Below are 57,671 nucleotides of genomic sequence, written 5' to 3'. Positions count from 1 at the left end.
ATCTTATATAAATCGGATATGGTGGCAGGTTTACACCGTCTAGTATCTTTTGTACCGTCCAGTACCTATATAATAACTATAGCCTTCCTACCCACCTCGATTTTTTTCTCATTCCTTCCAAACTACCTTGGAACAACTATAGATAAGAAGCAAACACTCCGTCACATATTCAAGTACTTTTGCATTAGTATTTGCGCGTTGGTAGCAGCACTAAATCCATATAAATTCAGCGCTGTGGTTATGTCTTTTTCATTGGGCTTTGGCTGTTTAGGCGCTAATAAGCAATCAACCCAATCCTTGGCTGAGTGAATCGGTAAAAACTGTACTAATCCAAGTCCTAAATCTACTTCAGGTGATACTTGGTCAGAAACCAACGCCTTTAACCCAACTGTTTGGCTCTCGACCAAGACGACAGGGAAACCCTCGTGCAACGAAGGCATGATCATATAGTCGGCGCTGGCCATTAATTCTGTGATATCCGTACGCATCCCCAAAAACTTGACCGTATCTAGGAGTGACTTATCTGCTACTTGTTGCCTGAGCCTCGCCTCCAATGAACCTTGTCCAACAATATATAAGGTAAAGGCGATCTGACGTTTTTTTAACTGCTCAGCGACCTCTAAAGAAAACTGATGGTTTTTAACCTCATTTAGACGACCAACTTGGATGATTTTTAGCCCCTCATCGCCAAATTCTTGGTCGATATAATGTCTTGATTGGTTAGCGACTGTCATCATCTGCTGTATGTCAACAGCATTGGGTAGTAGCCACACGTCTTTTATGCTGCCAAATAGGTAATGTGCCGCTTGTTCACCGCAACTCATTTTATCCGTGGCCAATTTACGATTGGTAATGAACGCCCACTGTTCATATATTTTTTTAACAATATTGGTTTTACCATTACTGGTGCTATGAGAATGTGAAATGCGATGCGGCACGCCAGCACCTTTAGCAGCCAGCAGATGAAAAGCATTGTTTAATAGCATGTGAGCATGAACGATTTGATAGTCAGGGTGTTGTTTAAGGAAGTTTTTAAGCTTCCACATACGCGCTAATGAATGATCCGCTAAAATCGGTATAATCCTACCGCCCAGCGCTATTATCTCAGCATCATAGTCACCGACCTCGTCGGTAAAAGTGATAAAATCAAACTGCATCTGGCTATGATCTATATGGCGATATAGATTCATGAGCATGGTCTCTGCCCCAGCCCGATCCATTTTTCCCACGATGTGCAGCACTCTCTGAATAGTCATCTCTTTACCTATTAAGAAGCCATAAAACCAAACGTATTTCTCAAAACTATTCTGAATCTATTTTCTCTTGACCTTTAACCTTTGCTCTTTTGTCTAGCGCTTGACGAAGCACCTGTAACATAAGCAAGGCAACTTGCGTCGGCATACGTACTATATTACTAATCATCATATTTCTTACGGTCAAATCGCTCTTATAACCCTTTAGTCGTAACGTTTTATCTGCTTTTTTAGCTTGTGCTACTGCAGCTGCTAAATAGTTATTATCTATACGAGTAAGGATACTCCAATGACTTTGTTTAATTTTATTGGCGAGTGTTTTTTTAACCTCATCCGCTTGATAGTCCTCTACTAAACTGATGACTTCTGCGTGGATAACGAAAAGGTCTAATAGTTTTTTATCTGTTGACCCTGTGATCGACGTGCCGCGCTGTCTGTATAGATAACAATCAATGGGCAGGTGATACTTAATCTTAGTAGCTAAGCCAAGATGCCAATGAAAAGGCCAATCTTCGTAGTACAGACCCACTGGGAACTGTAATGAGGCCGACCGCACTACGCTAGATTTAATAAATTTGAGCCATGCAAAATGCGGTAAGCTAAAATATGAGCCGTCTATTTTGGTTGCCTCAAATGCTAAATTGCTAGCGGGATACGGCAGATCTGTCTCTGTGATTCCATCTTTGAATGGCGTAAAGCTATACGTCACGACCTCTGCATTCGTGCTGAGCGTACAATCCACACACGCTGCCACCAAGCGAGAGTCTATAATGTCATCAGAATCAACGAACATCATGTATTCGCCTATCGCAGACTTGATACCAGTATTACGAGCCGCAGAAAGACCACTGTTTTCATGATGCTGAATGACTTTGATGCGTTCATCCCTGAGATGTGACGCGAGTGCTTGTTTTGAATCATCAGTGGAGCAATCTTCTACAACGATAATTTCAATATTCTGATAAGTCTGCTGCTTGATGGATGCCAAGCAAGCATCGATATATGACGCAACGTTATACACTGGTACGATGATACTCACTAATGGCGTTTCGATAGTCGTCATATCGCTACTAGCGCTTTTTTTAGGTCATCATACTTAGCCATATCAACTGGAGACTCATCCATCGTACCGTGAGGCAGGGACAGAAGGCTATCGATGAATTTTACAATATCAGCAATCTCTTCCAATTCTAAAAACACCAGCCTTGGATGACCGCCTAACCAGTCCAACTGCGTCTGTCTTATCTTATGATTGGCGTTCGGGAGTACCAAGCACGGCGTACCCGATAGCAGACATAAAATCATGCCATGCAGACGGTCAGTCACGACCAATTTTGCAGCACGAAACTGGCTAAGCTTGTCAGTCAGTAATTTTGTGCAATGTGCCTCATCGAGTTGCGAACCACCAGCATGTGTGTCGGTCTTTTCAATCTGATAGCCAGTATCTGCCAAGGCTTTGTCTATCATGGCGTATTGCTCAGCTGATAGTGCGGCTTCTTTGTCATCTCGTAAGCAGCGCAAAATACCTGAAGGCGCTAAGCAATCTGTCGTACCCAGCACTGTGGCATTCGCGCTCATCACAATATCTGGTACGAGACCAATATGCACATTACTGTAGTCAGCAAAAAGCTCGATGAGTTTTGCCGCTGTTATCGACTCTCTGGCAAAAACATGTATATCTGGATGCTTGGCGTAGACTTTCACAATACGCTGCAAGGCACGTTTAGATTGAATAGAATCATTCCAATCTAGTGTCTGAGGAAAACAAACGATACGATTGGCAGGAAATGACTTGATGACTAATTGGCGCAGCTCCTCAATATCAGGATACGTGCCACCCATATTACCGCCGCCGATGATAGTAACGATATCCGTCTCTTTTATTTGCTGTTTAATTGAATTGAGCACAAATCTGGTTTGACTGATAGCCACACTAACAACATCATAATCCGTCAGCACACGTTGCAAATACTGCTTTTGCGCGTGAGAAATAGCAATATCACCAATATTGCCATAGTCGGCGGCAAGAAAAATAAAGCACCGTTTACCAGTTGGTAACGGTAAACCTCTCGCCCCCATATAAGCGGCTAAGTGTTTTTTTAATCTGAGCGGAACGAGCTTTTTTATAGCAGCAATATTCATTTTTAATGCTCCCTTATTCGTTTCTCATTAACAGCTTCTTCACCCACATACGACGCCTTGAGCCAACAGGAAACAATCTATTCAAGTTAGGAGGCGGTTTACGTTTGAGTGCTTTTTCAATGTATGGCAGCCATTCAAGACCTCTACCCGTCTTAATCATCTCATGACGAATTAACTTCCAATCTATGCTAACAGCCCTGCCCTTTAGAGCCATTGATTTAAAAAGTGATGAGTCCATGGGCTCGCTAAAACATTGAGGGTTATCTATACCTGCAACCAAAAAATTGAGACGCGTCCTAACACATTTCTCACAGCGACCGCAGTTACTATCATGCTTATCTCCAGCCCAACAGACACGTAAATTCTCTATACCTAATGGCCATTCTGCAAGCGCTTGCAGCTTCTCTGACCGACTAAAACCTGCACCATCATGAATGAGCCTAAAGTCGCCAGAACTTAGCAGCGGGTCAGTGATTGGGTGTGAACCCCAAGGACTAATTAATACATCATAAGAATCACCACTACCAATGAGCCCAATGCCTGCATATCGTTTTAAGCCACATAAGACCGAAGCGATAGCAGCAGCATGATAGTCTTCCCAGTTGATATCCCAAAGTCCCCGAATATTTGTCTCAACTGGCAATAGCTCGATATTGATATCTGCGAGTGTGTTTGCCGCTGTTTTTGCTGCACTGGCAAAGCCTTTTGTATCCTCTAAAGGTATATCAAAGCCATGCACAAAAACCCCTGCTTTAATATTTCGTGTGGCGTATCCTGCTCTGCCTGTCGCATGACGATAAGCGGTAAACTGAGCATCAACGCCACCAGAAAATGCAGCGATAGCACCATCTATATGGCCGTCTTGTTCTCTTATACGATCTACTTTTATATCGATCAAAAAATAACGCTCTGGTAACCATTTATTCCAAACATACTGTAGCTCTGTCAGGTTGGCTAATAGCTCATGCGACACGCTACCATGCACATGAATGGCTGCTCGCATCTGCATCGCGGGCAACAATGTGGCCAGTAAATAAGCATCACAATCATCGTCTTCTGGCATTGGCAAGTTCGCTGGATATACAAACCACAATGCCTTCTCAGTCATTTGCCCGCTAGCTGTTGTCTGTTGCAGCAAACAACAGCGCTTTTGACCCTTTTCATCACTGCGTAAAGGCTGAGGCAACAAATCAATATTAAGCATATTTTTTCACCTTTGCTTTAGACCAAGACAGTTGAAGAAAAACCAGCGTCATAACATACCAACGCCGTGAAAAACATAAAATCAATACACGAATGCCGCGTGCTGGATGCCGTTGATAATAATGCGGCAAACAGTTCTGATAAACGAAAGACTGGCGTATTTTAACTAGCTCTGCACGACGTTTTTTCATATCGATATGCGCCAAATTATTAAGTAAATATGGCAGCATATGCTCGACATAACTACGAGCAAAGTCCGATAATAGCACTTGCTTTTCAGTAGCACTGATCGACCAATCATGTATCCTGACTCTGGCTGTATAGTCCGCTTCAATGGATTTCAAAAGCCCTGATTTGTATTGTGAGCTTGTTATTGAGGTCGCATTTTCATAGTAGTTGTATGGACAGTCTGGCAGCACCGATAAACGATTCGCTTTGCTTAGACATGCGATATTAAAAATACCATCCTCACCAAATTTGACGTCACTATCAAAACGCAGCTCTGCAATTAAATTTTTGCTATACACCTTGGTGCAGGCGTACCAATATATATGTCTATTCTCTGTCACTCTCAGTTGTAGCATTTCGATATCTTGCCGTGAGTATTCTGCCGCACTATTAGGACGCTCAATAACAGAGCCATCCAGCATCATGCGTTTATGACCAAATGCCAACATCTCGACATCTCGATCTACAGCTTTTTCAAAGACAAAATCAAAATACCAATTATCAATGGTGTCATCCGCGTCTATAAAAACGATGTAATTGCCGGTTGCGATATCGAGCCCAGTATTACGAGCCTCTGCCACGCCTGCATTTTTTTGATATTTCACCGTAATCCATGACCTAGCATTTGCCCAGCTATGCAATAGGCTAGCAGTATGATCTTTAGAACCATCGTCAATGACTATCAGCTCAATGTCGTGACTCTTTTTCGCAACGTCAATACTGTTGATGCAACGATCAATAGTAGCAGCGGCATTAAATGCAGCGATAATAACTGAAATCATAGTGAGCCTCTGAAGTTGAGACTTCTCATACATATCCTTTGTGACATTCAAAGCAGTCAAAAAACGTACCTACTGCTTCACTTCATCGATATGAACAAGACGCCGAAAAGCGACATAAATGATAGATAAACTGAGCAAAACCCCAACAAATGAGAAAAGGGCAATGGCTATCATATCTGACTCAAAAACGTAAAAACCTACATACAGCGCTGCAGCACGAAATACCACTGCAAACACTTCTCGAATCAAAAGGAATCGCTGTAAACGTAATGCTGGCAATGCCGCAGTACTCGCACCAGACACTAAGCTGGTCAAAAGCCAAATAGACAGCCACTGCGAATAACTACCTGCTAATGCCCACTCTGCACCGAACACTAAAGAAAAAAGATAATCACCAAAAACGAACACCGTACCGAATGGCACAATACCAACCACCAATAGAATCAACGTTACTTTTAATAAAAATTGATAAGCCTCAGATGAATTTGCTGTGATGGCACGCGTAATTTTAGGATAGAAAACCTCTCCAACCGCCTGACCTAACAGCATCGCGGGTGCACCAAGCACAAGAACAGCTAATGAATACTGCCCTGCAGAAGAGGCACTAAATAATGACGCTAACAAGATAGTTGGCAACCCTACTGAAGCCGCATTCAGGATACTTTGTGGCATACGATATATCGCAAAATCACGCTGCGATATGGCGGCATGTCGAACACCCTTAGTACCAAACCAATGACGGACATTTAATACACCTACTCTAGGTACACGAAGCATCTGCATGATAAAGTTTGTGAGCTGCCCTGCTATCGTCAATAAAATAAGTAACATCCCTGAAGGTGCTAGCATACCGCCTATCAGCTTACTACTATCTGTCACAAACTTGCTTTCCACATAAGCCCGAGCTTTCGCTTTAAATAAGCCCACTCTAATAGCAGACTGATCAGCGACAGAAAGAAAAGCACCGACTAATAGCGTTAATGGTATGAGATATAGCATGTTTGGCGTACTTTCCATACCCATCCAACTTGCCAAATGAAACTTACCGACATAGACAACAATGAATGAGAGGACAGCTATAACCACACTGAGCAATATAGACAATCGGGCAATGGCCGCAGCATCCTCGTCACTGTCTGGCATCACGATTGCATTTGCATAGCCCATAGTGGCAATCGGAGTAATAATACTGACGATAGCAGTAAAGGCAGCAGCGATACCGAAATCCTCAGGTCTGTACAGTCTGGTGAGAAATGGCATAAAAATCATGGCGATGGCCTGTCCAGCAGCAATCCCGCCACCGACCATGACCACATCTCGCACAAAGTGACTGGTTTTCAACCTGTTTATTGTGCTCTGTATCGATGAAAATACTCCAGAGCTCATGACATATTGTCCAATTTAGTGACTCACAGAACTTGTAAGGAATTTATGACAGCGCGCCTCTCTCTATTAACCCATTTCATCTGTCAGTGTGGTATCTACTTTCTCTACCTCGCCATCTTTATCAGACCCTTCTCGGTAACCTTCGACAAAAAACTTAAACTGTGTTTTTAGCCAGACCACATCCTGCTGCTTTGCTTTTTCTGCAAATTCAAATAAAATATTTTCGATATCTTGCAAAGGAAAGCTGTGCTCCATTGCTTGCATAATCAATGGATGAAAAGTAGGTTCGATATTGTCTTCACCAATGATTAACTCCTCGTAGAGCTTTTCACCCGGTCTCAAGCCAGTAAATACGATTTCGATATCGCCATTGGGATTGCTATCATCTTTTAGCTCACAACCTGTCAAACGAATCATACGTTTTGCCAGATCAACAATTTTGACGGGCGCGCCCATATCAAGCACAAACACTTCACCACCGAATGCCATCGCACCTGCCTGAATAACCAAACTGGCCGCTTCTGGAATCGTCATAAAATAGCGTGTGATGTCTGGATGAGTGATGGTGATCGGACCTCCTTGCTCAATCTGTTTGGTAAATAACGGCACCACAGAGCCTGATGACCCTAAAACATTGCCAAAACGCACCATGCTAAAACAAGTCTGACTGTTACTTTGGCTCAATCCTTGGCAGACCAACTCAGCCAAGCGTTTGGACGCTCCCATGACATTGGTAGGTCGCACGGCTTTGTCAGTAGAAATCAGCACAAAAGTCTCAACGCGAGCCTGTATCGCAGCACGGGCACAATGGTAGGTGCCTTTGGTATTATTGATGGTGCCCTCAAAGGGATTGGACTCAACAATAGGCACATGCTTATAGGCTGCAGCGTGATAAATCGTTTTTATATGGTTTTTTTCGAATATATTGATTAATTTTTTTTCGTTACTGACACTGCCGATAATGCTAATAATCTCAATATTTTGATAATCAGCATTCGCTGTTTTTAGATTACCAAGTTCTTGATCTATAGTGTATAAAGCATACTCAGACTGTTCATATAGCACCAAGCATTTAGGCTTATTTTTGATGATTTGCCGACACAGCTCACTACCGATTGAACCACCTGCCCCGGTAACGAGAACATTTTTGCCCGTGATATTTTTTTGTAGCAACTCCGCAACAGGTTCGACCGTTTCTCGTTCGAGCACATCTAGTATGTCAACGGGTCGTATATGACTGACGGTTACTATCTCATCAGCAAGCTCACGTAAGCTTGGCAAGTCTTTTATCTTAACGGAGATACCTGACAGACTGTCCATAATCTGTTTTTTACGAGCACGGCTCATAGAGGGCATGGCTAAAATCACCTGCGCCACATTGAGTTTTTCTATCAACCACGGAAGCGCGTGAGCCGCATATATTTGTTTGCCATGTAAATAAGCCCCAGTAAGCTGCGGATCATCATCGATATATGCCACCACATTGTACTGATAAGAATGCCTCAAACTTTCTAGCAACTCTCGACCAGCTTCTCCTGCACCATAGATAATCACGTTGTCACAACAGGCATCTGGACGACGGCTTTGACCTGCACCCTGTAGACGTTTCAGTAACGCGCGGATCATGAGCCTACTATTCCACAGCCAAATAAAAAATAGAAATAAAAATATAACGGGGGCTGAGCGCGGTATTGTCGCTGATGGGCTCAAATAAATGATGACTTGATAAACAATAATAAGTAAAAAAAACAGTTGCAGCACACGACCCATCACTGCATCAAAAAACCCTCGAGAGGCGCTGCGATAAAAACCAATAAGATATAAGCTAGCAACCGGCACGAATGCATAAAAAGCCAATGCTGCAAGACTGATATGAGAGGCCATATACCCTTGTCGTAGCATCAATGCCAATAATAGGCAAAAGATCGACATGGCAAAATCTATACTAAATAAGAGGGTACTTTTAGTCAGGCGTGGTAATGACAATAAATACAGAGCCATACGCTTCGACCATTGATTAAAACCACTGGACGATTGATAAGCATTGTTTGACTCTGTTTTTATAAACATAATATCCACCCAATTAAGTTGGTTTGCTTATGAGCGACAACCACGCAAACTAGCGGTTATCTCCATAGGCATAATGATAATGGTAGCTATATTTATCCATAAGACCCTGCTGTACATCATTGAGAATAATGCCATCTACTTGTACATTGGCTTTATTCATTTGCTTGATCGCATAAACCAGCTGCCCTTCTATTGAATGATTAAACTTCGTAACGATGAGTACTTTGTCTGCATGTTGCGCAAGTACCATAGCATCTGACGCCGCCAATATCGGGGGTGAGTCGATGACAATATAATCGTATTGAGTTTTTAATTCTGCCATCAAATGATTGAATTTTTCGCCCATCAATAAGGAGGTGGGATTATGCGGTTGCCGTCCGCGCGGTATGAAATCAATCAACTCCATACCAGTGGGGTGAATAAAGCTTTCGACCCCTAAGCTAGGAACCTCACTGTCTGATCGAGTACCATCAATCGGAGAAAAATGCTTTTTATCCTGCAACAAATAATCGGCAAGACCATCATGTTGGCTCATATTAAACATTTTATGCAGCTCACCTAAGCGCATGTCACCATCTATGACCAAGACTTTTTTGTTGAGCTGGGCAAATACCTCTGATAAATTGGCAGCGATAAACGACTTGCCCACACCAGGGCTCTCCCCAGTAATCAATATGACTTGCGCGGGCTGCCCGACCGCTGTCCCCATTGGCATACCAAACATCAAATTGGTTCTTAAGCTTTTGATCGCCTCATAACTCAAACTACTGTGATCAACATGAGCGAGCATGCGAGGGGTGGTATTCTTCTTTTTACTCAACCTCGACAGTAAGGGTGAGCGTGGAATCGTTGCGATGACAGGGATGCCCGTTGTGACCTCTAAATGCTCTGGATCTTTTACGACATTTCTAACAAGGTTCTTCAAGAGCACCATCATCACCCCAAACATCATGCCTATCAATGTGGTCAGCATCAGGATTTGTAGTTTATTTGGTGCAATGGCATTAAAGGTGCTGGTCGGTGAATCGATAATACGGGCATAGCCGATTTGACCAGCCTTGACGATTTTAAGTTGCTCATAGTTTTTGAGCAGCGTCAGATAGATTTCTCGATTGATGGCGGTATCTTCTGACAGCTTTAAAAACTCTCGCTGTATTTCAGGGAGACCTGCAATGGTATTGTCTATCTCTCTTATTCTATTATTCAGCACTTTGAGCTGTTCATTAATTTGAATGACCAGTGGATGTTCTTCGGTGTAATAAGTAGTTAGGTCTGCTTTTTTGAGTCTAAGCTCATTGAGCTGCTCCTCAATGCGCGACTTCTCATTCAATAACAATTCAGCTTCTTTACCCACATCAATCGTGCCATATTTTTTACGAAAGTCATTAAACAGTGCTTCAGAAGTCTCTAATTTTTCTTTTAATAGAGGTATCTGCGTTTCCATAAAGGCAAGTGTTTTGGTCGTTTCTTCAGAGCCACGAGATTGGTTTTGATCGACGTAGGATTGGACAATCTGATTGAGTATAGTCGTGATTTGCTCTTGGTTGGGACCCGTCATCGACAGCTGAATAATCCCCGTTTTTTGACCTTTTTCTTCAACGGATAAGGCGCCGTTGATAGCGTCAGTCGCAGCCTTTATCGTCTGCTTACTAATATTAATTGGGTAACCATCAGCAGGTAACTCTGTGACAGTAATATTAATCTGACCGTCCAACCCTTTGAACTGATGCGCCTGACCAAGCTGACCTTTAAATTCATCAAACCCATTGCTCAAAACAAACCCTGTAGCAGATTTTGTTAGTGTAAAAGGTTGGTTCAAGTACGCTGGTGATACATCAAATTGGCGGACTTTCACTATGCCATTTTCGGTATCAAGTGACACATCATCCGGTGTATTTAATTGCGTGTAAGTACGATTGCTTTTTATTCTATCAAGATGACCAATATTGGGATCTGTTAGTTTAATGCGCAGGTGCAATAGCTCAACCACTGGCTGCAATATCATACGTGATCTTATCAGCTCTGCTTCTGTCTCCGCTTTGCTGACTTCTGCACCGACCAAATCTGAGATACTCGCGCCAAGTGCCTCTATTCCTTGAGTATTTTCTTCAATCTGTATCAGCGCATCTGATTTATAGATGGGATTCACATAGCGGGTATACAAAAGCCCTAGTAAAAGCCCCAATATCGCCATGAGAGCAATGATTTTCCAGCCACGTAACAATACTAAAACCAGCGCCATTAAATCGATGTCGTCATTGTTTTTTTCGCCCGTAGACGTTGATAGGTCTTTTGAATCCATATTATTCATAACCATATACTCATCGCTCAATGTTGATCGTTTAATAGCATTCGCTGAACTTCAACGCTCTAATCGATGGCGCGTCGCTAATCTTGTCAGTCCATTGTTCAAGACTATCGATAATATCTTGTCTACTCTTTTCAAATGCTGAATCATCCTGCTGATAAGGGTCAGCAATATCTTTATCAAGCCAATGCCCTATTCGAAAGGTTTTTCCGCGACAGTGCGGCCACTGACTTTCAATCCATTTGGTTTGGCTGGTTGTCATCGTCAAAATTAAATCTGACTGACTGACTAATGCTTCATCAATTTGCTTGGCGATATGAGCACTGATGTCTATATTATGAGTGGCCATCAATGCAACCGCTTTGGCATCAGCTGCGTGACCTACGAGCGCTGACAGACCAGCAGAGTCGATGTGTTTTTCTGGGTAATATGCCGTTAATATGGCAGCGGCCATCGGGCTGCGGCATATATTGCCAACACAAACGACCAAGATCTGATCAAACGCTCCCATCACTGACTCCTATATCCCTGAAATCACATTGATTGCTGATGTTGAAGGCAGTATGGCGCTGATAATACGATTCCAGCGCGCCAAGCCAGTTGGGTCAACATAAAGAATGTCATTGGCTTGCATGTCAAAACGACTGGCCAAGGCAAAACTCGTAATGCTCTGCATGTCGACATAATAAATATTGGTGTATTGATACTTTGGATTATCCCGAACGATATATACTTTGGCGGCGTTGGCCGTATTAGAATTCAATCCATTTGACTCACCCAGTACATGCGCTAGGCTCAGCCCTTGCTCAGGAATAGCAACGGGCTCAATTTTGCCAAATTCTCCCAATACATAGACCTTATTGCGGCTTTGGCTATTGACATGAATAGCATCGCCGTCTTGTAAGTATATTTGATTGGCAGACAGCCCCATTTGATTCAATGATTGGATACCGAGCTTGTAACTTTTGCCTTGACGGTTTAATACGATATGGTTTGAATCACCCGTATCAGTCGTACCACCCGCCATAGAAATAGCACCATATACTGAGATGGGCACATCTGCGATAACAAACTCACCAGACTGCTTGACCTCACCATCCACAAAAAACTTACTACCACGGTAGTTGATGATTTTGACCTGAGGATCTGAGTATTTGAGATAGCGTTGAAGCTTGCTTTGCAAAGTGGCAGTGAACTGCGGCACACTGAGACCGCTGGCTTTGACTCTCCCTATTAAGGGGAATTGTATAAACCCTTGCTGGTCAACGGTCAGACTAGACGTTGAGGCATTAATATCTGGATAATTGGTCAGGATAATATTGAGAACATCCCCTTTAGCAATGCCATAGCTGACACGCCCAGATGTTTTTACTAAATGATATAAATCTCGATCAAGGATGACGGCTTCTTTAGCTGGTAGATTAGCCAAACTCAAAGGTTGAATATAGAATTGTAAACCGTTTTCTGCAGTGAATGTCCCTGACTCAGGTAATTTTCCAGACTGAAGTCCTGAATTTATTGTGCAACTGCTGAGCAATACTGTCAGCAATAAGCAAGATGCACTCGCTATTAAGGAGCGCTTTTGTACAGAAATGAAATATTTATAAACCATAACAGTTACTCATATTTATATTCGTGAATCAAAAATAAGTGCCTTGCTGCTATCAATATATTCATAAAAAAGGATGTATTTAATTTAATATACACCTAAACTATACAGAACGCAATATTTAAAAACATTGATGTAAGAACATTCTTTTTAGCTAATTTATTTTACGTAAACCCTTTTCAAAAAAGGCGTATAGCGCATATCGATAAACACGAAAAGACAGAAAAATCTAAATCGGAAGACACATTAAAAGTTGTTAGCAGTATTTTTTAGGGTTCATGCTGCCGAAAATAGAAATTTGGTATTGGTTATGTTGCTTAGCTGATCTTAAAAATATTCAAAAAAATCCCTGTTTTATTAAAAATATAAATATAAGCATTTGTGTGCAAATATCTTATTTTTATAACACCCTAATCAACTTTTATTTTAGAAATCCCTTTTAATCTAGCAAACTTTCTTTTATTAATACAAAACGATAAATTGATACCGTTTGTAGAGACTCGTTTGCGTGCTAAAGTCATCAAAATAGCGTAGAATAGACAATCTAATTTTTTACATTGAGAAATGTAAACCCACCGACTCAAGGACATGATTATGAAAGATGAAAAATTACAGAAAGCCCTCGCCCGTATGGGTCTTGGCTCACGCCGTCAAATGGAAGAAGTCATAAAATCAGGGCGTGTTACTGTGAATAACGGACCTGCGACCATTGGTGATCGCGTCGAGCAAGGCGATGAGATTCGTGTTGACGGTCGTCAGATTAAATACACCTCTGAAAACGAAAAGCGTCGCCGTGTTATCGCTTACTACAAACCTGAAGGCGAAGTCTGCTCTGCTAAAGATCCAGAAGGCCGTCCAACCGTTTTTGAGCGTTTACCAAAACTGACTCATGATCGCTGGGTGATGGTTGGTCGCTTGGACATCAATTCAACTGGGCTATTATTGTTTACCAATGATGGTGAGATGGCGCATCGCTTGATGCATCCGTCTGGCGAAGTCACTCGCGAGTACGCAGTACGTGTATTGGGTGAAGTGACGCCTGAAATTGCACGTGCATTGACGGCTGGCGTTATGCTAGAAGACGGTCTTGCAAAGTTTGAAGATATCAAAGAAGGCGGTGGTGAAGGCGTCAACAAGTGGTATCACGTCCAACTAAAAGAAGGTCGTAATCGCGAAGTACGTCGTTTGTTTGAATCACAAGGCCTGAAAGTAAGCCGTCTACTACGCACGCGCTATGGTACGATTGCTCTACCAAAAGAGCTACGTACTGGTCGTTTCTTAGAACTCGACAGAAAAGACATCAATACGTTGACTGATTTAGTGAGCTTGCGTCCTCGTTATGGTACGGGTCTGCATGGTGCAGCGAAAGAGAAGCAAGAGCGTATTAGAAGCAAGCCGCTTAAAGCGCGTCGCGCTACTGACAGTCGTAGCGATAGCCGCAGTGGTAGCGACAATCGTAACAGCAGCGCGAAGCCTAAAAGTAGTGCTAGCCCTGCCAGCCGTGGTACGCGCAATACTCGTGACCGCAACGACAAGCGTTAATCGCCTGAATGTAAAATGTAGTGTGACTTTGAATCTTCAATAGTTTTAAAGTAGACCACAAAAAAGCTGCCAATGATTATTCATCATTGGCAGCTTTTTTATATAAGTTTTACAAAGAGTCGTTGTCAACCTGACGACTTATATTTAGCTATCGTGGCTATTAATATAATTCCTCATTACTCGTAGCTCTTGCAACTGCTGACTTTCCATTTGTTCTAATAATCTATCTAGACGCTGCTCAATATTATTAAAGACCTGCTGTAATAACTGATTGGCTTCCGCCTTTTTTTCATTATCCGCATTATCAGCACTTATATTAATATTCGCTAGATGATGATGACTGGCAAGCATTTCAGGCAGCCTAGTGTGCAACATCTTATTCAATACAAACTGTTGCTCGGTTGCGGCAGGCGTTTTATGCTGAGCTTGTAATGATTTTTGATACACTTGATAGCGGGTAACTTTTTCATCGATACGTTTTAATTGGCGCAGCTGTGGCTCTGACAAATTTTTCAGGTGTTTTTTATTTAAATTTAGTTGCTGCCAACTGAGTTTGGACAATGACAACGGTGCATCATAATCCTGATAAGTGAGTACACCTGGCGAAATACCGACCGCTTTATGCAGCGCATGCCAGCCTTTTTTACCCAAATAAAAGGTGGTGACGGTCGTTACAATGCCAATGCCTATTAAGATGCTCATATACCCTTACTCTTCATCGTTTAATCACACCACTTTGCCTTTACAGTTTAATATTCTCAGCACTCACATTCTTACCAGTTGCGCCAGTTGGATCTTCAATCGCTTTAATTTCTATATTAGCACTACTGACACTACTAACATTGCTATCGAGCTTTTGCATATCTGTCGTAGTAGCAGGATTATTAAAGCGTTTTTGTAGATAGCGGTTGGTCGCGAGCAGCTTTTGACCATCTTGATGATAAGAGGCATTCAATAAATCATCAAACTGAGTATTAATGGTACGCAATACATCTAATAGCGCTTCTTTTCCAGTCACATTAGAGTGCTTAATTTTGGTCGTGTCAGCGCGCGCGCCCTCCCCCACATCTAAGTCGTGCAAGCGGCGATAGTCAGTCACAGCAAGTGGCACATGTCTGTCCATTAGGTTTTGAATCATAATGTAGGTTTCATTGACCGTGTCTTTATCGTCTATCTTGCCATCATTATTGGTATCGCCATAAATGACTCGCAGCTTCTCCCCTTTTTCATTGATTTGGTCGAGTGCTGTTTTGACTTCAACAGGCAAGCTTTTTTCTGGGATGTAACCCAATTGCGGCATCGCTTTGTACTCAAGCATCTTAGGCGCAGTCATTTTTTTGATACCACGATACCCAAGATATAACCCAGCGACTGGTAACACTCCATATAAAATGAACATGACAAACATCGCAGTAACTTGAGTCATTAGAGTATCCTAATTGTTGAATAAAATGGCTTGGCTAAATAGCTTGGTAAATTTCTTATTATTCTAAATAAGATAGATAGTTATTATTAAACAAAAAAATAAGGCTCTATTAAAGCCCTATATTGTTATGCATTACGTCGCTTGTGTGAAAACCATGTTAGGGCGTGTCCCCAATTTAATCACAGCTCTGAATTATGTTAATTTTATAATGCCAATTAACAGCCATTATCTATTAGTAATTAACTTTTTGTCCGGCTTTTGACATAACGGTGCGTTGAAGCCAAACGATTCATCACCGTTTGATGCAGCTCGTCTAACAATTCATCAAGCTCATAATCAATCTCTAAAAACAAATCCGTCAGCATGTCACCTGCCGTCATTTTTCCTTGCACCATATTGTTTTTGGTACGGTGCGGGCTAAAACGCTGTAATTGCTCATAATGATGTAGCGCTTCTGGAATGCTCTCTGACACCAGCTTATCGATGACAAATTGGCGTTCATTATGTTGCTGTTGCTGCTGTTCGTTGAGCTCACTGCTCCACTCACGATAGCGTTTTAACTTACCATTGATACGGTCTAGTATCGCAACCGCCTCGATGGGCATGGCGTTTAGGGTGGCTTCATCGACCACATCAACAAGCTCAGTCATAATCGGGCAGCGTCCATGTTTGAGATACCATAAAGTATCGGGGTCAAAAGGTGGTCTATTGGTCGGGCGCATCTGAGCGCGATTGGACAGGTAGCGATCAGTCAAAGGTGTCGGCGTTCTGATATCACTCACTTGCGCCAAAGCATCACAAATACGTTCGCTGCGCTCAGGCGGCGTCAGTACAGAACGCTGACTGACAGCTTGATCGTTTTTATCATTGTTTGTACTATTATTATCAGTCACCTCTATATCTTGACTGATAGCCATCTCCTGAGCATTTTTGGCTGCTAGCGTTGGCAGGTCATCTTGAGCTTGCCCAAATGACTTTAGCATTCTTGTCAGACTTACCACCATGACCTACCTTGCCCCTCGTCCCGTGCACGCTTATTGCGCTCGTATTGCATAGATTTATCCAATAGCGTATCTTAACAGCTTTTTACCGCGCTGCCAGTAAGCAAAATGTCAACACCTCTCATCCGCCCCATGCTAAGCACACTATTATGAATGCGACCGACTACACCTCTGGATTCTTACTTGGGCTATCGCTCATCATCGCGATTGGCTCACAAAACGCCTTTGTACTCAAACAAGGACTCAAACGCGAGCACATATTTTTTGTCTGCTTATTTTGCGCGGTCAGTGATGCGCTATTAATCTCTGCTGGCGTTGGCGGTTTTGGCGCGGTCACGGCGCAATATCCGCAAGTGGTCAATATCGCAAAATTCGCTGGCGTCGTATTCTTGCTAGGCTATGGATTGCAGAGCTTATATGCCAGTGTGCGCGTCACACATGCACTCACCGTCGAGGGACAAGTCGTCACTAGCTTAAAAAAAGCCCTGTTATTATGTTTTGGCTTTACTTGGCTTAACCCACACGTCTACTTAGATACATTGGTACTCGTTGGTATGGTTTCAACGGGTGCTAGTAGTAAGCTGGCATTTGCAGTCGGTGCAGTCAGCGCCTCATTCTTTTTCTTTTTTGCGTTGGGTTATGGGGCGCGATTACTCAAACCATTATTTGCCAAACCAAAAGCGTGGAATATACTCGATGCTTTGGTAGGGATACTGATGTTGTATTTGGCGTGGCATTTGTACCAAAGTTAAAAACAACGATAAAGGCAAAAATAGGTGATAGACTAAACCATTAACACAGCCCCTACATATTAATATAAGAATAAAAAAAGCCAAACACCTTGTATAAATGCGTTTGGCTTTTTGAAATCTGACACTTTTACTATTTACGATACTTTTTTACGCTTTTTAGGCTTAACAAAGGTTAAGTTCAAAAAATGCTCAAGCGAGTCATCAAGGACGTCCAACCAAGGCTCTGGCAACTCAGGCGATAGCGTGCCTGTTAACGTAGAGCGATACGCCTTTTCTCTAAAGGTCATGATATTATCGGCTTTGTCTTTTTGCCACTCTTTTAAGATTTCACCCTGTTTTTCAACTGCAAATTCTGGATAATCGGTCGCATTGGTTAAATCACGAATATAAGCGGCTTGAAAGTCGATTGAATCGCTGACCGTCACGCACTTCGCGTAAGTTGCCAACCACTTTTTCTCATCTGCTTCACGGTGTACCAATTCAGGCAATTCGATATCGCCCATCATCACATCGCGTGCATACCATGCTTGAGCGTCAAACATATTAAAGGTGAAGTACTGATCCTGCATACCTAAATAAATGAGCTTTGGGTTTGGCTGCCAAAAAATCCCTTTGTGCAAGTTGGCTGGATATAAGCAGTTATGCGTTTGCAGACGTAACTCATCGGGCATAAAGGGGAAATGAAATAGATAACCGGTACACATAATAATGGCATCAAATTTTTGGCTGCTACCATCGGCAAAGTGCGCCACATCTTCTTCAAAATGGGTGACCAAAGGCACTTCTTTGATACCCTTTGGCCAATCATAGCCAAGCGCTTGCGTGCGATAGCTGATAGTGACTGATTTGGTACCATACTTATAACACTGCGTGCCAATGTCTTCGGCTGAATAACTACTGCCGATGAGTAAAATATCTTCGTCTTTGAATTCTAAGGCGTCACGAAAATCATGCGCGTGCAGAATGCGACCGGGGAAAGCTTCTAACCCTTCAAAGTAAGGCATGTTGGGCGTGGAAAAATGACCCGTCGCCACGACGACATAATCAAACTCTTCCACTTCTTGCTCATTGGTTTTATGATTCATCACCGTCACGGTGAATTTTTGCGTCTCATCATCAAATGATACCCAACGTACTGGGCATTCAAAGCGGATGTATTTTTGGATATCTTGTTTATCGATACGCCCCATAATGTAGTCTTTTAGGACTTCACGCGGTGGGTATGAGGGGATCGCTTCACCAAAATGCTCGTCAAACGAATAATCAGCAAATTCTAAGCACTCTTTGGGACCATTGGACCACAAATAACGGTACATACTACCGTGAACAGGCTCACCATTTCTGTCTAATCCTGTGCGCCAGCTATAGTTCCACATGCCACCAATAGCGTTTTGCTTTTCATAACACACTATCTCAGGTAAGTTTTTTGCACCAGCCAATCGAGCCGCTTCGAAAGCGCGTAATTGTGCTAAACCACTTGGACCTGCACCTAAAATAGCAATTCTTTTATTACTCAAGACTAACTCCTATGATAATAGTTGTCTGTCCACTGTAACATATTTTTATGAATGGTGTTTTTTCGAATACTTTTGGTGATTAATTAGCCATAGCTTAAGACATGACTATTCTCCAAAAATGGCTTCTAACCGAATCTTTGGTTTTTAAATTTGATATGAGTTGGCACATGCTTTTCATTAGGGCGTATTAAACATGCATAAATCAGCACTGTCAGTGCTAGGGTTGAATACTCAACACACCCATTGAGGAATAAGTCAAAAAACTGACGGACAAACATAAGGTAGCAGCGTCATTACACTAAATCAGGAAATAAAGTGCGTAAGCCATTAACGATAATTTCGATAGAAACTGCCGCCAATAACATCCCCATAATTCGGCTCATGATGTTCAATCCAGTATCACCCAGCAAGCGACTGATACGACCTGCCGCCATCAATGCTAGATAACAAAACAGACTGATAAATAAACCAGCAATCAATATGGCAGATACTTGCAAAATACCAGAGACTTGTGAAGAATAAATAATCACCGTCGAGATACCACCTGGTCCAATCATCATTGGAATAGCGATAGGCACAACTGCTGCAGCCATGGTGGGCGGCGCGTCTTGCACATGGTCAACATCGAAGTTTTCTTGATCAGGCTTCACGGGATTACCGTCGCCATTCATCATATTAAGAGCAATCAAAAACACCAAGATGCCACCTGCCAGCTGAAACGAGCCGATAGAAATACCAAGTGCTTTTAGTAATGTCTCGCCTGCTACCGTAAAGAAACTAATAGTGATAAAAATCGTCAAACAAGCAACACGCGCCACTTTACGTCGATTATTCATCGAATAACCACGGGTCAAATCCAAAAATAACGTCAAAGCGCTAAAGGGATTAATCAGTACCATAAAGGCTAAGATTATCTTGATGATTTCAGTATTCACTGAGCGCTCGCTTGTCTATTAGTCAAATCGGGCAAAAAGATAAGGTCATCGTGCGAGTGCAACGATGACCCAATAGATGGTTAACAATAACTTTGTAGCTTATATTGTATCATAGGCAGATAAGCTAATTAAATCATTAACTTTGCTTACCTTTCTGGCAGCAGACTATCGACGAAAATAGAGGCTAAACATTGACATATCAGCCACTATTTGGCGGGTAAAAAACCTCATAAAGCCTAATCGCTAAAATAGGTATGTGAAGACAGGCAGGTAAAGACAGCCATGTTGAAAATCATGCGCTAAAATCAAGACCGATATCTAATGCCGTGGTACTGTGCGTCAAATAACCCATGGCAATAAAATCAACACCCGTTTTTGCTGCTGCTTGCACCGTTTCAGGAGTAATACCACCTGAAGCTTCTGTTCTAGCGCGACCTTTACACATCGTTACTGCCTGCGCTAGTATTTCAGGGGACATATTATCTAATAGCACCAAGCTCACGCCAGCGTCTAGTGCCTGCACTAGCTGCTCTAAAGTATCGACTTCTACTTCGATAGGAATTAAATGCCCAGCGAAATCTTGGGCTTGTTTAATCGCAGTCTTTATATCACCAGCGATGGCAATATGATTGTCTTTGATTAAAATAGCATCGTCCAGTCCCAAACGATGGTTGCGCCCGCCGCCGCAGCGTACCGCATACTTTTGTACAATGCGCAAGCCTGGAATGGTCTTACGTGTACAAGTAATTTGCGCAGGATAGTTTGCCACACTATCTACAATTTTTCTGGTATCTGTCGCAATGCCACTCAAGTGGGTCATAAAATTGAGCGCGGTACGTTCTGCTGTCAGTAAATGGCGCGCATTACCACGCACACTAGCCAAGACTGTACCCGCGTCAACCCATTCACCATCAGCAACTTGAGCCACAAACTCAATCTGAGAATCAACCATCGCAAACGATAAACGTGCCAAATCCATACCACATATCACGCCTGCTTGCCGCGCTTTAATCTCTAGCTTTGCTTGCATATCGGCTGGAATGGTGGCTTGTGATGTGACATCCCCGCGTCTGCCCAAATCCTCAGTTAGCGCAGCTTCAACTAAAGGTTTAAGCAATACGTCATCCAATGCTGGTTCTTTTTTAACTGTCATTTTTAACCCTTAAATAAACGTGGCGTTCATATATGCTTATGCAATTAAACTCAAAATGAGCATAAATATAGCGTAAAGTTAACAGCCTCGCAAGGAACCGTCATCATTTTGTGCAGCCGACAGGGTTTTATAATCATCAAAATAAAGATAGCAAGGTAGTCTATTGACGCCTATTTACGCTTAGGCAACTTACTATCCATCAATAAGCTTTGTAGTTCAATATCATGACGAAAGCGATAAAGCTTGGCAGGACGACCACGTTGGGCGCTACTACTCTGTCCTGTTTCCATCACAAGTTTTTGTGAATCTAGCAGACGACGGAAATTTTGCTTGTGCAAGCGCACTCCTGAGAGCGCTTCTACGCTTTGTTGTAATTGTGACAAGGTAAATACATCTGGCATCAAGCCAAAAATAAGCGGTCGGTATTCAATTTTGGCACGCAGCCGTGAAATAGCCGTTGCAATCACTCGGCGATGATCATAATACATCGGCACACCAATGAGCTGTGACCAGCTTTCAGGTAGCTTATTCTGATGGCTCGATTGATGAGCGCTTTGATGATTCATTGAATAGCTAGGTGGATAGTTCGGTGCTTCCGGTATCAGTCCCGCTTCATACAGCATCTCATAGCGCAGTAGCACATGCTCAGCGACCCACTCTCTATTTTCATAATGCTCATAGGCTGTGTATTCATTATCCGCATTTTCACTTGTGGTCATATTACCCACTAAGAGCGCTTCACTTACACCCCAACATAAACCAATACGCTGACGGCGGCGCTGCTGAATGCCTGAATCTTTAGTGCTATCTGCCCAGCTCAATAATGCTGGCACAATATTGTTCATAATGATGCTAGGTATGCCATCCAAATGATTTTCCCAAGGAAAGTAATCATACCAATCGCGCCACGATGCTTGGCTTTGTAGCTGCTGCGTTTGTGTCTCTTGTACCAGTCCCAAATAGCTCACGTAGACCAATGCGTGACCATCAACGTTGCGCCTATTGGTATCGACAAAGGTATATAGCTGCTCCAAATAACCAAGTGGTTGCTGTGTTTGCTCCTCAACCCATTGGCGCACGCCAGCTTGCAGTGAGCGATGCAACGGCATCAATGGACCATTGGGTAACAGCTTTCCTTGATCAACGGTTAAGACCCTAGCGGTATGCTCAGTAATGGCGACTAGCACGGCCACGACTTCTGTGGTGCCACTACCTTGCTGATGCGCGTGTGAATAAGACAACGTCATGACTTTAGTGATTACCTTTTATTTTAATTATTAAATAAAGCTCAACTGCTAAGCCGTTGACCATTTGCTCAGTATAGCTTGAATCAACGATTATCATAGTTCGTGGTTGTAATTATATAAAATGAGTCTTTATAAATCATAAATGTATAAAAAATACTTGTATTTATGCTCAAAATGAGCATAATCAAAACATCTGACTAGCCAGCGATATTAATTGACTTATTTTTAGCGGCATATTGCTTGTCGTTACTGCCTAAAAGGTTTGCATCTATGAAAACTTATCCTTACGACGCGCCCATCATGAGTAATGACAATCGCATTGCAATACAAATGAATATTGAATATGCCAAAGCTAAAATGCCAGCAGACTTGCCGCGTACTGAACGTCTCATGGTCGAGGAAAACATCAAACGGCTATTAAAAGCGCATGATGCGGTATTGGTCGCCCATTATTATGTCGACCCCTTTATTCAGGATTTGGCATTAGCAACGGGTGGTTGTGTGGGTGATTCGCTGGAGATGGCACGCTTTGGGCAAGCGCATAGCGCCCAGACCTTAGTGGTCGCTGGTGTCCGCTTCATGGGTGAGTCGGCGAAAATCTTAAGTATGGAAAAAACAGTACTGATGCCAGACCTAGAAGCCGAGTGTTCGCTTGATTTGGGCTGCCCTGCTGACGAGTTCTCCGCATTTTGTGATGCTCACCCTGAGCGTACAGTTGTCGTTTATGCCAATACTAGCGCCGCCGTCAAAGCCCGTGCCGATTGGGTGGTGACGTCATCGGTTGGCATCGACATCATTCGCCATTTGCATGCGAATGGTGAAAAAATTATTTGGGGGCCTGATCGCCATTTAGGTAAATATATTGCTGCTGAGACTGGCGCAGATATGCTGCTTTGGCAAGGCTCGTGCCTCGTACATAATGAGTTCAAATCGACCGAGCTAATGCAATTAAAAGAGAATCATCCAAACGCCAAAGTATTGGTGCATCCTGAATCCCCTGATAGCGTGGTGGCGCTCGCCGATGTGGTCGGCTCGACCAGTAAGCTGTTGCAATCGACTTATGAGATGGATGCCGATACCTTTATCGTCGCCACCGATTTGGGTATTTTGCACGAAATGCAAAAACGCTCACCATATAAGCGCTTCTTAGCTGCACCTACTGCAGGTGAAAGCGCCAGTTGTAAGAGTTGCGCGTTTTGCCCATGGATGGCGATGAATGGTCTACAAGGTATCGAGCAATGCCTGATCAATAATAGCGGTGAAGTATTAATGACACCTGAGCTGGCAGTCGCGGCTAGAAAACCCTTGCAACGCATGCTTGATTTTGCCGAAACGCAGAAGCAACGTGTGGCAACGAGCGGCGATATTGTCAAAGACCGTGAGTTATTTGCCAATGTCGGGGCTGCCTAATATGAGCGCGGCATTGACAGCGGAATCATTAGGTCTCGATAGCCCTGCTGCTATAGTACAAACGGACGTGCTTATCATTGGCGCGGGATTAGCAGGCTTAAGCACGGCTCTAGCATTACCAAAATCGCTGAATATTACTGTATTGAGCAAAGCCGCCTTAGAGATTTGCTCCAGTCATTATGCCCAAGGTGGCATCGCGGCAAGCTTGGATAAAGAGGACTCTGTCGCTGACCATATTGCCGATACCCTAATCGCTGGCGCAGGGTTATGCGAAGCTAATAATACCAGTCGCATTTTAAGTGCCGGGCAACAGGCCGTTCAATGGCTATGTGAGCAAGGTGTGCCTTTTACCCAAATACCGCAAGAAGATAATGCAGAACCTGTCACCAAACTACAGACTGAACTACAAACTGCCGACTTACATTTAACCAAAGAAGGCGGGCATGGTTGCAGGCGGGTCGCACATGCGGATGATGCGACTGGTCGACACATTATGGAAGCCTTGACTATAAAGGCGCAAAACGCTGCTAATATCACTATTTTGCCTTATCATGAAGCGCTGAGCCTTTTAACAAATAGTGCCAATCCAAATAAGCAATGCCAAGGGGCGCAAGTTTTTGATCATAATAATCAACGACAACTGACTTTTTATAGTCACGCAGTCGTACTGGCTAGTGGCGGTTTAGGACAACTGTTCAAGCGAGCCAGTGCACCAAATGTCTGTGTTGGCGATGGTGTGATGATGGCATGGCAAGCAGGCTGTCGCTTAGCAAACTTGGAGTTCATTCAATTTCATCCAACAGGTTTAGCGTTAGATGACAGCAGCTTTTTGATATCGGAAGCACTACGCGGTGAAGGTGGGCGGCTGACCTGTCCGCAAACTGGCAAGCGCTTTATGTTAAAAATTGATGAGCGGGCAGAATTGGCACCACGCGATATCGTCGCTCGCGCCATCGCTGAGCAGATCAGTAATAACGGGCTTGGCTACGTACATTTAGATGTCAGTCATTTGCCAGAACAGTTTTTACGGGAGCATTTCCCACAGATTTATCAAACATTATTCAACCTCGGCATTGATATGACTAGGGAACCTATCCCCGTTGCCCCGACTGCGCATTATAGTTGCGGTGGCGTGGTTACTGACGCCAATGGTTTGAGCGATGTGATAGGTTTATATGCTGCAGGCGAAGTTGCCTATACAGGTTTGCATGGTGCGAATCGCTTAGCAAGTAATTCACTTTTAGAATGCGTAGTCGTTGGGCGCAATATCGCTGCTGACTTACCGCGATATTTAAAAGCATTAGACAATCTAGATACCGTTGACGTTTATGATAATTTACATTTATCAGCAACTGCCATTTGGACAGCACCAACGCTCAAAGATATTCAAACTATTAAGCTTCCTTCTTCTCCTACCATTCTATTTAATTTATCTCATTGTGATGACACTGATATCGTTACCCGCGATTATGCGGGCAAAATAGTCACAGAATTAAAAGTTTTAATGACCTCTTATATGGGTATCACTCGAAATGCCGAATCATTAGAGCAAATATTAATACAGATACAGCAATGGCAACAGTGGCTTGAAAAAACTAGGTTAAATCAGTCCAGTATGAGTACTTTAGATGGCACTATCACTGCTAATGAGCTGGCACTATTTCAATTAGCACGACAATTACAATTAGCCACGTTGGTTATTCAGTCAGCTTATCAGCGTTATGAGAGTCGCGGTGGTCACTATCGTCAAGACTATCCACATTTGGCATCCACACCTCGAACCAGTGTGATTGCGCCATTATCGAAGTTGAGAGAAGCTGACAAAACAGGCAGCAAAGAGGGTGGCATTGATTGGCTGCTTCAGCCTATAATCGATGACACAGAGGCTAGAGTGGTAAATACAGTTGCTAACATCTAACAGCAATTGGAGGCCGCCACTTTAGCCATGAAAAACGGTAACTTGCCGTTCTTTATTGACCTTGAATTGCTAAAAATATGGCTACTGATTTGCAGTTTGTGATCGGACTTATGATGGTCGTCAGTGTGACTTGGGGCATGCTTGCCCTACCTCGCTTACGTCAGCGCTTACCGAAAATCTATTTAATCGCGCGCTCATGGTGGCTCATGTTAGCGGCGCTTTGCGCGTGTTACGTTATCGCTAAGGTAACGAATAATAGCCAACCCATGCAGCCTCCTACCTACCCTTATCAGTGGCTGCTCATCGCTTTTTTCGTTTTAATTGGTTTGCGTGGCTGCTATGAGATTAAACGTTTGTGGTGCTTACATAGCAAGTCGGTGCTGATTAAAAAGCTGCAAGCACGTGGTTTACAGCCCATGACCATACCTTTTAGCCAAAATCCTGCGCATTCCTCTCAAACTTATACGCGTCTAAATCTGTTAGACCTAGTCTTTAGCTCTGCTTTTCTCACACTGATTGTCAGTCTTATTGCTTTAAAACAATTAATCTGGCAGCGCGAGCAGTATGGCGTTTTATTTTTTGTGTTATTCGCCAGTCAATTTAATGATATTGCCCAGTATTTATGCGGACGATTGCTTGGTCACAAGCTGTTTACGCGTGGTCTTGCCCCAATTATTAGCCCGAATAAAAGTATCGAAGGCGCTCTTTTCGGCAGTATGCTAGCGGCGATATTGGCAACACTATTAGGCATTTGGCTCACGCCTTTTAACTGGTGGATTTGCTTATTAGCCGCTTACGGCTTAGCGGTCAGTGGTATCGCTGGAGATTTATTAGAATCCGCCTTTAAACGTCAGCATGGGGTGAAAGACACGGGTACGATGCTCGCCGGACATGGCGGCGTATTGGACAGAGTAGATAGCTTGCTCATTGGCGTGCCGCTATTTACCTTGTTTTATTGGCTGCTTGGGTAAGCTGTTATCAAGTCGTTTTATCCAACTTACTGCGTAATATCCAATTAAGCACAGGCTTAGGCAAATGATTGAGCGCCCGAGTAATATAGCGCATGGAGCGTGGAAATATGGCCAGCTCAATATTTTTATCAATGGCTTGCATAACATTCTCAACCGCCGTTTGCGTACTGATGATGGATGGCTTATGACTGGCATCGCCGTTATTCAAATCGCGTAATGCTTGGGTATCGATGTAGCCTGAGGCGATGCAATTGACTTGAATAGGATAAGGCATCAGCGCCGCTCGATAAGCGCTAGCAGTCGCAATCATCGCGCGTTTGCTTTTGGCATAAAGGCTAGCATAAGGGTACTCCATAGTACCAGCGATAGACGCGATACAAATCAGGCTCAGCCTACTTTTTCCCTCGAAATCTATTGACCGACTTTCACGCTTTAACTGCTCACTTGCCCATCTAAAAACCTGCTCAAACGCTTGCAGATTAATTGCTAGCATTTTATCGCTGTCAGCTTGATTGAGATGATGGACACGCTCATTGGTATAACTGCCTGCACTATAAATCACTCTTTGAAAACTGCTATCTGACAAGTTATCTACCAACGTTTGTGTTTGCGCTCTATCGGTTAAATCACAGCAGTGAGTAACAATGTCAGGATGCTGACTATTGATATGGGCTATCTTCTCTACGCTATGACCAACCACGCTCACTTGCCAGCCAAGCGCCTGATGATGCAGCGCCAACGCCAAGCCAAGTCCACTCGTACCACCAAAGACGATAATATGCGATGGCTTATGAGTTGAAGTCGACTGTGTGATGTTTTTCATTTTAGAGTTCATAGACCATGCTGCTGTATATAGTCAGCCGTACGCTGATACCCATACTGCCATTGCACCTGCATCTGCTGTACAAAGCCATCATAGTCACTGTGAATGAGTTCAACCGTCATTTGATTTATATTAAAACGCTTTTGTACATGCTGTCCTACCAACTGCTGACCATTATCTGCAAAGGGTAACCAATGCAATTGATGGCTATTTCTTTCTGACTTCATAAGTGATGACGTTTCCATTGGCTGATAACCATGCACCTGTGCCAAACGCTCATTTGGGTCAAAACCAAAAACGCGTTGAATGGCTGGTGCGGCAAGCCATGAATCATAACCTGCCTTGGTCTCTGCAAATACCGTCTGTCCTAGCTGACATGCTAGCTCAACGGGCGTGAGATTAATCACTCCGCCCAAGCACCAGCCAAGCGTTTCAATATGCGTTGGCGGTAGATAATACATATCTGCCATAGAAGCACGAACCGCTGGATTGAATTCCCACTGCTTTACGATATTTACTGACTGATGAATACGCCTATCGGCAAACGTATGCGCAGGTGCGTTAAGTATTTCATCAAAATGCTCTGATACTGCCAAACACGGTGGCGCAAATAACAATTCTTGCAGCTTAAACTCATCGTAAACAGAACTATCAGTAGTAAGCGTTTGATCGGCTGTTTGATAAAGTCGGCTAGCAATAATGGCTATTTCTGGCGCGGTAGGATTATACAGATTATTGTGATTAGGAGAAAAATGAGACAATTCATCGAGCCATTGCCCCTCGTTATCTATCCGAAACATCGCTAACTGCTGCAACTCAGCCAATAGTCGTTTGTAGCTGTCTGATTGCTGCTGTTTTTGTCTTTTACCTCTTTGCTTTGATAACCGCCAACGTGCAAGCGCCTGAGTCATATAACGTATTTTCAATCGTTTGTTGGCTTCGTCTGGCGCAACATGTCTGATTGCCGTAATGACACGATACAACTCACGACTGCACATGAGCGCCTGCAAATCCTTAGGATCAGGCGCTAAATTAACCAAATAAGCCGACAGACTGCCACCGCAAGTGCCGACGATGACATCTGGCTTCAAATCATGAGCAACCAATGCCGCATAGCTGCCCAAATAATAGGCGAAACGTGAACCGCCCCCTGAAAAAAGTTGCACACGCTCATAGGGCTTGGCATGCGTATTATTCATGATTGGTTGAGGTGATTTTAATTGCCAATGACACGGTAAAGATACCAAAACGATCGATACGCATAGCGACTTTCTTAAAGCCAGCATTCTCAACCAATTGATCCATTTCCGTTTGCGAGCGACAGCGCATCACCCAACTGCTACCGCGATGATTGTTTAAGGTTTTACTGATAAACTCCTGCTCAGGATGCCACGGCTGATTGGTATAAAGTAAATAACCATCAGATTTTAAACTGTCATAAATGCCTGCCAATGCTGTCGCTGGTAGTGTATTGTCAGAAAATAATTCAAACACGCCAGAAGCAATGGCGATATCAAATTTTTTATCATCAAGGCTTTTATCATTGTCACTTGCCTTCTGTAAATGAGAATAACTGGCAGGGTCAAATGCATCTTTTTGACAAGTGATGAGTCGATTAGCAATCTCTAACTGCTCTGCTTTGGCGTGCAATGCTTGGATATTATGCATCTCGTAATCACGTAGCTCAGCGTGCAACTTGGTAAACTCTGTCAGTAAATCAAAGGCGTAAAAGCCATGTCCACTAGCGATATCGAGTAGTTTTGGTTGGTATGGTTTAATAATGCTCTGGTTTTTGTCTTCAATATCTGCCAGAGCCTCCCGTGCGAGTTCTAATATATGCTCGCGGCGAATACGAATCCCCTGCCAGCCTATATTACTAAGATAAAATTTATCGACCGCCTGCCCAAATTTATTTTGACCACTAGGCTGATTATAATAAACGTGATCGAGCGAATGCCCCGAATCAAAGCCATGCTCCAGTCCTGTAGCAATCGCGTCGCTGACATGACCAAATTTTTGCATGGCAAATCGAGTAATGGCAAAGCTCGGATTAAAAGGCTTAATCGCTAAACGGTCAACCTTATCTTTACTGGCACTATTCATATGCGCCAAGCTCAAATCAGGCGCTTCAATGTCCTTACTGAATACCTGCTCAGCGAACTCGATACAATCTGCAAAGACGTCTGCCTTATTGGTCTCATGGAAGATTGCATGATAGCTATCTGGATATAACTGCCAGCGTTTATTGGTCGTATTAATCGCCTCATAAAAATCGCGCTCTGCCTGTTTATCGACCACGTAATCCTTACCCGCACATAATACAAACGTCGGTACATTAATAGCGCTAGCATCATCGAGCAAGCGTTGACCCGTTGCATGAGTATCGATGAGCAAGTCGGTCGAGATGCTATTAGATATCAGCGGGTCGGCATTATAAGCTTGCTGTGCGTCTTTATCATGAGTCAATACTTGCGCTTTGACGTAACTGCTCACGCGTGACATCAGTCCAAGCGCGCGAGCCACCTTTAACGATGGTATGGCAAATGGCATGTACAAGCGGATACTCAACGCTGGTGTACCCAATATCATTCCGCGAATGTTGGGTGCGTAATCATGTACCCATGCTGCGGCGAGTACTGCACCGATACTACTGGCGACGATTAAGGTATCCTCGATAGCAATGCCCGTTTGCCCGATAACCAATTGCACAAAACCATCTAAATCACGCTCAAGCTCGGTGACGCTTTCTGCATGATCCTTGATACCACCCGAGCGCCCATTACCGCGCGCATCCCAAGCAAATACTTGATAGCCCGCCATGGCAAACTGCTCCCCAAGTTCTGCTAAGCTTCCCGAATGCTCGTGACCACGATGTAACAGAATGACTTGACGCAGAGGCTGACTGGCTTGTTTGATACCCTCTAAAGGTGTCGTTAACCAATAGCGATAATATATTGCCGTGCCATCGTAAGCGTTATAGCAACTTTCACCGCTTATCAATTTGGAAGACGATAAATTGAGCGTATCACTAACCTGCTCCACTTTTTCATGACTATTGAGAGGGGTGGTCGGCATTATCTTAGGCTCCAAAAAGGAAGTTTTAATAGCAGAATTTGATAAAGGGGCATTTAATGAAGAAAAATTTGATAGAGGATAGCTTAATAAAGAATAATTTGATGAAACAGCATCGAAAAATAGCGTATTGGATTGACCAACATACATTTGGTAACCAAGCGGAAAAATAGATTTGTACGATGGCTCTGGTATTAACTCAAGAGTTTCTGAGTAATTTGAACGAAGCGCGGGTGGTTTACGTATCAAGTATAAATCTGCCATATAACGCAGGCGATTCAAGCAGGTTTTTAATAGTAGTGCCTCTGTCAGTATCAATAGTGGACGCGCTTTGATATGCGATAGCATGATCGGCATTTTAGTCGCCATGAAAGCGCCAAGCAAACCTAGTAAAAAAGCACGATCGCTTTTGCCTAAAGGCCCTTGGTTTGCTCTAATGTCTAACATCGTATTACTAGTGATACCTAGTAACTCAGTGCTGATACTAAGCGCAATCAGACCGATAATATGACGCTGATGGATTGATATACGGTTTGGTAAATTGACTGTCGACGCTTGTAAATTACCATTAGCAACATGCGGAGCTAAACTTGCGATAAGCGCCGTATCAGCCACGATATCACCCACTTCATTAAGCACTGCCCCAAGCCTTGAGGCTTGCCCATGCTCACGCGCCATCATGCCATCGATAGCATTGAGCGCCATACGCACAAACAGTGATGAAGGTAACAGCAACCATAATGCCTGCTGCTCAGTTGCGGGTTTGGCAATCATATAGGCCGTACCAAGGCTCAATAATACGGCTGACACCGTCACTTGATTTGCTGTCACCTTTTGCTCGACCAACACATCACTTATTGGGCGCAGCTGATCTTGAAACTGAGACTTGAGCTGATATAGCGACATGAGGCAAGCCAAATATAGTAAGTCTATTAATGTAGCAACAAAAGTTGGTCAGGTAAATACTTAAGCGTTGTTAGCAGTCAAATTATCATGAATGAAATCCTGACTTACAGCTTAGTGATTCACGATTTTATCTTAACACTGAATATTTGGTCGTTAAACAGTCGGCTTTTACAAGGAATCTTAGCCGCTCATGTCAGCATTGATCGTTTCATGTGATACAATTTCCAGCTTCTTAAAAACGCCTTTGAAAATGCCGCGAGCCAATCACCATGCAAAGCCTAGTTACCCTTGTTCTGGTATTAATGCCAATGTTTATTGGCTTTGCCATTCCTTCTCATCCAACCATGACAAAGCTTGCAGATAAAGGCTTATCTTATCTGGTATTTATCATCTTAGCGCTGATTGGTATCGAGCTGTCACAAGTTGAAGGACTTGGCAGTCAGATAGGCGAAATTGCGCTGTATGTGACCATACTATCGATTTTGACAATTGCCAGTGGTTTGTTTGCCCTGATGTTATTTGACCGACTGCGCCCATGGCATGCCAAAAAACCCAGCGTAAAATCTAAAGAACATCGCGTGAGCATCCGTGGTAGCCTCGCTCAAGTCGTTTGTGTGGTCATTGGTATGGTGATTGGTTATTTCTTACCAGACAATTATATACCGCCTGAAAATACCATGACGGTGATGCTGATGATATTAATTTTGTTGGTCGGCATTGGCTTAAAAGGCTCAGGTATTACGCTAAAAGAAGTGCTGCTGAATAAGCGCGGCGTTGAGATGAGTGTCATTTTTACACTAGCTGTCTTGGTTGGTGGCTTAATATTTGCGCTGATGTTCAGTGAGGTATCGTGGACCAAAGGCTTGGCACTGGCGTCAGGATTTGGTTGGTATTCGTTATCAGCGATTGTGATGACTGATGCTTATGGCGCGGTTTGGGGCAGTGTCGCGCTATTTAATGACTTAGTGCGTGAGTTTTTTGCATTGATATTTATTCCCGTGTTTATGCGTAAATATCCATCAGCAGCAGTTGGGCTTGGCGGCGCGACCAGTTTGGATTTTACCCTGCCAATTATTCAGCAATCTGGCGGTCTAAAAGTAGTGCCATTGGCAATTAGCTTTGGCTTTATTATTAATATTGTCTCGCCTGTGCTGATGGTGGTGTTTTCGGCGTTGGGGTAAGGTTAAATTTTGATGATTGGTAGTCATTAACCATCATCTGCAACGTTATTCAAATAACTCACAGTGCTTGGCATATTCACCATATTTTTGCATATCAGAATCATATTCAAGATTCATCAAATCATGAACTTCACTACTCGCCATTAAAGTTGCGCGGCGTTGTTTTGCCTCAATACTTTTAAGATTGAGCTTTTCAAAACTTGGATCTATAAACGCTGTATCTGTAACTATAATCTTATTTGAGCACTCATAAGTACGGATACGCTCAGCATCGATATTATATTACAACACTAAATTATTCTTAATAATTAGCGCGCGATTGCGTGATAAAGAATCGAAACCAAAAGTCGCTAAAGCATCTTTATCTATTTCACTTGTCGCTGCATGACCGAAAATAAAAACATTGGCTTTTGGGCGATCATTAAGACTTTCTGCTATTTTCACAAATACTGCATCATAGATATCAAATAGCTGACTGCTCATTTGCGAGAAAACCCCATTGAACTCCATTTCAAGTGCCTTGCCTCCCTCAATTATTATTTCACAGCCTTTAGCATCAATTACTACATTGGGTCGCGTTTCAGGGCATTCGTCTATAGCATCAAGCACACCATCGCCATCTGGATCAATCGCTGCTTGCATCGTCCTGATGTTTTCATGTTGAGGTAACTCTTTAGACGGCGCAGTTGAAGTGGTTTGGCAGCCAGCTAACGCTATAGATGTTGCTAGCAGCAATAAAGTGCTACAGTTATTCATTCGCATGGTTACCCTCTCTGAATACCTTCAAAAACAATTCTTTGTTTATGTTGAGATGACAGCTATTTATCATTAAAATTCAACGCAGATTCCGTCTTTTAAATTGATAGGATAGTCACTGTCAGGCTCAGTTAATAAACCATAAACCCGACGATTAAAAGCTCTGCCCTCCTCAGTCTCATTAGGTGCAATGGGCGCTCTAGCNNTCACAATTTAAAGTCATCAATCGACTAGATTCTATACTATGCTTTAATAAAAGGTAGTTTTTGATTATCAGTGCTCTGTTTTTAGGTAATGAGCTTAACTCTTTATTAATTTCATCCTCTGAAATGTGCGCTTCAATTTTAAAAATAGCGGTATCATACTCTTTCATTCTTGCGGCTACTTTATCCAGTTCAGCCTGATATTTAGAGGTTAGTTCACTGCTACCTTTAGCAAAAAAGGCACGATACTCCATTTGTAAGCCAGTTCCAATAGTGGTAAGAGGACAACCATACGGATCAACCTTGACCCCTTCAGGAGTGTTCGGACAATTATCTATGATGTCAGGGACACCATCATTGTCTGTATCTGCATGTGGCTCTATCATGACTTTAGGTGTGTTGTCTGCCTTTTTATCTATTGTATTATTTTTAGGTGTAGATTGGCAGGAGGCTAAAATAAAACTAGCTATTACGACAGCTATCGCCATCCATGACTGAGTCTTCATACGCCATCCTTAGTTTAGTTAATAACTTCATTCAAACCTCTAAACCCCACTCGCCTGTTTAGCAAACAAACGCATCAATGGCTTGATTTTGCCAACGCGATACATACCTTCATTACGAATTTGTTGAATAGGACGCATCTGTGCAAGTGACCCTGCAAATAGCCAGTTAAGCGCCGAGAAGCTGTGCATCATTAGACTGTTATGCGGACGGCGCAAACGCTCGTAGCTACGCAACGTTTGATTGCTGCCCCAACTGGTTCCACCACTACGTTCAAAATCATGTGCCAATTGCTCGCTTAAGGCCTGTACATCGAGCATGCCTAAATTCAACCCTTGACCCGCCAGTGGATGGACGCCATGCGCTGCATCACCGATCAAGACTAAATTGTCCGCGACGTAGCTTTTTGCTTGTTGCGCGGTCAGTGGAAAGCTAGCGATTGACTCAATCTGAGTGATAGCACCTAGCTCATAGTTACTGGCAGCCGCCAATTTATCAGCAATGACGCGCGCGTCCTCCTCTATCAACGCCAATGCTTGATTGCGTGGCAATGTCCACACGATCGACTGCCAATGTTGTGGGTTGGCTTTATCTGCATCAGTAATATCAGCGAGCGGCAATAGTGCCAGCGTACCTGTGGTCAGCATCGCTTGGCGCGCAGTCGCTTTATGCGGTTTTTCGGTGTGAATCGCACAGCAAATAGCCGTTTGATTATAATCGAGTGTATCTAGCCCAATCGCCGCTTGTTGGCGTACAAATGAGCCACGACCATCGGCACCAACCAGCAGCATCGCATCGATAGCAGTACGATTGTCTAACGTCACACGGTAGCCTTGCTCTGCACCTAACCAATCCATGTTTGTAACTTTTTGCCCCGCGATAATGGTTAAATAGTCACTGACATCATCCTCAGATAAACGCTGCCATAACGCATGTTCAATGACGGCAGGCTCAACCATGCTGCCGAGCATTTGCGGTAGCGTATTGTTAGGATAATTATCAGCACTGTCGCCAAATAATAGCTCGCCCATGCCGTTTAGCTGCCACACCTGCATTTGTGAGTAGTCCGCTTTACGCTCAGAGGCAGCAATTTTTTGCCACGCGCCGACATCGTTGAGCAAGTTAATACTTGCCAAGCTCAAGGCATAAACGCGCGCATCCCGCTTGCCAAGCACCTGTTGCCATTCTGAGTCATCACGTGCAGGGCGAGCATCAATTAACGTCACTGGCATTTTTGCTTGCGCCAACTTTAAAGCAAGCGTTGCCCCAACAATACCGCTACCTATAATCAGCGTATGATTATTCTTCATAAGTTATTCCTACAGTTAAGTACAATCGTATAGAACATTGGTCTAGACCGTTAATATACCGTGATATGGCAAACTAGGACTTTAACCCCATAGCATAGTTAGCGACTAGTGGCTTAATATTTGGCAATTTATCAAAGGCAACCAAGGCCACATTTCGCGCCAACTTAATAGCTGAGTTAGGATGGGTAAAACCATGTACCACGGCATCACAGAAGCGAATGACGCGTTTTTGATCGCTTAGACGTGCTTTCTCATAGCGTTTTAACAGTTGCGTATCGCCGATGTCTTCGCCTTTTAGCACTTGCGCGCTCATCATTTGTGCCAGCACATGGGCATCGCGCATACAGAGGTTAAAACCTTGTCCTGCAACAGGGTGCAAGGTATGAGCAGCATTACCCATGATGACACAGCGACCCTCGACTTGCTTGTCTGCCAGCACGCGTGTCAGTGGATAAGCGCCGCGGCGACCAGCAGCGACAAACGTGCCCGCACGCTCACCAAAGGCTTGCTGCAATGTCGCTAAGAAATGCGTATCGTCTGCTAAGTATTTATTTTCTTCCCCCTTTGGACATACCCAAACTACCGAGCGTCTATAGCCTGTCTGATAGTCGTCATTTCCATCGCCGTCTGGATCGGTCAATGGCAACACCGCCAGTGGCCCTGCTGGACTAAAACGCTCAATCGCCACATGTGCGTGTGGCTTGTCTGTTTCTACCACGCCGACGATAGCGGTTTGCTGATAATCATAAGTCGTCGTGCCAATATTTAATAATTGGCGTACCGTCGAATCGCGACCATCACAAGCGACCAACACGCTGGCCTGCAATTGCTGCTCATGTTCCTCTTCACCATAATAGTTAAAACTGAGCGTCACCCCATCCGCTTGTTGGGTCACGGCGCTGACACTGGCATTATCGATCAAAGTGATTAATGGCTCTTGCTGCGCGGCTAATAAAAGCTTACGTCCGAGCCACGCATTTTCCATCACTTGTCCAAAGGATTCTACTTTCTCTTCGGCTTTATTGAGCTGCGCGCGCCCAAAGCTGCCTTGCTCACTAATCTGCACCGCATCGATACGACAAGCATGGCTTTGCAACTCATCCCATAACCCAATCTCTTGATAAATCTGTACCGTACGACGTGACAGTGCTGTATTGCGGCTGTCTAAATAATGGCTGCGATTGCTGTCATCATTTGGACTGATGGTTGGGTAGCTATTTTTTTCTAATAACGTGCTAGCAATACCATGATGCGCTAGTAACAGTGCAAAGGACAATCCCACATGACCACCACCAGCGATGAGGACTTGCTGCTCAGTAGCTGCCTTTTTATGTTCAAACTTTTTTTTAGCATTCGATAAATTCACATCAGTATTTTGCATTATTATTCCTAATTTTCATGTCTATTTTACGCTGTTGGGCGCACGCACTATAAGCGATGAATAATCGCTAGAATTATCTTAATTTTATAGGGAATATTGAACATTCATACATCAGCATAGCCTTAGTCGAATACGTAATACGCCCTAACCTTCATCAGCCTTCATCATTTTATTCATATTTTAAACTCAGCGATAAAGCACTATGATATCCCCCATAGATTACCACAAATCACTCATCACTCTGTCGCCTTAACAGTAGCCAAAACTTATAACTGAAACGCTTGATTTCGTCACGCTCTAAACGTTATTTGCAATACTGTAACCCGCTCAAAAGTAGACATAAAAATATCAATGTCGAAAAGCGGTTGCAATCGTCGTACAAAAACAGTGTCATCTGTTCGACGTATGGCTTGAAATTTAAAATCTATCGACCATAATAAAGGCAAGACCGTTACTTATCATCACTCCTAAAACGAATAATAATTCTACCGTCATTTCTATCTCTATAACGTAAAGCCAAGACCATAACGACCGACCATTTTATCTCTTAAACCCGCAATGCCATCAAAACCAAATCATAGCGTTGGGTACATAATAAAAGGATAATCGCTTGACTGATTCCATGAGCCGCCGTATAAAGTTTGAATCATTGACACCAGCACAGCTCAAAACCGTGCTTGGTGAATACAACAACCACATGAAATATATCCAACAACGCCTCGATATCAAAATCATGCAGCGTCAAGGTGACTTCTGTTTGAGTGGCGACATATCGAATGTCGAGCGCGGTGAACGTATTATTTATAAACTGGTAGATGAGGCACAGAATACCAAGGACATTAGTGCAGCGGAGCTACATCTTATTATCCAATCGAGCATTTCTCGTGATGAAGATATGGAAGCGGAGGAGCAAGAAGCCAAGGATAATGCAGACGCTGAGGCGGACTTAGAATCAGCTCACGAGTTTACGCCAGTTAGCTTACGCACGCGTAAAGGTCGTATCATTCCTCGCGGTGGCAATCAGCAGACCTACGTCCAAAACGTACTGAACTCTGATGTCTCATTCGGTATTGGCCCTGCTGGTACGGGTAAGACCTATTTAGCCGTGGCTTGCGCCGTGGATATGCTTGAGCGTAACGAAATCGAGCGTATTTTACTGGTGCGTCCTGCCGTAGAAGCGGGCGAAAAACTGGGCTTTCTGCCAGGTGACTTGACGCAAAAAATCGATCCCTACTTGCGTCCATTATATGATGCGCTATATGAGATGATCGGCGTTGAAAAAGTGGGCAAGCTGATTGAAAAACAAGTCATCGAAATCGCACCCCTTGCCTATATGCGCGGTCGTACGTTAAACAACTCGTTTGTCATCTTAGATGAAGCGCAAAACACTACGCCTGAACAGATGAAAATGTTTTTGACCCGTTTGGGTTTCGGTTCACGAGCAGTAATTACAGGTGATATTACACAGGTCGATTTGCCACGTGGTCATAAGTCAGGCTTAGCGCAAGCAATGGAAATCTTAAGTGGTATTGAAGAAATTCATATCACCAAGTTTGATTCAAAAGATGTGGTACGTCATCAATTGGTACAGAAAATTGTAGAAGCCTACGATGTTTATGATGAAGAACAAGTAGCGTTAGAAGAAAAGCGTAAGTTTGAGCGCAGAAAAGAGCAAGAGCGTAAACAAGTTATCGCTAATGCTGCAGCCAAGCTATAAACGGTCTAGCCTGCTACTTAATGTTATAAAAATGCAAAGCCGGATTACTGTCAGTAATCCGGCTTTTTACGACGAGAGCTTTTTAGGTTTACTCATAAGTTATATCAGATGATAAAGCACACCATCTTACAATAAAGTAAAAGGATAATGGCATGAGCCAAGAGAAGGGTAACAACAGCTTTGACAACCATGATACAAATGAGCGTGCTGGCGATGATGCCAGTTTAGCAGCACTTGATATCAGTGCCACCAGTAGTATTGATGATGACATACTAGACACTTTTTATGATCGTAAGCACTTACAGTCTGTGATGATGGCAGCGTTGGATTATATCGATGGGCGCATTAAAGAAGGTCTAACGCTACCCTATTTTGTAGATATCGACCCTGAGCTATGGCAAGAGAAATCTAAAGTATTAGACATATACATTACCGATGAAATCGAGGGTCAGGCATTAAATCTGGAAGCACGCGGTAAGGATTATGCGACCAATATTTTATCTTATCCAAGTGATCTGCCAGCCGCAATTATTGAGCTGATGCCAACGCTACCTCTCGGTGAGCTGGTCATCTGTCATGGCGTCATAGTACGTGAAGCCGCAGAACAAGAAAAGACAACCGCACAGCACATTAGCCATTTACTGATACATGGTGTGCTGCACTTATTGGGTTTTGATCATGAGCTTGGACAAGCCGAGCAAGATGAGATGGAACGGTTTGAAATTGAGATTTTAGCAGGTCTCAGCCTTCCAAACCCTTATGCTTAGTTCGAATTTTTAGCGACTAGTCTTTGGTCATCGGTAGCTTTTGTGCTTGACTCATCTGATTAATCATCTGATCCAATCCTTTAACATGGACATTACGCTGCGGGAATGGAATGTCTATTTTTTCATCATCTAAGGCGTATTTGAATTGCTCCAACAAATCACACTGCATGGTCCACCAGTCAGCATTGGTTGTCCAAATATTTAGCGTCAAGTCTACTGAGTTATCACCCAAATTGGTGACACGTACGATAGGTTCAGGGTCAGTAAAGGCCAACGGATTATTTTTTGCCAAATTCAGCATCACGTTTTTGGCAGTTTTGATATCGGCATCATAGCCAATACCGACCGTGATATCGACACGGCGGTTGGGTAGCGCCGTATAGTTCGTCACGGCTGAAGTCGTAATATCACTATTTGGGATAATGATATCGTGATTGTTTATCGTCGTTAGGTGGGTATTGACCAAAGTGATTTCTGTTACAGTTCCTGTGTAGCTGCTGATTTGCACATAATCGCCGCGCACAAAGGGGCGAAACGTCACAATCATGATGCCAGCGGCAAAGTTAGACAACTGATCTTTTAGTGACAGACCAATGGCTACTGCAGCACCGCCCAATATAGCGACGACTGAGGTGGTCTGTACGCCAACCTTACTCAAGGCAGCTAATGCAACCACGACCAGTAACACCCCGTAGATTAGACGACCTAAAAAGTTCGCAACGGTATCATCTAAGCGACTACGCAACATCATTTTATGAGCAACGGTGACTGCCTTTTTGGCAAGCCAGCGACCTACGACGAATATTAATATCGCTAGCGCAACTTTAATGACCAAGCTTAATGCGTTACTGGTTAAGTTGGCAACATCTATTGTAAAACCTAAAAATTCCATACTGACTCTTTATTTTATAGCGGTGTGTGGTGTTCGTTTGTTATAAACATTGGTATCTTATCTGTTTGCAGCGTAGCTAACGCTCATCATCTATATATTGAATTCGCCCTAATAAGTAACATCCACTTTATCGCTGTAACGATAGGTACGTATCAAACGCAGCTCAACAATATCTTCCATGTCTTTGGTAAATTTACCAAAGGGCGCTGCTTGGCGTACCGATTGCTTTGCTGCTTCATCTAATAATGTGGAGTTGGAGCTTTCAAGCAGACGTATGGCTTTGATATTACCATCACTACTAATGATGACCATAAGGCGCACTTCGCCCGTGATACCTTGTGCCCGTGCCTGCATGGGATAATGCAAATTCCCAATGCGTTCGACATGCTCACGGAAAGTATTAATATAATCAGCCGCGGCACCACGCGTCGTCGAGTTGCTATCGACCGTCACTACTTTTGATTTGGTTGCATAAACTTGCTGACGTTGAGACAGCTGTGTCTCTAAAGTAGCAATTTGTTTGCGCAGACGCTCTTCTTGCGCCATCATATCATCTTGTGCTTGCTTGCTATCATTATCAGACTCCACGCTCGCTTGACGCCAGCTTAAGGTGGTACGCAGATAGCTTTCTTGATAATGCTGCTGGCGGACTTGACGCTGCAGGCTAATCACATCTTGCGTCTCACTTATTTGCTCAGCAGACAATGGGCTGATTTGGTCGTTCTCTTGTCTTAATTGCTCCTCCACTGTGCCGCCACCTTCTTGGGAGGCATTAGCAATAAAGTGGGCGTCTTCATTTGGCTGCATATTGTCAGTTAGCGCTTTTGCCACATCTTGCATCATTGCCGCAGGATCTTTGCCCATCGAAAAGCCAATACCAAAAATAATAATGGCGTGTACGGCCACAGCGATAACGATGGCCACTGGTAAACTAACATCACGCTTAGGTGCTTGCGCGGAAAAATGATAGCTTTGTGAATCTTTGATATAGGCCACAATGGGTCTCAGCTTATGAATATGAGCTTATAAATACAAGACAGCAAGTAATAAGCGTTATGATAATGGGCAGGATTTATGCTGGCGCTATCATAACATGACATAGAATTCTGTCGCTAGCACAACCGTTGCCGACTTATTTTAATCCGCTCACACATTACTTATCTCCTTTGGTCAATTTATTGACGAGCGTAACCAGCAAAAATGATATAACACCAATACGGTTATGTCATCGCTAGACCGCATTTTGAACATATAAGCATTGCCAATTAAATGATTTGCGACAAAACCCATGTGTCCATTTTGAAGCCATCATATTTGTTATATACTGTTTTATAATTTTTGTGTCATTAGGGCGGGTTAAACAGGCGTAAATAGACAGGGCTGATTTAGCAAAAACGCATACAATGACCACTAGCCAGCTTTCATTAAAGAACAGTCTGTCTGTCATTTTTTAATCAGTCGCTCTTTATGCCATTGAGTCAGCTACCTCCCCTATAATTATAAGGATAATAAGTTTGAGTGATTTTGATAACAGGGATAATTCAGACAATTTTGATGAATTTTTTGAAAATATGGGCTATCGTTTCGACGAATCATTTAGCGATGGTTGGGAGCGCCTTACCCAATCAATCAAACAGATATATCATAGAACGACTGATAAATTCGAAGATGAGTTGTCGCTGCCAGTGGCACAGATTTATGTCAATGATGCGCTGCAGAAGTTCGTCACTGATAATGTAAAAGCCATCTTAGAGCTACGTGTTGAGATGCATGATGACTGGTTCCGCTTATACTGTACGGTCGATGCTGGTGGCATTTATGCAGAGGTGGCGAGTAATTTTAGTTTGATTCATGTACAGCTCGATCGTAACGTCCAGCGATTTGTCTTTGGTCAACAGACTTATACTGATGTGCTAAATCTACGTTGTGAGTCGTTTATTAAGCGCCAAGGTATCAAACTGTTTATTTGGTTTTATCACACTATTCTAAAAAAAGACCCATTAGGCTTTATTCTCTCTTATATCAATATCGCCCGTGCAAAAGACGAGGTTATCTACCTTGATATCAATCGTTGGTTAAAAAAGAACAAAAAAATCATGAGCACTTTGCATAAAGTTCAAGTCAACTATGGCGAGCTTGAAGAAGAGCAAATGATTTTGAAAACTCAAATCAATTATCGTGATTTATTGGCTGCCAGCAGTAACGAAGATATTATCGGCGATGATGATGAGCCTGAGCTGATGCAAGGCCCTATTAACCCAATAGATGATGCGACCGAGCCGAGTCAGGTATAAACCCCTCAGTATACAAATGACGTTTTTTAGTTAGCAAAAAAGCGCTGACACTTAGAGACTATTGTTGTCTTTTAGCGTCAGCGCTTTTTTATCAAGCAAATTTTCAATGGCTTCTAAAGCGTGCCGTCATCAATCATGCAACTACCAGTAATTTTCTACCGCAATATTGCCCTCGCCGCGACGATTCATCACCAAACCTAAAGTCTTGAGCGCTTCTTTGGTGTCTTCCACCATGTCTGGATTGCCACATAACATGACGTGCGTGCTATCAATATCTAAGGCAATCCCTGCGCGCTCTTGTAGCGTGCCATCCAGCAGCAGCTTGGGCAAACGCTCTGTCATTGCGCCTTCGACAGGTTCACGGGTAACGATGGGAATAAAGATTAGTTTTGCAGGATTGTCAACCAGAGAACCAAAGTCTTCTTGCAAGCTTTCAATCTTGTCGATATAGGCAAGCTCTTCTATCGAGCGCGCACTATAAGCCAAGATGATGTGCTCGTAATCTTCCCACGTCTGCAAATCTTGTAACATTGACAAAAATGGTGCCAAGCCCGTTCCAGTCGCGAGCAGCCATAAATCTTTTGGTAAAGGCTTTTGATAACGTGCTAACGTCAAAAAACCAAACGGCATAGTATTAAGCAGCAGCTCATCGCCCACTTCTAAATGCTGCAACTGCGACGTAAATGCACCATCGGGGATGACAATAGAGAAAAATTCTAATACTTCATCAAAAGGTGAAGAGACGATGGAATAAGCCCGAAAGATGTCTTCATTCAATGCAGCATCAGGTACATCGTTAACGGTGTCGCCTTGTTGCTGCTGGTAATATTTTAATTGACTGGGATTGACGCCCAAACGCACAAATTGACCCGCAGTAAACTTAAAGCTATCAGGACGGCTGACAGTGAAGCTAAATAGGTTTGGCGTCCACGTAGTCTTACTAAGCACGGTTACTGTCTGAATATTATCACTCATAAGAATTATCGACTCACTTTTTAGTAATCATTATTTTTATCAAGACTTTGAACGACACAAAATAAAAGATGCGCCAAGCTTATCATAAAGCTGGCGCATCTTGGGTTTCTGACCGTAATAACAGATAAGCAGCGGTATCAGCATACCCCTACTTACCCTTTTGCTATTTACCAAATACGTGCCAGACTTGCCCATTCAATCATGCTGTTTGGCAAGATACCAAAGAAGATAATCATCGCGGTCACCGCAATAACCATGATCCCGCCAGTACGCATCGCCCATTGGCTAGAAACGTCAAACTCAATGAACTGTTTCGGACGTTTAAAGAGGGTGAGCATCACACGTAAATAATAGAATAAGCCGATCGCACTACCCAAGATGATCATCGCTGCCAAGAACCAATTAGTTCCTTGTACCGCTGCCAATATCGCAAATAGCTTGGTAATAAAGCCAGCCGTCAAAGGAATACCCGCCAATGACAACATCATAATAGTCATAACCGCAGTCAATACGGGACGACGCCAGAATAGACCTTGATAATGGGTTAGCTCATCAGCTTCACCAGACAAGCGATAAGGGCTCGACATCAAGGTTACGACGCCAAAGGCACCGATAGAGGTCAAGGCATAAACCGCCATATACATACTAGAGATACTATCCGCTGCCGCGCCGATACTGACGATGACAATCAACACGTAACCCATATGAGCAATGGATGAATAACCCAATAGGCGTTTTAGGCTGGTTTGACGTACTGCCAATAAGTTACCGACTAAGATAGATAGAGTTGCCATGACCATGAGCAGCATCTGTACCGAGGGTAAGGCCAATAAAGACGTATCGATTAAGAAACGAACCGCTAAGCCCATCATAGCTACTTTTGATACCGATGCTAAAAAGGTAGCAATTGGTGCTGGAGCGCCTTCGTAAACATCTGGTGTCCACATATGAAACGGCGCAGCAGAGAGTTTGAAGGCGATACCGAACATCATCATCGCCGCACCAAGTATCAGAAGTGGCGACTCAAAAACATCACCCAATACCATACTGATTGGCTTAAAGGCGAGCGAGCCTACTTCGGCATAGATAAATGCCATACCCATGAGCAATGTCGCCGATGCCGTCGCTGACAGCACCAAGTATTTCAGCCCAGACTCTAGCGAGCGGTTGCGCATATAGGTATATGACAGCATACCGTATAGCGGTATAGACAGCATCTCTAAGCTCATAAAGAATGACGCTAAATGCTGAGCACTGACCATCAGTAAAGCACCAATCGTCGATAGCAACATGAGCAAATACAGCTCTTCTTTATTATCCTTGAGATTTGCCAAATACGCATAAGAGAGCGTACAACAAGCCAATGCACAGATAAAAATAATCACCATATTAAACTGAGCAAAGTTATCAATAACGAATAACTGCTCAGCGTTTGGTATGAGAGTACCGCTATTCACAATCCCTGTCATTTGCCCAATGAGGGTAAACAGACCAATATTTAAGCCGACGACCGTCATCGTACCAGTCACCATATGTGAGCGTTTAATTGCGATGGCAATCATGACCACCAATACCGTAATAACGACGGCAATGATTGGCGCATAAGGCAATAACCCCATCAAATCATTCATCGTAATATCATTCATGACTTAACGTGCCTCCATTGCATCAAGCAGTTGCGACGCATCTACTTGTGTGACTTGACTGTATATATAAGCGTTATTGATCCACTGCATCGCATGACTTGAGGTATCAAGGAACGGCTGTGGATATAGACCAAGCCATACCAAGCCTGCAGCGAGCATCAATAACAATGACAACTCACGCTTACCCAAATCTTTTAATGGACGCGTAGGCAAACCATGTGCTTTGGTTTCTTGCATGGCGACTGCTTCGATGTTGTTTTTGCCAAATAATGCACGGTGAATCAAAATAAGCGAGTATAGCCCTGCTAGTACCAGACTGAATGTTGCAAAGACCACAAATACTGGATACTGAGCAAAAGCACCAAATAAAATCATGAACTCGCCAATGAAGTTACCTGTCCCCGGAATACCGAGCAATGCCGCACAGAAGAACATCAGTATCGGTGCGTAGTAACGGAACTGACCCCACATACCACCCATCAAGGTTAGATCGCGCGTATGTAGACGCTCATATAACTGTCCTGCCATGATGAATAGCGCTGCTGAGCTTAAGCCATGCGCTAACATCTGAATCATCAGACCTTGCAAGCTGAGTAAGGTTCCAGCATAAATTGCCAATACGACAAAGCCCATGTGCGAGATACTGGTATAAGCGAGCAAACGCTTCATATCGGTCTGCATAAAGGCGAGCCATGCACCATAGAAGATACCAATCGTACCCAAGGTCATCGCAATCGGCGCAAAATCTTGTGATGCTGCTGGAAATAATGGCAAGACGAAGCGAATCAAACCATAAGCAGCCGTCTTAATGAGCACCCCTGCCAAATCCACCGAACCTGCCGTTGGTGCTTGCGCATGCGCATCTGGCAACCAGCCATGGAACGGAATAATCGGCAACTTAACCGCAAAGCCAATAAAGAAGCACAGCATGATCGGATATTCCCAGCCACCAAGTGACGTACCGAGCAAATCATTATAATTAAAGCTCACCACCCCTTTTTGAGCGTAGCTGATAATGACCAATATCAAAATACCGACCAGCATAATAAGCCCAGACGCTTGGGTATAAATAAAGAACTTAGTCGCTGCGTATTCCTTGGTTTTGCCAACCACATCATGACCCCAAATAGCGATCAAGAAGTAGATAGGAACCAGCATCATCTCCCAAAAGAAGAAGAACAAGAACAGATCAATGGCTAAGAACACACCAATGACGCCGCCCAAACTCCACAAAAGGTTGAGATGGAAAAAGCCGACTCGACGCTGAATCTCATTCCACGAACAAGCTACTGCGGCAATACCGAGCAATCCTGTCAACGCCACCATCATCAGTGACAAGCCATCCATCGCTAAATGGAAGCTAATACCAAAGCTCGGTATCCATGGCACACTAAATTCAGCGACCCAAGGCACAGCAGCGTCTGGCGCAATCACTTGCTTACTCATGCCACTAAAGTCGCCGTATTGCCACATCACTAGCGACAATACAAAGGTCAACGTCATACCGATTAGAGCAATCCAGCGCGGCAGACGTTTATTAAAGCGCTCGACCAACCAACATAGCAATCCCGCAATAAAGGGAATTGCAATTAATGCTGGTAGCATCCACGTTTGTTGTAACTCAATCATCTTATACCACCGTCATCATTACCAGCACTAGTAATACAGCCATGCCCAAGCCAAAGCTTGCAGCGTAACCTCGAAGTGACCCAGTTTGCGTCGCAGACAATACCTTATTACCAGCAGATGCCAGCTTAGGCAAGACGAGCCACGCTTTATCGATAGGGTCGGCTTTAAATAAGCGGCCGATGAACAAAAAGGGTTTTACAAAAATTACATCGTATAGCGCATCAAAACCTAGACCATGATAACACCAGTGATATAGCGCCCCACCAACACGTGAGCGCTTAAAGCGGGTGAGCATGCGACCTTTATCCACCACATATAATAGCGCCGCTATTATTAGACCAGCCAGCATCGCACCCATGGCGATAAACTCAGCCGTATGCTTACCATGCGCTTGACCAGCGACTTCCAATAAATGCCCAACACTCTCTGGCAAGACGCCTTGTAATGGCGGAGTGATAAATGCACCCACTGCCGTTGATAATACGAGCAACACACTAAGTGGCAGCCAATACGACACACCAGATAACTTATGCGCGTGCGTTTTCTCTTCACCAAAGAAGATAATCCAAATCATACGGAAAGTATAAAGTGCGGTTAAAAATGCGCCGAATACGCCCATATAGAATAAAACCATGTGACCGGTTGCATAACTTTCCCAAAGAATCGCTTCTTTAGAATAAAAGCCAACGGTAACCCAAGGTATCGCTGCCAATGCACCGCCACCGACGATATAACACCAGAATACCAACGGTATCTTTTTACGTAGACCGCCCATCTTAAAGATGTTTTGCTCATGGTGTACCGCAAGGATGACTGCACCTGATGATAAGAATAACAGGGCTTTAAAGAAAGCATGAGTCATCAAATGAAAGATTGCGCCTTGCCAAGCACCAACGCCGAGTGCTAAAAACATATAGCCAATTTGGCTCATGGTTGAGTAAGCAAGAATACGTTTGATGTCGGTTTGTGCCAGTGCACAGAATCCAGCAACGACCAACGTCAACGCCCCTACGCCGCCGACCCAATATAATAAAATACCAGGGGTCAGCTCAAACAATGGATGTAGACGAGCGATTAAATAAACACCTGCCGTGACCATCGTTGCCGCGTGAATAAGCGCTGATACTGGCGTCGGACCTGCCATCGCATCAGCCAGCCATGTATGTAATGGCAGTTGGGCTGATTTACCCATCGCGCCGCCAACCAACATCATGGTGGTCAACATCATCGTTGGATTGTTGATATCGAATACTTCTGGTGCACGAGTAATAATTTCTTGAATATTAAGCGTACCGAATTCACGGAATAATAAAAACAGACCGAAGGCTAAGAATACATCACCCACGCGCGTCACCGTAAAGGCTTTCATCGCTGCAAGACCATTGGCGCGGTCATGGTAATAAAAACCAATTAGCAAGTACGAACAGATACCAACGCCTTCCCAGCCAAGATAAAGCAAGAACAAGTTATCTGCTAATACTAGCAATAGCATACTGGCAACGAACAAGTTCATATAGCTGAAGAAGCGGGCAAAGCCAGTGTCGCCTTTCATATACCAAGCGGCAAAGAGATGGATTAAAAAGCCGATCCCAGTGATGACACCCGTCATCGTCAGTGCCAAACCATCAAAGCTCAGACCGAAACTTGGGGCAAAATCTCCGACTTGGAACCATGTCCACAGCGGAATCTCTATGACTGTTCCTGCTGGATTATTGGTTAAAAAAGTATAACTAACGATTAGCGTGCATAGTGCTGATAACAGCATACTACCGACACCGACAATCGCTGCCACCTGCTCTGTTAGCTTATCGCGCATAAAGGCTAAAATCAAAAAGCCAACGAGCGGGAATATAAAGGTTAATGGTAATAAACTCATGACATCATCCTTTCATCTCATTGGCGCTGTCGACATCGAGATGCCCACGCTGATGATAAAACCGCAATAATATTGCCAAACCAATGGCGGCCTCTGCTGCTGCCAAGGTCAAAATAAAGATAAACATAATCTGTCCATCTGGATCAACCCAACGACTACCTGCCACCACAAATGCTAATGCTGTTGCATTCATCATGATCTCAAGGCTCATTAGCATAAATAGGAAGTTACGTCGTACCATGACGCCGCACAGACCAATGGCAAATAAGATACCTGCCAAAATCAGTCCATGGCTCATGGGTATCATGCCCAGTACATTCTGCGCCTCAGCAACTGGCTGTACTAAGCCTGCTACCTCGTGGGCAAACGGCACGTTTGACACATCTTGTGCCACGCTCGCTGCTAGTACCATTAGTCTGACTCCTTGCGCGTGACTTTATTCACACCCAGCTGCGTACCTACATTCATACTTACATAGTCATGCGGGTCAACATCTTTATATTCGTAAGATTCTGCCATTTTCGCCGCGTCAGCATCTATCGGCATGCCGTGATCATCGTAGTGTTTGATACTTGCGACATTAGCATTAGATCCTTGACTACCATTACTGTGGTTTGCATTAACAGTAACCTCATCAGCGATAGACTCTTTACCCAAATGATAAGCGGCGACTAAGGCTGCCAATAGTAGCAATGCAGCCACTTCTATCAACATCACATATTTAGTAAATAGCACCGTACCGACTGCTTTGGCAGATATTGTCGAGCCACCAATCATTGCCGCTTCGTCATGACCCATACCAATCATCGCATACAGCACAACCGCGATAATAATCGTTAACCCTGTCGGTAGCGCCCAAGTGCCCGCATCAAGCCAGCGCTCTTCACGCTCATCATTGCTCATGCCTAAATTAAGCATCATAATAACAAAGACAAATAGCACCATAATGGCGCCGGCATAGACGACAATCTCTAACGCACCAGCAAATGGCGCGCCTAGGACGAAAAATATCCCTGCGATTGCCAGTAATGACACAATCATCGATAAGATAGCATGCACTGGATTGGCCTGAGTCACGACGCGCAGACTGGCAAATATGGCCACTGCTGCAAGCGAATAAAACCCCGCCAGTTCAGGATGGTTCAAAATATTCATCATGGTAGCAAGCTCCTTAGATCAATCGGTGCAGCTTCGTTTTGTGCTGCGCCTTTTGGTTTGTCCGCTACCGCCATACCCGTCACACGATAATAGTTATAATCAGGATATTTACCCGGCCCTGAAATGAGCAAATGCTCTTTTTCGTAGACCAAGTCTTGGCGCTTATATTCACCCAACTCAAAGTCAGGCGTCATTTGAATGGCTGTCGTTGGACACGCCTCTTCACACAAGCCACAAAAAATACAGCGCGAAAAGTTAATTCGAAAAAACTCTGGATACCAACGACCGTCTTCACGTTCCGCTTTTTGTAAGGAGATACACCCTACCGGGCATGCCACCGCACACAAGTTACAAGCCACACAGCGCTCGTCTCCATCAGGGTCACGCGTTAGAACAATACGTCCACGAAAACGCGGCGGCACAGGTACCGGCACCTCAGGATAAAGGATGGTGTCACGCGGTCTGAGCGCATGACTATTGACCATCCACATGCTGCGGACAATGGTAAATAGTCCAATGACGGTCTTTTTTATGGTAGTAAACATGGGATTATTATCCTTATCAGCTTTACCCTAGTTCATCAATGATGGCTAGTGATGGCTACTAGTAATGATTACAACGTTGGGGAAAAGATCAAAATGACCGCAGCAGTAACCAACAGATTAATCAGCGTTACTGGCAGACAAACTTTCCAGCCAAAGTTCATCACTTGATCATAACGCGGACGCATGAGTGAGCCTCGAGCCAAAATAAACATGGTCATAAAGAACAGCGTTTTAATCATGAACCAAAAAGCTGGTGGAATAAATGGAATATCTAAATTAAAAGGTGCAAGCCAACCACCAAAGAATAAGCACGTCATCAAGGCAGAAATCAGTACAACGTTGACATATTCGCCAATAAAGAACATACCGAACTTCATGCCAGAATATTCGACATGATAGCCTTCAGCCAGCTCTTGCTCTGCTTCTGGCTGATCAAATGGATGTCTATGGGTAACGGCAACACCAGCAACGACAAAGGTCAAAAAGCCAAAAAACTGCGGAATGATATACCAGCCGTCGATTTGCGCCTCAACAATGGCGCGCAAGTTAAATGAGCCTGTCAATGCGACTACGCCCATCAGTGATAAGCCCAAGAAGACTTCATAACTGATCGTTTGTGCAGCAGAGCGCAAACCACCCAGTAGCGAGAATTTATTGGCAGACGCCCAACCACCGAACATCACTGCATAAACGGCAATACCTGCCATCGCAAAGAAGAACAGAATACCGATATCCCAGTCAGCAACACCAAGCGTTGGCGAAATAGGAATAATGGCAAATGAGGCCAGTGCAGTGAACATCGCGACCGCAGGTGCCAACGTAAACATAAACTTATCGGTAAAGTTTGGCGTCCAATCTTCTTTAAAGAAGATTTTGAGCATATCCGCGACTAGCTGCAACGAACCAAAGGGTCCGACGCGGTTTGGACCGTAACGATCCTGCCATAAAGCTAGCATGCGGCGCTCATAGACAATCATCATAGCGGCAACCATAACCACGACCAAGAAGATGACTAGTGATTGCCCGACCATAAATAAAATGGACCAAGCATCAAAGCTCATGCTACCAGCCAAGAAGCTTGGCACATCAGGGATAATACGGGTAACTTGCATATTACACCTCCTGTGTGGTGGTCGGTGCTGTGTTCATTTGCGCAGCATCGTTATTGTTCATCATATCGTTAGCCATGCTACCCATCATCGTCACTGGTGCATCCACTTTGCGAACCGACGCTGGCATTGATGGATGAATGATACTCACCTGCCCAACTGGGTAACCGATACAGCCTTCTGCTAAATAACCGACAATCTGTACTGGCAAGGTGATTTGTTGCTTATCGATTTCAATCGCTAAGTAATCGCCATTAGCGATGTTCCAGTCCTTAGCATCATCCATCCCGATACGCCATGCAGCAACAGGCAGTTGCTCCGCAACCACTGGGCTACGTGACGCCATCATAGAGCTGGCATAGATATTATGGATAGGCACCAGTTTGGCTTGTCCTTCCTGCATATCCGTTGTCGTCGCAGACATGGCATCTGGTGCAACATATTGACGTGTTTCTAAACGTGCTAGCTGATCGAACATGCGCACACCTGGGTCGCCATTTTTTAGATGACCACCGACCTTGTCTTGGTATTTATTCCACGCTTGTGGTGAGTTCCAACCTGCCGCATTGGCAAAAGGAATCATCGAGCTTGGGGTTTCTTTACCACTATAACCTTCCATTGAGAAAGTCAAACCGGTGTCTAAATCTTTTGGTTGCATCGGCTCATGTACGGATATCGGCGCACGCATGGCGGTACGGCCTGAATAACGACGCGGCTGACGAGCAATTTTAAGACCCGTCATACGGTAATCGGCATCAGGTGCAGCGCCTTTAATCCCAGCAAGCTTAGGGTGCGTTACGATCAATGCATTGATGACGTCATCTAGCTGCGTCCAATCAACATCACGACCTTCGATGCTGCTATGCACTGCATGTAACCAGCGCCAGCCTTCTTTAATACTGCTCATCGGATGATAGTATTCGTTGTCGTAAACTTGGAAGAAGCGCTGTGCACGACCTTCAGCCGATATCAGCGTACCGTCTGCTTCTGCAAAACTAGCCGCAGGTAATACAATATCGACATCTTTGTGCCAATCAAGTAGCTGATGATCCAGTGCAATGACAGTTTTATCAGATAATAGCTGCGTCAATTTATTGGCATCGATGGCATCAGTCAGCTGATTTTCAGCGACGATGACCACATCAAAATCAGTCGCCAGTAATTCTTCGACTGATTGACCGCCAAGCATGCAAACACCCATGCTATTGGCATCGGTAACTGTTAAGTAGATACCTGCTTGTGCCTGATATTTACTGTTTACTTCTTTCAGCTCAAGTTTTTTAGCAGGAGCGCGTTCTACATTGTCTTGCGTTTCTGTATCAACACCGGTTTCAGGTTTGTTTGGTTTAGCGGATAGCTCTTTATCTTCTATTTGCGCTTGCTCATCACGGACTTGAGCATTATACGTGTCCACTTGCTGCTGTTCAGTCGCTTTAATGGCTGAGCGTTTTTGGGTCAATGCTTGAGTAATCTGCGCCGCTGCTTCAATCAAAGCCGTAGAGGATAAACTGCTACCCGAGATAACCAATGGCTTATCCGCTTGAATCAAGTCATAAGCGATTTGCTTCGCTAATGCTTGCATACCGTCAGTCTCAGTACTGGCATTAGTACTAGTAGCAGTATCGACATCTTGATCAGCCGCTTGTGGGTCTGTTATTTCTGCTAAATCATCAGCGAAGTTAGCAATCTCATCAGCGACTTTAAAGCCAAGCTTAGTGATGTCTTCAGGCGTTGCTACCACACTGACTTTACTGATGTCTTCTAGCTTAGTTTGCACCACGTCGATGACATAAACTGGGCTTAACGCATCTTGAGCAATACGTTTAACCGGTTCTGCAAGCCAAGACTGCGTTTGCAATGCCGCTGCCATTTTCAGGCCTTCATTTTTTGCCGCTTGGCGTACTGACAGCGCGACACGTGATGAGGTTTGAGTGATATCTTCACCCAATACCAATACCGCATCATAGCTTTCGATATCAGTCATGCTTGGGTTATAAATGCCATCAGTACTCAATACTTCGATGCATTTATTAACCAATGCTTGCTGCTGATGATTGAGACCTGTTGAAAACTTATCAAAGCCAACCAGATTTTTTAGTGCAAAGTTGGTTTCTAAACTGGCACGAGGTGAGCCAATACCAATGACTTTTTTGTCTTTGAGTCGTTTGATGGTTTCATCAAGTGCATAGTCAATATTGATTTTGACATGCTTATCGTTGATACGCTCAAGCGCTTGGGTTGGACGATCGTCACGATTGACATAGCCGTAACCAAAGCGACCACGGTCACATAAGAAATAGCGGTTCACTTCACCGTTGTAGCGGTTTTCGATACGGCGCAATTCACCATAACGCTCACCCGGTGAGATATTACAACCTGCTGAGCAACCATGGCAAATGCTTGGTGCATACTGCATGTCCCACTTACGGTTGTAGCGCTCTGAATGCGTTTTATCGGTAAATACACCCGTTGGGCATACTTCCGTTAAGTTACCTGAGAATTCGCTTTCGAACTGACCATCTTTGTCACGACCAAAGTAAACGCGGTTGTTTGAGCCGTAAACACCCAAATCTTCGCCGCCCGCATAGTCTTTATAAAAACGGACACAGCGATAGCAAGCGATACAGCGGTTCATCTCATGCGCGATGAATGGGCCAAGCTCTTGGTTATGATGGGTGCGTTTGGTAAAGCGATAACGACGACGGCTATGACCTGACATATACGTCATGTCTTGCAGATGGCAATGTCCGCCCTCTTCACAAGTTGGACAGTCATGTGGATGGTTGGTCATCAGTAGCTCAACCATCGACTTGCGGAATGCTTTGGCTTCATCGTCAGTGACAGAGATATACATGTCATCGCCCGGAGCGACCATACATGACATCACAAGACGGCCGCGACCTGCTTCCATGTCTTCTTTATTTTGGAATTGCTTGACCGCGCACTGACGGCACGACCCTACTGAGCCAAGGGCTGGGTGATAACAAAAATACGGCACATCAATGCCGAGTGATAAGCAGGCTTGTAGCAAGTTATCTGCGCTATCTACTTCGACAGTGGTTCCATCAATATGTATGACTGCCATGCCGCTCTCCTTATTTCACTTCTGGCTGTTGATTGGCTGCCGCATCAATGACATCGACACCAACCGCCTGCGCGATTTTTTGATCAAACTCTGGACGGAAATATTTAATCGCACTCATCAGTGGTTCCATCGCACCTGGCGCATGTGCACAGAAAGTTTTACCAATCCATAAGTCACGCGTGAGGCCTTCTAGTTTTTCGACATCGCCGACTTGCCCTTCACCATCATTGATAGCGGTAAGCAATTTGACACCCCAAGGCAGACCGTCACGGCATGGCGTACACCAACCGCAGGATTCGCGTTGGAAGAAAATCTCGAGATTACGAACGAGTGGCACCATATCTTGTGCTTCATCAACGACCATAATTAGCCCAGTACCCATACGGCTACCTGCTTTTTGAATGGTGTCAAAATCCACCACCACATCTAAATGCTCAGTGGTTAAAAAGTCAGTAGAGGCACCGCCCGGTAGCCAAGCTTTGAGGGTTTTACCATCTTGCATACCACCCGCTAAATCTTCAATGATTTCGCGTGCCGTATAACCAAACGGTAACTCCCACAGACCTGGGTCATTGACTAAACCTGAGCAGCCAAACAGTTTGGTACCCGGTGTCTGGCTCTTGCCTTTGATGTTAGATAATGACTGATACCATTCAACACCATGGTTTAGGATGGCTGGCATGTTACACAAGGTTTCAACGTTGTTGACGACGGTTGGACGACCCCATGCACCAGAAATTTGCGGGAAAGGTGGCTTGGTACGTGGATTAGCACGGCGACCTTCTAAGCAATTAATCAATGCGGTTTCTTCACCGCAAATATAACGTCCAGCGCCAGTATGCACATGCAGATTAAAACTAAAATCTGAGCCTAGAATGTTCTTGCCCATGAGATTGTTAGCCAAGCATTCTTCGATGGCAGTGACCAGACGCTGGGCGGCTAAGATATATTCACCACGGATAAAGATATAACCGTCAGTCGCACCAATCGCATGTGCGGTAATCAACATACCTTCAATCAGCTGAAACGGTAGACGCTCCATCAATAGACGATCTTTAAAGGTACCCGGCTCCATTTCATCAGCATTACAGATGAGATAACGAGGTAAACCATCTGGTGGTGACATGAATGTCCACTTCAAACCAGCATTAAAACCTGCACCGCCGCGACCTCTGACGTTGGCAGCTTTGATCATATTCCCGACTTCTTTAGGCGATTGACTCAAAGCTTGCTTTAAGCCATCAAAGCCTTTTAACGACTCATAGGTGGTCAAATCTAGTACGGCATCATGATGTGCTAGACGCCATGTTAACGGTTTGGTTTCGCTAGTCGCTGTGGCTTTATCACCATAAATTGGAATGCTCTGCTCATTGAGCTGGCTAGGTGCTTTGCCTTGACTACGTTGAGCAATCTGCTCTGAAAGCGTTAATCTCATGCGTATAGCTCCAATAATTGCGTGACTTCTTCGGGCTGTACTGGACCATAGGTGTCTTCGTCAATCAACACAGCAGGGCCTTTGTCACAGTTACCTAAGCAGCAAATTGGCAATAGCGTAAAGCGACCATCAGCCGTCGTCTGACCATACTCAATACCCAGCTGCGATCTGATCTCAGCAGACAAGGCTTCATAGCCTGTCAAGAAACAAGCCACTGAATCACAAATAAGGATGACGTGGCGACCGACAGGCTGACGATAAATACGGTTAAAGAAAGTGGCGACTCCGTCCATATCTGACATCGGAATGTCTAGAATATTGGCAATGGCATTCACTTGTGCGTCATCGACCCAGCCGTTGCGCTTTTGCACAATCTTTAGCGCATCGAGCGAAGCAGCACGCGCTTGTGGGTAATGGTGCATAAACTCATGAATAGCCGCAATTTCCTCGCTAGTGAGGATGCTTGCCACATCTACTTTTGGCATTTTGTCGGAAACAATTTTCATAGTCTTCTATCTGTCCTCACTCATCACGCTTTATCAGCTAATAACGACAGTCTTATGAGTGTCGCTACATGGCAAGATATCAGCATTTTGGTGTGCCATTTGGCAATGATATATTGATAAACGTATTTCTTTAATAACGATAATTTTCTGATCAAAGCATTAGACTAAAGTATTAGCGATCACGGTACTAACGATCACAGTCGGCCATTACGATATCAATCGATGCCAAATACATGATGGCATCAGAAACGAGCGAACCATTAATCACCGATGGCATCTGCTGTAAATGTGCAAACGTCGGCGTACGGATACGGGTACGATAGCTCATCGTCGCCTTATCTGAGGTGATGTAATAGCTGTTCAAACCTTTGGTCGCTTCTACAATTGTCGTACACTCGCCCGCTGGCATCACAGGACCCCAAGATACTGAGATAAAGTGATTAATCAAGGTTTCAATATCGTTTAAGGTACGGTCTTTTGGCGGTGGTACAGCGAGTGGATGATCGGCTTTATAAGGGCCTTGTGGCATATTGTCCATACACTGGCGAATGATACGTAACGACTGACGCATCTCTTCGACCTTGACCATACAGCGATCATAAGCGTCACCGTTGTAACCCACTGGCACTTCAAAATCGTAATTCTCATAGCCCATGTATGGACGCGCTTTACGCAGATCAAAATCAACGCCTGTCGCTCGCAGACCAGCGCCCGTCACGCCCCAAGCAAGTGCTTGCTTGGCATTATACTGAGCAACCCCTTGGGTACGGCCTTTGAGCACGCTGTTTTGTAATGCTGCTTTGACATATTCGTCCAAGCGTTTTGGCATCCAATCTAGGAACTCACGAACCAAACGCTGCCANNCACGCCCCAAGCAAGTGCTTGCTTAGCATTATACTGCGCAACACCTTGGGTACGACCTTTGAGCACGCTATTTTGCAATGCCGCTTTGACATATTCGTCCAAGCGTTTTGGCATCCAATCCAAGAATTCGCGAACCAGACGCTGCCAGCCACGTGGCAGATCAGCAGCCGTACCGCCGATACGG

The 57,671-nt window shown here is 44.0% G+C and carries 47 protein-coding genes and 1 pseudogene; 9 read left to right on the top strand and 39 right to left on the bottom strand.

What is annotated here, in order from left to right; translation table 11 throughout:
- Positions 1–161 precede the first annotated feature (161 nt).
- From B2575_RS00605 to B2575_RS00560, 10 genes are all read right to left on the bottom strand, one after another.
- On the bottom strand, positions 162–1,256 hold the full coding sequence (locus tag B2575_RS00605) for a glycosyltransferase (RefSeq protein ID WP_227675933.1): 1,095 nt from the start codon (positions 1,254–1,256) through the stop codon (positions 162–164).
- Between the two features lie 46 nt (positions 1,257–1,302).
- The gene (locus B2575_RS00600) at positions 1,303–2,316 is read right to left on the bottom strand and encodes a glycosyltransferase family 2 protein (protein WP_296239714.1); all 1,014 of its coding nucleotides are present in this window, start codon (positions 2,314–2,316) and stop codon (positions 1,303–1,305) included.
- Positions 2,313–3,395 (bottom strand): polysaccharide pyruvyl transferase family protein, encoded by a 1,083-nt coding sequence (locus tag B2575_RS00595; protein ID WP_201559937.1) that lies wholly within the window; start codon positions 3,393–3,395, stop codon positions 2,313–2,315. Before B2575_RS00595 ends, B2575_RS00600 begins: the two co-directional genes overlap by 4 nt.
- Before the next feature lie 13 nt (positions 3,396–3,408).
- A complete protein-coding gene (locus B2575_RS00590; protein ID WP_201559938.1) occupies positions 3,409–4,599 on the bottom strand; it encodes a hypothetical protein in 1,191 nt (396 codons plus the stop codon).
- Positions 4,592–5,608, bottom strand: a complete 1,017-nt coding sequence (locus B2575_RS00585; RefSeq protein ID WP_201559939.1) for a glycosyltransferase family 2 protein — start codon at positions 5,606–5,608, stop codon at positions 4,592–4,594. The genes B2575_RS00590 and B2575_RS00585 overlap by 8 nt, the downstream gene beginning before the upstream one ends.
- Positions 5,609–5,677: 69 nt before the next feature.
- Positions 5,678–6,949 (bottom strand): oligosaccharide flippase family protein, encoded by a 1,272-nt coding sequence (locus B2575_RS00580; RefSeq protein ID WP_201559940.1) that lies wholly within the window; start codon positions 6,947–6,949, stop codon positions 5,678–5,680.
- 111 nt (positions 6,950–7,060) lie between these two features.
- Positions 7,061–9,064 (bottom strand): nucleoside-diphosphate sugar epimerase/dehydratase, encoded by a 2,004-nt coding sequence (locus B2575_RS00575; RefSeq protein ID WP_201553531.1) that lies wholly within the window; start codon positions 9,062–9,064, stop codon positions 7,061–7,063.
- A gap of 49 nt (positions 9,065–9,113) precedes the next feature.
- Entirely contained in the window at positions 9,114–11,381 is a 2,268-nt protein-coding gene (locus tag B2575_RS00570) for a polysaccharide biosynthesis tyrosine autokinase (protein ID WP_296239705.1), read from the bottom strand.
- Positions 11,382–11,406: 25 nt separating this feature from the next.
- Positions 11,407–11,883 carry a low molecular weight protein-tyrosine-phosphatase gene (locus B2575_RS00565; RefSeq protein ID WP_296239703.1) on the bottom strand — a complete coding sequence of 159 codons (477 nt, stop codon included), beginning with the start codon at positions 11,881–11,883 and terminating at the stop codon, positions 11,407–11,409.
- A 9-nt stretch (positions 11,884–11,892) separates the two neighbouring features.
- Complete coding sequence (locus B2575_RS00560) at positions 11,893–12,984, bottom strand: polysaccharide biosynthesis/export family protein (RefSeq protein ID WP_198330097.1); 1,092 nt, start codon at positions 12,982–12,984, stop codon at positions 11,893–11,895.
- A gap of 591 nt (positions 12,985–13,575) precedes the next feature.
- Here B2575_RS00560 and rluB point away from each other — a divergent pair.
- The gene (gene rluB / locus B2575_RS00555; RefSeq protein WP_045444804.1) at positions 13,576–14,523 is read left to right on the top strand and encodes a 23S rRNA pseudouridine(2605) synthase RluB; all 948 of its coding nucleotides are present in this window, start codon (positions 13,576–13,578) and stop codon (positions 14,521–14,523) included.
- Positions 14,524–14,667: 144 nt separating this feature from the next.
- Here the strand turns inward: rluB and B2575_RS00550 are convergent, their stop codons facing one another.
- From B2575_RS00550 to B2575_RS00540, 3 genes are all read right to left on the bottom strand, one after another.
- Positions 14,668–15,225: a hypothetical protein gene (locus tag B2575_RS00550; protein ID WP_296239700.1), complete on the bottom strand. Its 558-nt coding sequence runs from the start codon at positions 15,223–15,225 to the stop codon at positions 14,668–14,670.
- Positions 15,226–15,265: 40 nt separating this feature from the next.
- Positions 15,266–15,949 carry a hypothetical protein gene (locus tag B2575_RS00545; protein ID WP_296239698.1) on the bottom strand — a complete coding sequence of 228 codons (684 nt, stop codon included), beginning with the start codon at positions 15,947–15,949 and terminating at the stop codon, positions 15,266–15,268.
- Between the two features lie 239 nt (positions 15,950–16,188).
- Positions 16,189–16,932: a hypothetical protein gene (locus B2575_RS00540; protein WP_201559947.1), complete on the bottom strand. Its 744-nt coding sequence runs from the start codon at positions 16,930–16,932 to the stop codon at positions 16,189–16,191.
- Positions 16,933–17,099: 167 nt separating this feature from the next.
- On the opposite strand from B2575_RS00540, the gene B2575_RS00535 reads away from it, so the two are divergent.
- Positions 17,100–17,702: a LysE/ArgO family amino acid transporter gene (locus tag B2575_RS00535; protein WP_201559948.1), complete on the top strand. Its 603-nt coding sequence runs from the start codon at positions 17,100–17,102 to the stop codon at positions 17,700–17,702.
- Positions 17,703–17,836: 134 nt separating this feature from the next.
- Here the strand turns inward: B2575_RS00535 and B2575_RS00530 are convergent, their stop codons facing one another.
- The 4 genes from B2575_RS00530 to B2575_RS00515 form a co-directional block, all read right to left on the bottom strand.
- Complete coding sequence (locus tag B2575_RS00530) at positions 17,837–19,219, bottom strand: NAD(P)-binding domain-containing protein (RefSeq protein ID WP_296239695.1); 1,383 nt, start codon at positions 19,217–19,219, stop codon at positions 17,837–17,839.
- Positions 19,220–19,512: 293 nt separating this feature from the next.
- Positions 19,513–20,154, bottom strand: a complete 642-nt coding sequence (locus B2575_RS00525; RefSeq protein ID WP_083475671.1) for a MarC family protein — start codon at positions 20,152–20,154, stop codon at positions 19,513–19,515.
- Between the two features lie 292 nt (positions 20,155–20,446).
- Positions 20,447–21,307: a carboxylating nicotinate-nucleotide diphosphorylase gene (gene nadC, locus B2575_RS00520; protein WP_201559950.1), complete on the bottom strand. Its 861-nt coding sequence runs from the start codon at positions 21,305–21,307 to the stop codon at positions 20,447–20,449.
- Positions 21,308–21,477: 170 nt separating this feature from the next.
- Positions 21,478–22,554, bottom strand: coding sequence for an NUDIX hydrolase (locus B2575_RS00515; RefSeq protein WP_227675935.1), 1,077 nt, complete (start codon positions 22,552–22,554; stop codon positions 21,478–21,480).
- Positions 22,555–22,824: 270 nt separating this feature from the next.
- On the opposite strand from B2575_RS00515, the gene nadA reads away from it, so the two are divergent.
- The 3 genes from nadA to B2575_RS00500 all read left to right on the top strand — a co-directional run bounded on the left by nadA (position 22,825) and on the right by B2575_RS00500 (position 26,853).
- Complete coding sequence (nadA, locus tag B2575_RS00510) at positions 22,825–23,964, top strand: quinolinate synthase NadA (RefSeq protein WP_201553522.1); 1,140 nt, start codon at positions 22,825–22,827, stop codon at positions 23,962–23,964.
- 1 nt (position 23,965) lies between these two features.
- Complete coding sequence (gene nadB / locus B2575_RS00505) at positions 23,966–25,882, top strand: L-aspartate oxidase (RefSeq protein WP_201559980.1); 1,917 nt, start codon at positions 23,966–23,968, stop codon at positions 25,880–25,882.
- 77 nt (positions 25,883–25,959) lie between these two features.
- Positions 25,960–26,853, top strand: a complete 894-nt coding sequence (locus B2575_RS00500) for a phosphatidate cytidylyltransferase (RefSeq protein WP_201559951.1) — start codon at positions 25,960–25,962, stop codon at positions 26,851–26,853.
- A 7-nt stretch (positions 26,854–26,860) separates the two neighbouring features.
- Here B2575_RS00500 and B2575_RS00495 read toward each other — a convergent pair whose 3' ends face one another.
- The 3 genes from B2575_RS00495 to B2575_RS00485 are packed head-to-tail and all read right to left on the bottom strand — an operon-like array spanning position 26,861 to position 31,654.
- On the bottom strand, positions 26,861–27,676 hold the full coding sequence (locus B2575_RS00495) for an SDR family NAD(P)-dependent oxidoreductase (RefSeq protein ID WP_201559952.1): 816 nt from the start codon (positions 27,674–27,676) through the stop codon (positions 26,861–26,863).
- A gap of 8 nt (positions 27,677–27,684) precedes the next feature.
- Positions 27,685–28,875 carry a patatin-like phospholipase family protein gene (locus B2575_RS00490; RefSeq protein ID WP_201559953.1) on the bottom strand — a complete coding sequence of 397 codons (1,191 nt, stop codon included), beginning with the start codon at positions 28,873–28,875 and terminating at the stop codon, positions 27,685–27,687.
- A complete protein-coding gene (locus B2575_RS00485) occupies positions 28,868–31,654 on the bottom strand; it encodes an alpha/beta fold hydrolase (protein ID WP_296239685.1) in 2,787 nt (928 codons plus the stop codon). Before B2575_RS00485 ends, B2575_RS00490 begins: the two co-directional genes overlap by 8 nt.
- A gap of 269 nt (positions 31,655–31,923) precedes the next feature.
- Here B2575_RS00485 and B2575_RS00480 point away from each other — a divergent pair, with 269 nt between their 5' ends.
- The gene (locus B2575_RS00480; protein WP_201559955.1) at positions 31,924–32,835 is read left to right on the top strand and encodes a lysine exporter LysO family protein; all 912 of its coding nucleotides are present in this window, start codon (positions 31,924–31,926) and stop codon (positions 32,833–32,835) included.
- Between the two features lie 282 nt (positions 32,836–33,117).
- Here B2575_RS00480 and B2575_RS00475 read toward each other — a convergent pair whose 3' ends face one another.
- The 4 genes from B2575_RS00475 to B2575_RS00460 all read right to left on the bottom strand — a co-directional run bounded on the left by B2575_RS00475 (position 33,118) and on the right by B2575_RS00460 (position 36,989).
- A complete protein-coding gene (locus tag B2575_RS00475) occupies positions 33,118–33,597 on the bottom strand; it encodes a hypothetical protein (protein WP_296239683.1) in 480 nt (159 codons plus the stop codon).
- A gap of 193 nt (positions 33,598–33,790) precedes the next feature.
- The gene (locus tag B2575_RS00470) at positions 33,791–34,180 is read right to left on the bottom strand and encodes an OmpA family protein (RefSeq protein WP_422662636.1); all 390 of its coding nucleotides are present in this window, start codon (positions 34,178–34,180) and stop codon (positions 33,791–33,793) included.
- 159 nt (positions 34,181–34,339) lie between these two features.
- A complete protein-coding gene (locus B2575_RS00465) occupies positions 34,340–35,608 on the bottom strand; it encodes an FAD-dependent monooxygenase (protein WP_296239679.1) in 1,269 nt (422 codons plus the stop codon).
- A 73-nt stretch (positions 35,609–35,681) separates the two neighbouring features.
- Positions 35,682–36,989: an FAD-dependent monooxygenase gene (locus B2575_RS00460; protein ID WP_296239677.1), complete on the bottom strand. Its 1,308-nt coding sequence runs from the start codon at positions 36,987–36,989 to the stop codon at positions 35,682–35,684.
- Between the two features lie 622 nt (positions 36,990–37,611).
- Between B2575_RS00460 and B2575_RS00455 the strand changes: the two genes are divergently transcribed.
- A complete protein-coding gene (locus B2575_RS00455; RefSeq protein WP_296239893.1) occupies positions 37,612–38,706 on the top strand; it encodes a PhoH family protein in 1,095 nt (364 codons plus the stop codon).
- Between the two features lie 152 nt (positions 38,707–38,858).
- Entirely contained in the window at positions 38,859–39,473 is a 615-nt protein-coding gene (gene ybeY / locus B2575_RS00450) for an rRNA maturation RNase YbeY (protein WP_198330116.1), read from the top strand.
- Positions 39,474–39,489: 16 nt separating this feature from the next.
- Here the strand turns inward: ybeY and B2575_RS00445 are convergent, their stop codons facing one another.
- Both B2575_RS00445 and B2575_RS00440 read right to left on the bottom strand, forming a co-directional pair.
- Positions 39,490–40,365 (bottom strand): mechanosensitive ion channel family protein, encoded by an 876-nt coding sequence (locus B2575_RS00445; RefSeq protein ID WP_045451667.1) that lies wholly within the window; start codon positions 40,363–40,365, stop codon positions 39,490–39,492.
- A gap of 108 nt (positions 40,366–40,473) precedes the next feature.
- Positions 40,474–41,361 carry an energy transducer TonB gene (locus B2575_RS00440; RefSeq protein ID WP_060490580.1) on the bottom strand — a complete coding sequence of 296 codons (888 nt, stop codon included), beginning with the start codon at positions 41,359–41,361 and terminating at the stop codon, positions 40,474–40,476.
- Between the two features lie 518 nt (positions 41,362–41,879).
- Between B2575_RS00440 and B2575_RS00435 the strand changes: the two genes are divergently transcribed.
- Entirely contained in the window at positions 41,880–42,659 is a 780-nt protein-coding gene (locus B2575_RS00435) for a hypothetical protein (protein ID WP_045451664.1), read from the top strand.
- Positions 42,660–42,800: 141 nt separating this feature from the next.
- Here B2575_RS00435 and B2575_RS00430 read toward each other — a convergent pair whose 3' ends face one another.
- The 13 genes and pseudogenes from B2575_RS00430 to B2575_RS00370 form a co-directional block, all read right to left on the bottom strand.
- Positions 42,801–43,634, bottom strand: a complete 834-nt coding sequence (locus B2575_RS00430; protein ID WP_201553492.1) for a ferredoxin--NADP reductase — start codon at positions 43,632–43,634, stop codon at positions 42,801–42,803.
- Between the two features lie 167 nt (positions 43,635–43,801).
- Positions 43,802–45,280, bottom strand: coding sequence for an NADH-quinone oxidoreductase subunit NuoN (gene nuoN / locus B2575_RS00425; protein WP_201553490.1), 1,479 nt, complete (start codon positions 45,278–45,280; stop codon positions 43,802–43,804).
- Between the two features lie 3 nt (positions 45,281–45,283).
- Entirely contained in the window at positions 45,284–46,909 is a 1,626-nt protein-coding gene (gene nuoM, locus B2575_RS00420; protein ID WP_201539525.1) for an NADH-quinone oxidoreductase subunit M, read from the bottom strand.
- Position 46,910: 1 nt separating this feature from the next.
- Positions 46,911–48,785 carry an NADH-quinone oxidoreductase subunit L gene (gene nuoL, locus B2575_RS00415; protein ID WP_087815852.1) on the bottom strand — a complete coding sequence of 625 codons (1,875 nt, stop codon included), beginning with the start codon at positions 48,783–48,785 and terminating at the stop codon, positions 46,911–46,913.
- 4 nt (positions 48,786–48,789) lie between these two features.
- Positions 48,790–49,098 carry an NADH-quinone oxidoreductase subunit NuoK gene (gene nuoK / locus B2575_RS00410; protein WP_045445153.1) on the bottom strand — a complete coding sequence of 103 codons (309 nt, stop codon included), beginning with the start codon at positions 49,096–49,098 and terminating at the stop codon, positions 48,790–48,792.
- A gap of 98 nt (positions 49,099–49,196) precedes the next feature.
- Positions 49,197–49,943, bottom strand: coding sequence for an NADH-quinone oxidoreductase subunit J (gene nuoJ / locus B2575_RS00405; RefSeq protein WP_201559964.1), 747 nt, complete (start codon positions 49,941–49,943; stop codon positions 49,197–49,199).
- Positions 49,940–50,488, bottom strand: a complete 549-nt coding sequence (nuoI, locus tag B2575_RS00400) for an NADH-quinone oxidoreductase subunit NuoI (RefSeq protein WP_045444743.1) — start codon at positions 50,486–50,488, stop codon at positions 49,940–49,942. The genes nuoJ and nuoI overlap by 4 nt, the downstream gene beginning before the upstream one ends.
- Positions 50,489–50,556: 68 nt before the next feature.
- A complete protein-coding gene (gene nuoH / locus B2575_RS00395) occupies positions 50,557–51,549 on the bottom strand; it encodes an NADH-quinone oxidoreductase subunit NuoH (RefSeq protein WP_045445151.1) in 993 nt (330 codons plus the stop codon).
- 52 nt (positions 51,550–51,601) lie between these two features.
- Positions 51,602–54,682: an NADH-quinone oxidoreductase subunit NuoG gene (nuoG, locus tag B2575_RS00390; RefSeq protein ID WP_201553482.1), complete on the bottom strand. Its 3,081-nt coding sequence runs from the start codon at positions 54,680–54,682 to the stop codon at positions 51,602–51,604.
- 10 nt (positions 54,683–54,692) lie between these two features.
- Entirely contained in the window at positions 54,693–56,117 is a 1,425-nt protein-coding gene (gene nuoF, locus B2575_RS00385; RefSeq protein ID WP_201553480.1) for an NADH-quinone oxidoreductase subunit NuoF, read from the bottom strand.
- Entirely contained in the window at positions 56,114–56,623 is a 510-nt protein-coding gene (gene nuoE / locus B2575_RS00380; protein ID WP_045444735.1) for an NADH-quinone oxidoreductase subunit NuoE, read from the bottom strand. The genes nuoF and nuoE overlap by 4 nt, the downstream gene beginning before the upstream one ends.
- 187 nt (positions 56,624–56,810) lie before the next feature.
- Positions 56,811–57,497 (bottom strand): annotated as a pseudogene (locus B2575_RS00375) (NADH-quinone oxidoreductase subunit C/D); the annotation flags it as partial.
- A complete protein-coding gene (locus B2575_RS00370; protein WP_296239892.1) occupies positions 57,458–57,610 on the bottom strand; it encodes a hypothetical protein in 153 nt (50 codons plus the stop codon). The pseudogene B2575_RS00375 and the gene B2575_RS00370, both read right to left, overlap by 40 nt.
- Positions 57,611–57,671 lie beyond the last annotated feature (61 nt).

The organism is Psychrobacter sp. UBA6739, from assembly GCF_002453835.1.
In the GTDB taxonomy this organism is placed as follows: Bacteria; Pseudomonadota; Gammaproteobacteria; order Pseudomonadales; family Moraxellaceae; genus Psychrobacter; species Psychrobacter immobilis_A.
The sequence above is the reverse complement of the archived record's forward strand: the minus strand, read 5'-3'. Positions and strand labels throughout refer to the sequence as shown.

Bases quoted from the DNA above. Each gene is read 5' to 3' on its own strand.
- nuoM (WP_201539525.1), bottom strand. From the start codon at position 46,909: ATGATTGAGTTACAACAAACGTGGATGCTACCAGCATTAATTGCAATT.
- B2575_RS00560 (WP_198330097.1), bottom strand. From the start codon at position 12,984: ATGGTTTATAAATATTTCATTTCTGTACAAAAGCGCTCCTTAATAGCG.
- B2575_RS00535 (WP_201559948.1), top strand. From the start codon at position 17,100: ATGAATGCGACCGACTACACCTCTGGATTCTTACTTGGGCTATCGCTC.
- nadC (WP_201559950.1), bottom strand. From the start codon at position 21,307: ATGACAGTTAAAAAAGAACCAGCATTGGATGACGTATTGCTTAAACCT.
- B2575_RS00500 (WP_201559951.1), top strand. From the start codon at position 25,960: ATGGCTACTGATTTGCAGTTTGTGATCGGACTTATGATGGTCGTCAGT.
- nuoJ (WP_201559964.1), bottom strand. From the start codon at position 49,943: ATGATGAATATTTTGAACCATCCTGAACTGGCGGGGTTTTATTCGCTT.
- nuoH (WP_045445151.1), bottom strand. From the start codon at position 51,549: ATGAGCTTTGATGCTTGGTCCATTTTATTTATGGTCGGGCAATCACTA.
- B2575_RS00565 (WP_296239703.1), bottom strand. From the start codon at position 11,883: ATGGGAGCGTTTGATCAGATCTTGGTCGTTTGTGTTGGCAATATATGC.
- nadA (WP_201553522.1), top strand. From the start codon at position 22,825: ATGAAAACTTATCCTTACGACGCGCCCATCATGAGTAATGACAATCGC.
- B2575_RS00550 (WP_296239700.1), bottom strand. From the start codon at position 15,225: ATGAGCATCTTAATAGGCATTGGCATTGTAACGACCGTCACCACCTTT.
- B2575_RS00515 (WP_227675935.1), bottom strand. From the start codon at position 22,554: ATGACGTTGTCTTATTCACACGCGCATCAGCAAGGTAGTGGCACCACA.
- B2575_RS00475 (WP_296239683.1), bottom strand. From the start codon at position 33,597: ATGCGAATGAATAACTGTAGCACTTTATTGCTGCTAGCAACATCTATA.
- nuoI (WP_045444743.1), bottom strand. From the start codon at position 50,488: ATGTTTACTACCATAAAAAAGACCGTCATTGGACTATTTACCATTGTC.
- B2575_RS00465 (WP_296239679.1), bottom strand. From the start codon at position 35,608: ATGAAGAATAATCATACGCTGATTATAGGTAGCGGTATTGTTGGGGCA.
- nuoN (WP_201553490.1), bottom strand. From the start codon at position 45,280: ATGAATGATATTACGATGAATGATTTGATGGGGTTATTGCCTTATGCG.
- B2575_RS00600 (WP_296239714.1), bottom strand. From the start codon at position 2,316: ATGACGACTATCGAAACGCCATTAGTGAGTATCATCGTACCAGTGTAT.
- B2575_RS00590 (WP_201559938.1), bottom strand. From the start codon at position 4,599: ATGCTTAATATTGATTTGTTGCCTCAGCCTTTACGCAGTGATGAAAAG.
- B2575_RS00585 (WP_201559939.1), bottom strand. From the start codon at position 5,608: ATGATTTCAGTTATTATCGCTGCATTTAATGCCGCTGCTACTATTGAT.
- B2575_RS00445 (WP_045451667.1), bottom strand. From the start codon at position 40,365: ATGGAATTTTTAGGTTTTACAATAGATGTTGCCAACTTAACCAGTAAC.
- B2575_RS00540 (WP_201559947.1), bottom strand. From the start codon at position 16,932: ATGCTAAAGTCATTTGGGCAAGCTCAAGATGACCTGCCAACGCTAGCA.
- rluB (WP_045444804.1), top strand. From the start codon at position 13,576: ATGAAAGATGAAAAATTACAGAAAGCCCTCGCCCGTATGGGTCTTGGC.
- B2575_RS00480 (WP_201559955.1), top strand. From the start codon at position 31,924: ATGCAAAGCCTAGTTACCCTTGTTCTGGTATTAATGCCAATGTTTATT.
- B2575_RS00485 (WP_296239685.1), bottom strand. From the start codon at position 31,654: ATGTCGCTATATCAGCTCAAGTCTCAGTTTCAAGATCAGCTGCGCCCA.
- nuoE (WP_045444735.1), bottom strand. From the start codon at position 56,623: ATGAAAATTGTTTCCGACAAAATGCCAAAAGTAGATGTGGCAAGCATC.
- B2575_RS00460 (WP_296239677.1), bottom strand. From the start codon at position 36,989: ATGCAAAATACTGATGTGAATTTATCGAATGCTAAAAAAAAGTTTGAA.
- nadB (WP_201559980.1), top strand. From the start codon at position 23,966: ATGAGCGCGGCATTGACAGCGGAATCATTAGGTCTCGATAGCCCTGCT.
- B2575_RS00430 (WP_201553492.1), bottom strand. From the start codon at position 43,634: ATGAGTGATAATATTCAGACAGTAACCGTGCTTAGTAAGACTACGTGG.
- B2575_RS00495 (WP_201559952.1), bottom strand. From the start codon at position 27,676: ATGAAAAACATCACACAGTCGACTTCAACTCATAAGCCATCGCATATT.
- B2575_RS00490 (WP_201559953.1), bottom strand. From the start codon at position 28,875: ATGAATAATACGCATGCCAAGCCCTATGAGCGTGTGCAACTTTTTTCA.
- nuoF (WP_201553480.1), bottom strand. From the start codon at position 56,117: ATGAGATTAACGCTTTCAGAGCAGATTGCTCAACGTAGTCAAGGCAAA.
- B2575_RS00570 (WP_296239705.1), bottom strand. From the start codon at position 11,381: ATGGTTATGAATAATATGGATTCAAAAGACCTATCAACGTCTACGGGC.
- nuoG (WP_201553482.1), bottom strand. From the start codon at position 54,682: ATGGCAGTCATACATATTGATGGAACCACTGTCGAAGTAGATAGCGCA.
- ybeY (WP_198330116.1), top strand. From the start codon at position 38,859: ATGAGCCAAGAGAAGGGTAACAACAGCTTTGACAACCATGATACAAAT.
- B2575_RS00575 (WP_201553531.1), bottom strand. From the start codon at position 9,064: ATGTTTATAAAAACAGAGTCAAACAATGCTTATCAATCGTCCAGTGGT.
- B2575_RS00455 (WP_296239893.1), top strand. From the start codon at position 37,612: ATGAGCCGCCGTATAAAGTTTGAATCATTGACACCAGCACAGCTCAAA.
- B2575_RS00595 (WP_201559937.1), bottom strand. From the start codon at position 3,395: ATGAATATTGCTGCTATAAAAAAGCTCGTTCCGCTCAGATTAAAAAAA.
- B2575_RS00545 (WP_296239698.1), bottom strand. From the start codon at position 15,949: ATGACTCAAGTTACTGCGATGTTTGTCATGTTCATTTTATATGGAGTG.
- B2575_RS00605 (WP_227675933.1), bottom strand. From the start codon at position 1,256: ATGACTATTCAGAGAGTGCTGCACATCGTGGGAAAAATGGATCGGGCT.
- nuoL (WP_087815852.1), bottom strand. From the start codon at position 48,785: ATGAGTTTATTACCATTAACCTTTATATTCCCGCTCGTTGGCTTTTTG.